At 40.1% G+C, this 57,671-nt stretch carries 62 protein-coding genes (2 of these 62 cut by a window edge); 18 read left to right on the top strand and 44 right to left on the bottom strand.

The window, feature by feature from the left end; all coding sequences use genetic code 11:
• Together ACQKL6_RS14550 and ACQKL6_RS14545 are read right to left on the bottom strand one after the other, a co-directional pair.
• Positions 1 to 1,040, bottom strand: the 5' portion of a protein-coding gene (locus ACQKL6_RS14550) for a cytochrome P450 (RefSeq protein ID WP_407407152.1). The gene continues 193 nt to the left of window position 1, outside the view; only the first 1,040 of its 1,233 coding nucleotides appear in the window; it begins with the start codon at positions 1,038 to 1,040; its stop codon lies off the left edge, out of view.
• 251 nt (positions 1,041 to 1,291) lie between these two features.
• Positions 1,292 to 2,047, bottom strand: coding sequence for an SDR family oxidoreductase (locus ACQKL6_RS14545; RefSeq protein WP_427651392.1), 756 nt, complete (start codon positions 2,045 to 2,047; stop codon positions 1,292 to 1,294).
• Positions 2,048 to 2,260: 213 nt separating this feature from the next.
• Between ACQKL6_RS14545 and ACQKL6_RS14540 the strand changes: the two genes are divergently transcribed.
• Positions 2,261 to 3,160 (top strand): 3-hydroxyacyl-CoA dehydrogenase, encoded by a 900-nt coding sequence (locus ACQKL6_RS14540; protein WP_427651391.1) that lies wholly within the window; start codon positions 2,261 to 2,263, stop codon positions 3,158 to 3,160.
• 101 nt (positions 3,161 to 3,261) lie between these two features.
• Here ACQKL6_RS14540 and ACQKL6_RS14535 read toward each other — a convergent pair whose 3' ends face one another.
• Both ACQKL6_RS14535 and ACQKL6_RS14530 read right to left on the bottom strand, forming a co-directional pair.
• Positions 3,262 to 4,581, bottom strand: a complete 1,320-nt coding sequence (locus tag ACQKL6_RS14535; protein WP_427651357.1) for a sensor histidine kinase — start codon at positions 4,579 to 4,581, stop codon at positions 3,262 to 3,264.
• A 1-nt stretch (position 4,582) separates the two neighbouring features.
• Positions 4,583 to 5,269, bottom strand: a complete 687-nt coding sequence (locus tag ACQKL6_RS14530; RefSeq protein WP_402871671.1) for a response regulator transcription factor — start codon at positions 5,267 to 5,269, stop codon at positions 4,583 to 4,585.
• 230 nt (positions 5,270 to 5,499) lie between these two features.
• On the opposite strand from ACQKL6_RS14530, the gene ACQKL6_RS14525 reads away from it, so the two are divergent.
• Positions 5,500 to 5,706: a movement protein p6 gene (locus tag ACQKL6_RS14525; RefSeq protein ID WP_427651356.1), complete on the top strand. Its 207-nt coding sequence runs from the start codon at positions 5,500 to 5,502 to the stop codon at positions 5,704 to 5,706.
• 33 nt (positions 5,707 to 5,739) lie between these two features.
• Positions 5,740 to 6,744 carry a DJ-1/PfpI family protein gene (locus tag ACQKL6_RS14520; protein ID WP_427651355.1) on the top strand — a complete coding sequence of 335 codons (1,005 nt, stop codon included), beginning with the start codon at positions 5,740 to 5,742 and terminating at the stop codon, positions 6,742 to 6,744.
• 189 nt (positions 6,745 to 6,933) lie between these two features.
• Here ACQKL6_RS14520 and ACQKL6_RS14515 read toward each other — a convergent pair whose 3' ends face one another.
• A complete protein-coding gene (locus ACQKL6_RS14515) occupies positions 6,934 to 7,521 on the bottom strand; it encodes a TetR/AcrR family transcriptional regulator C-terminal domain-containing protein (RefSeq protein WP_427651354.1) in 588 nt (195 codons plus the stop codon).
• Positions 7,522 to 7,650: 129 nt separating this feature from the next.
• Here ACQKL6_RS14515 and ACQKL6_RS14510 point away from each other — a divergent pair, with 129 nt between their 5' ends.
• Positions 7,651 to 8,793 carry an ABC transporter permease gene (locus ACQKL6_RS14510; RefSeq protein WP_427651353.1) on the top strand — a complete coding sequence of 381 codons (1,143 nt, stop codon included), beginning with the start codon at positions 7,651 to 7,653 and terminating at the stop codon, positions 8,791 to 8,793.
• Between the two features lie 110 nt (positions 8,794 to 8,903).
• Here the strand turns inward: ACQKL6_RS14510 and ACQKL6_RS14505 are convergent, their stop codons facing one another.
• The 6 genes from ACQKL6_RS14505 to ACQKL6_RS14480 all read right to left on the bottom strand — a co-directional run bounded on the left by ACQKL6_RS14505 (position 8,904) and on the right by ACQKL6_RS14480 (position 16,139).
• Positions 8,904 to 9,443: a DUF2812 domain-containing protein gene (locus ACQKL6_RS14505; RefSeq protein WP_427651352.1), complete on the bottom strand. Its 540-nt coding sequence runs from the start codon at positions 9,441 to 9,443 to the stop codon at positions 8,904 to 8,906.
• Entirely contained in the window at positions 9,440 to 9,757 is a 318-nt protein-coding gene (locus ACQKL6_RS14500; protein ID WP_427651351.1) for a PadR family transcriptional regulator, read from the bottom strand. The genes ACQKL6_RS14505 and ACQKL6_RS14500 overlap by 4 nt, the downstream gene beginning before the upstream one ends.
• Before the next feature lie 913 nt (positions 9,758 to 10,670).
• Positions 10,671 to 12,008 carry an MFS transporter gene (locus ACQKL6_RS14495; RefSeq protein WP_427651350.1) on the bottom strand — a complete coding sequence of 446 codons (1,338 nt, stop codon included), beginning with the start codon at positions 12,006 to 12,008 and terminating at the stop codon, positions 10,671 to 10,673.
• On the bottom strand, positions 11,992 to 13,626 hold the full coding sequence (locus ACQKL6_RS14490; protein ID WP_427651348.1) for a PEP-utilizing enzyme: 1,635 nt from the start codon (positions 13,624 to 13,626) through the stop codon (positions 11,992 to 11,994). Before ACQKL6_RS14490 ends, ACQKL6_RS14495 begins: the two co-directional genes overlap by 17 nt.
• Before the next feature lie 22 nt (positions 13,627 to 13,648).
• Entirely contained in the window at positions 13,649 to 14,548 is a 900-nt protein-coding gene (locus tag ACQKL6_RS14485) for a PEP/pyruvate-binding domain-containing protein (RefSeq protein ID WP_427651347.1), read from the bottom strand.
• A gap of 382 nt (positions 14,549 to 14,930) precedes the next feature.
• Positions 14,931 to 16,139, bottom strand: coding sequence for a TcaA NTF2-like domain-containing protein (locus ACQKL6_RS14480; protein ID WP_427651346.1), 1,209 nt, complete (start codon positions 16,137 to 16,139; stop codon positions 14,931 to 14,933).
• Positions 16,140 to 16,324: 185 nt separating this feature from the next.
• Between ACQKL6_RS14480 and ACQKL6_RS14475 the strand changes: the two genes are divergently transcribed.
• The 3 genes from ACQKL6_RS14475 to ACQKL6_RS14465 are packed head-to-tail and all read left to right on the top strand — an operon-like array spanning position 16,325 to position 16,974.
• Positions 16,325 to 16,462, top strand: coding sequence for an immunoglobulin-like domain-containing protein (locus tag ACQKL6_RS14475; RefSeq protein WP_427651390.1), 138 nt, complete (start codon positions 16,325 to 16,327; stop codon positions 16,460 to 16,462).
• Positions 16,463 to 16,468: 6 nt separating this feature from the next.
• Positions 16,469 to 16,789 (top strand): immunoglobulin-like domain-containing protein, encoded by a 321-nt coding sequence (locus tag ACQKL6_RS14470; RefSeq protein WP_402989398.1) that lies wholly within the window; start codon positions 16,469 to 16,471, stop codon positions 16,787 to 16,789.
• A complete protein-coding gene (locus tag ACQKL6_RS14465; RefSeq protein WP_402989401.1) occupies positions 16,756 to 16,974 on the top strand; it encodes an Ig-like domain-containing protein in 219 nt (72 codons plus the stop codon). The genes ACQKL6_RS14470 and ACQKL6_RS14465 overlap by 34 nt, the downstream gene beginning before the upstream one ends.
• Positions 16,975 to 17,254: 280 nt before the next feature.
• Here ACQKL6_RS14465 and ACQKL6_RS14460 read toward each other — a convergent pair whose 3' ends face one another.
• The 8 genes from ACQKL6_RS14460 to ACQKL6_RS14425 all read right to left on the bottom strand — a co-directional run bounded on the left by ACQKL6_RS14460 (position 17,255) and on the right by ACQKL6_RS14425 (position 25,103).
• The gene (locus tag ACQKL6_RS14460) at positions 17,255 to 17,701 is read right to left on the bottom strand and encodes a hypothetical protein (protein ID WP_402989036.1); all 447 of its coding nucleotides are present in this window, start codon (positions 17,699 to 17,701) and stop codon (positions 17,255 to 17,257) included.
• A gap of 229 nt (positions 17,702 to 17,930) precedes the next feature.
• The gene (locus ACQKL6_RS14455) at positions 17,931 to 18,842 is read right to left on the bottom strand and encodes a VanW family protein (RefSeq protein WP_402989039.1); all 912 of its coding nucleotides are present in this window, start codon (positions 18,840 to 18,842) and stop codon (positions 17,931 to 17,933) included.
• A gap of 264 nt (positions 18,843 to 19,106) precedes the next feature.
• Positions 19,107 to 19,916 (bottom strand): hypothetical protein, encoded by an 810-nt coding sequence (locus ACQKL6_RS14450; protein ID WP_402989042.1) that lies wholly within the window; start codon positions 19,914 to 19,916, stop codon positions 19,107 to 19,109.
• Positions 19,913 to 21,199: a hypothetical protein gene (locus tag ACQKL6_RS14445; RefSeq protein ID WP_402989045.1), complete on the bottom strand. Its 1,287-nt coding sequence runs from the start codon at positions 21,197 to 21,199 to the stop codon at positions 19,913 to 19,915. The genes ACQKL6_RS14450 and ACQKL6_RS14445 overlap by 4 nt, the downstream gene beginning before the upstream one ends.
• 428 nt (positions 21,200 to 21,627) lie before the next feature.
• A complete protein-coding gene (locus ACQKL6_RS14440; RefSeq protein WP_402989048.1) occupies positions 21,628 to 22,161 on the bottom strand; it encodes a DUF1456 family protein in 534 nt (177 codons plus the stop codon).
• A 203-nt stretch (positions 22,162 to 22,364) separates the two neighbouring features.
• Positions 22,365 to 23,426, bottom strand: a complete 1,062-nt coding sequence (locus tag ACQKL6_RS14435) for an LLM class flavin-dependent oxidoreductase (protein ID WP_427651345.1) — start codon at positions 23,424 to 23,426, stop codon at positions 22,365 to 22,367.
• Between the two features lie 202 nt (positions 23,427 to 23,628).
• Positions 23,629 to 24,213 (bottom strand): helix-turn-helix domain-containing protein, encoded by a 585-nt coding sequence (locus ACQKL6_RS14430; RefSeq protein ID WP_427651344.1) that lies wholly within the window; start codon positions 24,211 to 24,213, stop codon positions 23,629 to 23,631.
• Positions 24,214 to 24,344: 131 nt separating this feature from the next.
• Positions 24,345 to 25,103, bottom strand: coding sequence for an SDR family NAD(P)-dependent oxidoreductase (locus ACQKL6_RS14425; RefSeq protein ID WP_427651343.1), 759 nt, complete (start codon positions 25,101 to 25,103; stop codon positions 24,345 to 24,347).
• Positions 25,104 to 25,439: 336 nt separating this feature from the next.
• On the opposite strand from ACQKL6_RS14425, the gene ACQKL6_RS14420 reads away from it, so the two are divergent.
• Positions 25,440 to 26,009 (top strand): hypothetical protein, encoded by a 570-nt coding sequence (locus tag ACQKL6_RS14420; RefSeq protein ID WP_427651342.1) that lies wholly within the window; start codon positions 25,440 to 25,442, stop codon positions 26,007 to 26,009.
• 133 nt (positions 26,010 to 26,142) lie between these two features.
• Here ACQKL6_RS14420 and ACQKL6_RS14415 read toward each other — a convergent pair whose 3' ends face one another.
• From ACQKL6_RS14415 to ACQKL6_RS14405, 3 genes are read right to left on the bottom strand one after another with little or no spacing between them, the layout of a single operon-like run.
• Positions 26,143 to 26,547, bottom strand: coding sequence for a DUF4279 domain-containing protein (locus tag ACQKL6_RS14415; RefSeq protein ID WP_427651341.1), 405 nt, complete (start codon positions 26,545 to 26,547; stop codon positions 26,143 to 26,145).
• 56 nt (positions 26,548 to 26,603) lie between these two features.
• Positions 26,604 to 27,122, bottom strand: a complete 519-nt coding sequence (locus ACQKL6_RS14410; RefSeq protein ID WP_427651340.1) for a GNAT family N-acetyltransferase — start codon at positions 27,120 to 27,122, stop codon at positions 26,604 to 26,606.
• Positions 27,123 to 27,146: 24 nt separating this feature from the next.
• Positions 27,147 to 27,599 carry a MarR family winged helix-turn-helix transcriptional regulator gene (locus ACQKL6_RS14405; RefSeq protein WP_427651339.1) on the bottom strand — a complete coding sequence of 151 codons (453 nt, stop codon included), beginning with the start codon at positions 27,597 to 27,599 and terminating at the stop codon, positions 27,147 to 27,149.
• Positions 27,600 to 27,720: 121 nt separating this feature from the next.
• Between ACQKL6_RS14405 and ACQKL6_RS14400 the strand changes: the two genes are divergently transcribed.
• On the top strand, positions 27,721 to 28,161 hold the full coding sequence (locus ACQKL6_RS14400) for a GNAT family N-acetyltransferase (protein ID WP_427651338.1): 441 nt from the start codon (positions 27,721 to 27,723) through the stop codon (positions 28,159 to 28,161).
• Between the two features lie 87 nt (positions 28,162 to 28,248).
• On the opposite strand, the gene ACQKL6_RS14395 is transcribed toward ACQKL6_RS14400, so the two are convergent.
• The 12 genes from ACQKL6_RS14395 to pdaA form a co-directional block, all read right to left on the bottom strand.
• Positions 28,249 to 28,452, bottom strand: coding sequence for a hypothetical protein (locus ACQKL6_RS14395; protein ID WP_427651337.1), 204 nt, complete (start codon positions 28,450 to 28,452; stop codon positions 28,249 to 28,251).
• Positions 28,453 to 28,503: 51 nt separating this feature from the next.
• The gene (locus tag ACQKL6_RS14390) at positions 28,504 to 28,977 is read right to left on the bottom strand and encodes a hypothetical protein (RefSeq protein WP_427651336.1); all 474 of its coding nucleotides are present in this window, start codon (positions 28,975 to 28,977) and stop codon (positions 28,504 to 28,506) included.
• 144 nt (positions 28,978 to 29,121) lie between these two features.
• Entirely contained in the window at positions 29,122 to 30,228 is a 1,107-nt protein-coding gene (locus tag ACQKL6_RS14385) for an acyltransferase (RefSeq protein ID WP_427651335.1), read from the bottom strand.
• 789 nt (positions 30,229 to 31,017) lie between these two features.
• On the bottom strand, positions 31,018 to 31,683 hold the full coding sequence (locus ACQKL6_RS14380; protein ID WP_427651333.1) for a hypothetical protein: 666 nt from the start codon (positions 31,681 to 31,683) through the stop codon (positions 31,018 to 31,020).
• Between the two features lie 16 nt (positions 31,684 to 31,699).
• Positions 31,700 to 32,536 (bottom strand): DUF1835 domain-containing protein, encoded by an 837-nt coding sequence (locus ACQKL6_RS14375; RefSeq protein WP_427651332.1) that lies wholly within the window; start codon positions 32,534 to 32,536, stop codon positions 31,700 to 31,702.
• A gap of 192 nt (positions 32,537 to 32,728) precedes the next feature.
• A complete protein-coding gene (locus tag ACQKL6_RS14370; RefSeq protein ID WP_427651331.1) occupies positions 32,729 to 34,822 on the bottom strand; it encodes a GmrSD restriction endonuclease domain-containing protein in 2,094 nt (697 codons plus the stop codon).
• A gap of 162 nt (positions 34,823 to 34,984) precedes the next feature.
• Positions 34,985 to 35,299 carry a hypothetical protein gene (locus ACQKL6_RS14365; protein ID WP_427651330.1) on the bottom strand — a complete coding sequence of 105 codons (315 nt, stop codon included), beginning with the start codon at positions 35,297 to 35,299 and terminating at the stop codon, positions 34,985 to 34,987.
• Between the two features lie 38 nt (positions 35,300 to 35,337).
• On the bottom strand, positions 35,338 to 35,985 hold the full coding sequence (locus tag ACQKL6_RS14360; protein ID WP_427651329.1) for a hypothetical protein: 648 nt from the start codon (positions 35,983 to 35,985) through the stop codon (positions 35,338 to 35,340).
• A gap of 232 nt (positions 35,986 to 36,217) precedes the next feature.
• Complete coding sequence (locus ACQKL6_RS14355) at positions 36,218 to 37,195, bottom strand: tRNA dihydrouridine synthase (protein WP_427651388.1); 978 nt, start codon at positions 37,193 to 37,195, stop codon at positions 36,218 to 36,220.
• A gap of 183 nt (positions 37,196 to 37,378) precedes the next feature.
• Positions 37,379 to 38,761, bottom strand: a complete 1,383-nt coding sequence (gene rlmD / locus ACQKL6_RS14350) for a 23S rRNA (uracil(1939)-C(5))-methyltransferase RlmD (RefSeq protein WP_402989092.1) — start codon at positions 38,759 to 38,761, stop codon at positions 37,379 to 37,381.
• On the bottom strand, positions 38,758 to 39,642 hold the full coding sequence (locus tag ACQKL6_RS14345; protein WP_402989096.1) for a DNA-3-methyladenine glycosylase family protein: 885 nt from the start codon (positions 39,640 to 39,642) through the stop codon (positions 38,758 to 38,760). Before ACQKL6_RS14345 ends, rlmD begins: the two co-directional genes overlap by 4 nt.
• Before the next feature lie 123 nt (positions 39,643 to 39,765).
• Positions 39,766 to 40,542 (bottom strand): delta-lactam-biosynthetic de-N-acetylase, encoded by a 777-nt coding sequence (gene pdaA, locus ACQKL6_RS14340; RefSeq protein WP_402989407.1) that lies wholly within the window; start codon positions 40,540 to 40,542, stop codon positions 39,766 to 39,768.
• A gap of 77 nt (positions 40,543 to 40,619) precedes the next feature.
• Between pdaA and ACQKL6_RS14335 the strand changes: the two genes are divergently transcribed.
• Positions 40,620 to 40,787, top strand: coding sequence for a hypothetical protein (locus ACQKL6_RS14335; RefSeq protein ID WP_402989101.1), 168 nt, complete (start codon positions 40,620 to 40,622; stop codon positions 40,785 to 40,787).
• A 14-nt stretch (positions 40,788 to 40,801) separates the two neighbouring features.
• Positions 40,802 to 41,029, top strand: a complete 228-nt coding sequence (locus ACQKL6_RS14330) for a hypothetical protein (RefSeq protein ID WP_402989104.1) — start codon at positions 40,802 to 40,804, stop codon at positions 41,027 to 41,029.
• Between the two features lie 124 nt (positions 41,030 to 41,153).
• Here ACQKL6_RS14330 and ACQKL6_RS14325 read toward each other — a convergent pair whose 3' ends face one another.
• A complete protein-coding gene (locus ACQKL6_RS14325; RefSeq protein ID WP_402871756.1) occupies positions 41,154 to 41,339 on the bottom strand; it encodes a hypothetical protein in 186 nt (61 codons plus the stop codon).
• 114 nt (positions 41,340 to 41,453) lie between these two features.
• Here ACQKL6_RS14325 and ACQKL6_RS14320 point away from each other — a divergent pair, with 114 nt between their 5' ends.
• Complete coding sequence (locus tag ACQKL6_RS14320; RefSeq protein ID WP_427651327.1) at positions 41,454 to 41,699, top strand: hypothetical protein; 246 nt, start codon at positions 41,454 to 41,456, stop codon at positions 41,697 to 41,699.
• Positions 41,700 to 41,741: 42 nt separating this feature from the next.
• Here ACQKL6_RS14320 and ACQKL6_RS14315 read toward each other — a convergent pair whose 3' ends face one another.
• Together ACQKL6_RS14315 and ACQKL6_RS14310 are read right to left on the bottom strand one after the other, a co-directional pair.
• Complete coding sequence (locus ACQKL6_RS14315; RefSeq protein ID WP_402989112.1) at positions 41,742 to 43,310, bottom strand: fumarate hydratase; 1,569 nt, start codon at positions 43,308 to 43,310, stop codon at positions 41,742 to 41,744.
• 210 nt (positions 43,311 to 43,520) lie between these two features.
• A complete protein-coding gene (locus tag ACQKL6_RS14310) occupies positions 43,521 to 43,709 on the bottom strand; it encodes an SE1561 family protein (protein ID WP_402871764.1) in 189 nt (62 codons plus the stop codon).
• A gap of 155 nt (positions 43,710 to 43,864) precedes the next feature.
• Here ACQKL6_RS14310 and yfkAB point away from each other — a divergent pair, with 155 nt between their 5' ends.
• Entirely contained in the window at positions 43,865 to 44,986 is a 1,122-nt protein-coding gene (gene yfkAB / locus ACQKL6_RS14305) for a radical SAM/CxCxxxxC motif protein YfkAB (protein WP_402872303.1), read from the top strand.
• A gap of 30 nt (positions 44,987 to 45,016) precedes the next feature.
• Here yfkAB and ACQKL6_RS14300 read toward each other — a convergent pair whose 3' ends face one another.
• Positions 45,017 to 45,820 (bottom strand): YfkD famly protein, encoded by an 804-nt coding sequence (locus ACQKL6_RS14300; protein WP_402871767.1) that lies wholly within the window; start codon positions 45,818 to 45,820, stop codon positions 45,017 to 45,019.
• 490 nt (positions 45,821 to 46,310) lie between these two features.
• The gene (gene cax, locus ACQKL6_RS14295) at positions 46,311 to 47,375 is read right to left on the bottom strand and encodes a calcium/proton exchanger (protein ID WP_402871770.1); all 1,065 of its coding nucleotides are present in this window, start codon (positions 47,373 to 47,375) and stop codon (positions 46,311 to 46,313) included.
• 190 nt (positions 47,376 to 47,565) lie between these two features.
• On the opposite strand from cax, the gene ACQKL6_RS14290 reads away from it, so the two are divergent.
• Both ACQKL6_RS14290 and ACQKL6_RS14285 read left to right on the top strand, forming a co-directional pair.
• Entirely contained in the window at positions 47,566 to 48,732 is a 1,167-nt protein-coding gene (locus ACQKL6_RS14290) for an MFS transporter (protein ID WP_402989121.1), read from the top strand.
• Positions 48,733 to 49,061: 329 nt separating this feature from the next.
• Positions 49,062 to 50,981, top strand: a complete 1,920-nt coding sequence (locus ACQKL6_RS14285; protein ID WP_427591593.1) for a heavy metal translocating P-type ATPase — start codon at positions 49,062 to 49,064, stop codon at positions 50,979 to 50,981.
• Positions 50,982 to 51,328: 347 nt separating this feature from the next.
• Here the strand turns inward: ACQKL6_RS14285 and ACQKL6_RS14280 are convergent, their stop codons facing one another.
• Together ACQKL6_RS14280 and ACQKL6_RS14275 are read right to left on the bottom strand one after the other, a co-directional pair.
• Positions 51,329 to 52,165 carry a YihY/virulence factor BrkB family protein gene (locus ACQKL6_RS14280; RefSeq protein WP_402871780.1) on the bottom strand — a complete coding sequence of 279 codons (837 nt, stop codon included), beginning with the start codon at positions 52,163 to 52,165 and terminating at the stop codon, positions 51,329 to 51,331.
• A 15-nt stretch (positions 52,166 to 52,180) separates the two neighbouring features.
• Entirely contained in the window at positions 52,181 to 52,582 is a 402-nt protein-coding gene (locus ACQKL6_RS14275; RefSeq protein ID WP_402958929.1) for a YtxH domain-containing protein, read from the bottom strand.
• A 209-nt stretch (positions 52,583 to 52,791) separates the two neighbouring features.
• Here ACQKL6_RS14275 and ACQKL6_RS14270 point away from each other — a divergent pair, with 209 nt between their 5' ends.
• The 3 genes from ACQKL6_RS14270 (at position 52,792) to mobB (ending at position 54,894) form a co-directional block, all read left to right on the top strand.
• On the top strand, positions 52,792 to 53,016 hold the full coding sequence (locus ACQKL6_RS14270; RefSeq protein ID WP_402871786.1) for a DUF1128 domain-containing protein: 225 nt from the start codon (positions 52,792 to 52,794) through the stop codon (positions 53,014 to 53,016).
• Positions 53,017 to 53,113: 97 nt separating this feature from the next.
• Entirely contained in the window at positions 53,114 to 54,379 is a 1,266-nt protein-coding gene (locus ACQKL6_RS14265) for a molybdopterin molybdotransferase MoeA (RefSeq protein WP_402871788.1), read from the top strand.
• Positions 54,376 to 54,894 (top strand): molybdopterin-guanine dinucleotide biosynthesis protein B, encoded by a 519-nt coding sequence (gene mobB / locus ACQKL6_RS14260; protein ID WP_427651386.1) that lies wholly within the window; start codon positions 54,376 to 54,378, stop codon positions 54,892 to 54,894. The genes ACQKL6_RS14265 and mobB overlap by 4 nt, the downstream gene beginning before the upstream one ends.
• 46 nt (positions 54,895 to 54,940) lie before the next feature.
• On the opposite strand, the gene map is transcribed toward mobB, so the two are convergent.
• The 3 genes from map to ACQKL6_RS14245 all read right to left on the bottom strand — a co-directional run.
• Positions 54,941 to 55,687, bottom strand: a complete 747-nt coding sequence (map, locus tag ACQKL6_RS14255) for a type I methionyl aminopeptidase (RefSeq protein ID WP_402871791.1) — start codon at positions 55,685 to 55,687, stop codon at positions 54,941 to 54,943.
• Between the two features lie 112 nt (positions 55,688 to 55,799).
• Positions 55,800 to 56,315: a type 1 glutamine amidotransferase domain-containing protein gene (locus ACQKL6_RS14250; protein ID WP_427591596.1), complete on the bottom strand. Its 516-nt coding sequence runs from the start codon at positions 56,313 to 56,315 to the stop codon at positions 55,800 to 55,802.
• A gap of 543 nt (positions 56,316 to 56,858) precedes the next feature.
• Positions 56,859 to 57,671: the 3' portion of an MFS transporter gene (locus tag ACQKL6_RS14245; protein WP_427651325.1), read on the bottom strand. 408 nt of this gene lie beyond the right edge of the window; 813 of the gene's 1,221 nt are visible here — the last part of the coding sequence; the start codon falls outside the window, past its right edge; it ends in the stop codon at positions 56,859 to 56,861.

Raw genomic sequence — 57,671 nt, 5'->3', positions numbered from 1 at the left:
AAATGCTTCTTATTATTTGGACGGCGGATGTCTATTTTGAAAGGATCTTCAAACATATCTCCATCCAGATTGCAGCCGCTCATCCAAGCGATGACGGTATCCCCTTTTTTTAACGGAACCCCTAATAAATCATTATCTTCTTTAACCGTACGATCTCGTCTGGAGCTGTGGAACCGATACCGTAGCATTTCCTCGACTGCATTCGGAATCAATTCAGGCTCATTCCGGAGTTCTCCATAGATTGACGGATCATCATAAAGTAATGAATAGAAAGAATTCGCGATCGCATGGCTAGTCGTTTCGACACCCGCGCCTAATAGGAGCATCGTCGCCTGCACGATCTCTTCATCCGTAAACCTTTCCCCATCCACTTCTGCCCGGATTAAGTCACAGATAATATCATCTGACAGATTCGAACGTTTCTGAACGACAATCGGATATAGGTATTGGAAATATTCCTTTGCCGCCTGTTCCTTTTTACGCATGATATCTTCCAACCTTGCTTCGTCATAAGGTTGGAACAGGATATCCACCCATTCTTTGAACTGGTGTTGATCTTGAATCGGCACCCCGAATAAATCCGCGATAACCATAGCAGGTAAAGGGCCAGAGAATGTTTTTATAATATCGACCGTTGAGTCAGCTGGAATGTCATTGACAAGGTCGCTAATAATTTGGTGAATACGAGGTTCCCATTCTTTCAAACTGCGCGGGGTGAAAGCGGCTGCTAACAAGGAGCGGCTCTTCCGATGTGCTGGTGGATCCACCAATGTAAGATTCGTTATGGAAGAAGGTTTTTCTGCCTTCTTACCCGCTCCAACGAAAATAGCACTTCTAGGTCCTTCACTTGAAAAAACCTTATAGTTACTTAACACCTGTTTAACATGTTCATATTTAAACACATTCCACGTATTCGTTCCCTCATGGAAATAGACAGGATGATCGTGAAGCATTTCTTTGTACCATTCAATCGGGAAAAACTCATCAGCACGTGATTGAAAATTCGTAATTTCTTTAATAGGAATCACTTCTTTATTCATTAAGCCTTATTCCTCCTTCAAAATATCTAAAGATTCTCTGCCTTCTACATTTGCACGTATGTTCAGCTTACTCTAAACAGAGTATTTTGAAAAAAGCAATAAGTAATAGGGCATGAAACCCACTTTTGATTGACCTTGGTTTTTTTGTAGGTAGTAGGGCTCTTCTATCTGGCGGTACAGGCATGCCTAAAGACAGCATAAAAAAGCACTCATTTTGAATGGCTCAAAATGAGTGCTTTTTATTCGTTTCATCAAATCTCCATATCCCAACGATCCTGTTCGGTTTGCTTCATTTGTTTTTCCGTTTTTTCCGGATAGGCTGTACGGAATTTATGGTGGTCGGCCGGGATGATTTCAATCATCTTCTCGATCATGTCTTCCGGATCAAGTTGGTTCTTTAATCCGGCATCCTGTTTCTCCATATCTTCCTTTCGTGTAAAGTTGCGTGTCTCATCGAACCACTTCCATTTCTCCTCTGCAGCCCTGTCGTTGAAGCCCGTATTATAGGCACCCGGATTAATGGTCGCCACCTGGACCCCAAATGGCTCAAGCTCATCCTTCAAGGTTAACGCCATACCCTCGATGGCATGTTTGGTTGTCGCATATGGACCTCCGAATGGGGTCGTGATAATTCCGGCCATCGAACTCAAGAACACGATTTTCCCGCTTCCTTTCTTGACCAGCTTCCTTGCTGCATGTTGGACGGATTCAAGTGTCGCAAATACATTCACTTCGAAAATCGCCCGGAACCGATCCATCGGCACTTCCCCTAGTGCACCGCCTTCGTTAATAGCAGCATTGGCCACAAACACGTCAAAATCATACACATCAATCAGAGCCCTGTCCCGTTCATTCGTGATATCCAATTTGAGCACGTCCATATTCAAGCCTTGCTCCTGTGCTTCTCGCATTAGATCCGTTTTCTGAGATGTGATTTCGGTCGTCGCAATCACGTGGTGCCCTCTCTTCGCTAATCCTAATGCCGGGGCAAAAGACAAATAAGTCAGGGTCTAAAAAAGGGATAACAAGGTTTCCAAAAGGACTTTATTCCCCTTTTTTTGTTAAAATTAAATAGAACTTTAGACATGCGTCCGGATTTGTCTTTGCGTTTATTAAGGTCGTTTACGGGAATACTTAAAAACATCAAGTCTATCCCTGCATTTCATTCATGAAAGCTTAAACAAACGAGGATAACTAACGAAAAAGGGGTTTTTACGATGATGAATTACAAAAAAATCACAGTTGCCGGAAGCGGCGTTTTAGGAAGTCAGATAGCCTTCCAAACTGCTTACGTAGGAAAATTCAATGTAACGATATATGACATTAACGACGATGCTTTAGAACGTGCCAAAGAAAGAATCACGAACTTGAAGCCGTATTATAAAGAAGATTTAGGGGCAACAGACGAAGATTTAAACGTCGCTTATGACCGTCTTACTTTCCACTCCGATCTTGCAAAAGCTGTAGCGGATGCGGATATTGTGATTGAAGCGATTCCAGAAGTCGTTCAGATTAAAACTGATTTTTATACGGAATTAGGAAAAGTTGCGCCTGAGAAAACCGTTTTTGCAACGAACTCTTCGACATTATTGCCAAGTCAATTTGCAGAAGCGACAGGCCGTCCCGAGAAATTCCTCGCCTTACACTTCGCGAATGAAATTTGGAAAAACAATACCGCTGAAGTCATGAAGCACCCTGGAACAAATGACCAGTACTTTGATGAAGTGATTGAATTCGCAAAAGCAATCGGAATGGTTGCCCTGCCATTACATAAAGAGCAACCCGGCTATATCTTGAACTCTTTATTGGTTCCGTTCTTGGAAGCAGGCCAAGGACTCCTATTGAATGAAGTCGCCGACCCTGCAACCATCGACAAGACATGGATGATTGCAACAGGCGCTCCACTCGGACCTTTCGCCATCTTGGACGTAGTGGGAATCACCACCGCCTATAACATTGCCAATGCCAAGGCTCAAGCAGGTGATCCACATTTCGTAAAATTGGCTAACCTCTTGAAAACGGAATACATCGACAAAGGGAAAACAGGCAGAGCAGCAGGAGAAGGCTTCTACAAGTACCCGAACCCTGCTTTCGCTAAAGCTGATTTCTTAAAAGGTTAATGAACATGAAGGAAAAAGCAGAAGCGCTTAGGCACCTTCTGCTTTTTCATGGATGATTTGTTTCGATATACCTTCCAGCTGTTTGCGGAAAGCATGCTACACTAAGAATTCCCCAAAGGTAACCAACCATTTAAGATTGCACCACCTTCTGGGTTATTTCCTACTACCAACTCACCACCATGCTGTCTAATGATTCGCTGAGAAATCGTTAAACCTAATCCTGCTCCTCCGGTTGAGCGATTTCTCGATGCTTCCCCACGATATAGTGGTTCAAATACTCGCGGAAGGTCTTCCATAGAGAACCCCTTTCCTGTATCTTGTACCGTAAAGATCACTTGGTTATCCTCTCTATTGCAAGTAATGAATATTTCTCCATTCCTAGGTGTATGCCTTACCGCATTATCTAGCAAGTTATTCAGGGCTCGTTCCAATAAGTGCGAATCACCCTTGATGTAGCAACCCGTTTTTAAATGATCTGTCATGATAGAAATCCCCTTTTGCTGAGCCTGCAGGCGCAGGCTTTCTATGGAGTTCTTGAGAACAAGACACAGATCAATCCTGTTTTCAGGCAGATTCACTTCTTGGTATTCCGTCTTAGCAAACGTGAAAAGATCCTCTACTAATCGATCCAACTGCGCCGACTTCTCCTTACATACCGCCAAATACTTTGCTTTCTTTTCAGGTGTATCAGCAATGCCTTGCTCTAAACCATCTAGGTAACCACGCAAAGCAAACAAAGGCGTTCGTAAATCATGTGCAACAGCAGTAATGACAAATCTCCTTTCAGCTTCCAATTCATCCTGTTTCTGAAAGGATTTTTTTAGACTATCTACCATAATAGTAAACCCGTCATGTACCTCATCAATTTCTGAAATCCTTGATGAAGGTAACTGGATATCCAGGTCTCCCTCTCCAATCTGTCGAGCACATAGACCCGTTTTCTCCAAAGGAATGAGAATATATCTTCGCATTGCATAGGTAATGACCAAAATCGCCACGATTAGGCCAGAAATGACTGCAATTATTTGAGTCATTTTTGAATGATCTTGATAGATGACAACCCTTCCAAGCACCTGCCCATCCTGTATGATTGAAAACTGTTCCACGCTCGCAGAGGACGGCCCTCGGTCAGAGTCCGATTGAAAAATCTCCTGATTAGATCCGGATAGTATCGACACGCCCATGTCTGCTTTCTCTAAAAGCCCGCTTAATTGGTCTTGCCAAGCAGGACTTTTCCATTTATCAGTATTTGTTTCAATCAAGTGAGTTATCGCTTCCATATTCTCCTGTTGTGGTTCATCCATTCCGAGATTGAATGACTTTGTTTCAAGAATATGCCCACCTACATAAAACACCCACGGGAAAGTAAGGATAATGAGTAGGCAGAGGATGGTGAAATGACGAATTCGAATGGTTTTCATTTTATTCTCCTTTAAAACGATAGCCTATACCCCATACATTGACTATAAATTTCGGTTCGTTAGGGTCCGCTTCAATTTTCTCCCGAAGTCGACTTAGATGGACACGAATAGTATGTTTGTCCCCAATCCCTTCCCAAAACTTTTCGAGTAATTGCTCGTATGTAAAAACATATTTCGGATGTTCCGCGAATAATTGCAGTAAATCATACTCTTTCGGTGTAAGCGAGATGGGCTGCCCTTCTATAGATACCTCTCTTGTGGATAAATCCAACGAGAGGCGTCCATAATCCAAGACCTTCCCCTTTAACTCTTGCTGAGAACTGGAGCGACGTAATACCGCCTTCACTCTTGCAACAATCTCACCAGGCGAAGCGGTTTTGACTATATAATCATCTCCTCCAAGTGCAAGACCTCGTATCTTGTCTACATCATCACTAAGCGCACTCAAAAAAAGAATCGGGACGTTGCTTTTCATACGAATCTGCCGACATAACTCAAAACCATTTTGTCCCGGCATCATGATATCAAGGACAAGGCAATCAATTCTACATTGCTTTACCACATCAAGCGCCTGAGTAGTATCATAAGCAAGTTTCACCTGAAATCCCTCATTTATTAAGAAATCCCTCAATAATTCAACAATGCTATGGTCATCGTCCACAACTAAAACGGTATGTACATCCTTCACAAATCTAATTCCCCTCTCTAATTGGCTCCCCTATATACCATCCTTACAATTTGATTCAATTTTATCACTTTTTTGAAAAAGGAAACGTTTTAGGATGGATTGTGATTATTTTGTGATTGTTTCATACCATTTTTTGAGATATTTAACGGTTATTCTTTAACTGTGAAACAAACTTCAACTATTGTAATGTTTCGTTCCACAATTCTAATAACTTCGAGGGGGATTTAATAATGGGTGTTGAAGATCAAAGTTATTTATTTTTTCCATTTGGTGCATTGTTCTGTCTTACATTATTTTGTTTTGTAGCCGTTCGCATATTCGCCATACGATCTCGTTATAAGGATTCCAATCAACTTACCCATCTAAAAAAGCTGGTAAGCAAAGGGGAAATGACAGAGGCCGAATACCAAAGATTTAAAGAACTTCTTACTAAATAGGAACATAGGAAATTCAGTTATGGAGGAAAAATTATGCATATCCAAATTGTATTGTTTGATGGATTTGATTTATTAGACGCTATTGCACCTTATGAAGTGTTTACTGCTGCTGGGATGTACTTTAAAGATGACTTAACCGTAACACTCGTTTCTGCAGAAGGGGAACGAATGGTGACAAGTGGAGTGAATGGTTTACAAATTGAAGCAAGTGGGAAACTTGACGTAACTCGTAAAGGAATCATTCTTATTCCGGGTAGCTCTGGTTCTGTTCATGATACTGGAGCCAAATCGATACCAGTTAGGCTCCAGCAAGCATCTGAAACTAACTTGAGACAATTATTAAAACAAGCCATCGGAAATCCAGATATATTGCTATCCACAGTTTGCGGTGGTTCCCTTATATTGGCCATGAGCGGCTTATTAGAAGGTCGGCATGCCGTTACCCATCACATGGGAATGGGGCTTTTAAGTACTACGAATGCAATTCCTGTTCATGCTCGAATTGTAGATGATGGGGATATTGTTACTGGCGGTGGCGTTACTTCTGGACTAGATGTTGCCCTTTACCTGGTTGAGCGAGAATTAGGCCCACTTATAGCCCACGCGGTGGAACAGCTGTTTGAGTACGAACGTAGAGGTACGGTTTGGAGAAATGAAGGAAATGTACCGAAAGAAATCCGACAGGAAAATGATATTGGAGTGACAAGTGATGAGTCCGTTATCCCAACTGATTCAAGAGATGACTTCCAAGGCAATTGGGATACCACAATCTCCACTCCCATTGGAAAAATCCCGATTTTATTACATGTAACCTATCAAAATGGGAAACTAGTAGGTACAGCAAAGCAAGGAGATGATATTGTCACAATGGACGATCCCGTACTAGAATCGAATCAATTAAAGTGGTCCATGAAAGTGTCTAAGCCCATGCGCCTTAATTTGAATTTCAGCGTTTACGTAGATGGAAACAAAATGATTGGTGAAGCAAAAGCAGGGATGCTCCCTACATCAAAGTTAGTTGGACATCGAGTTGGATAACATGGGGTGATAGGTAGCCTAACCGTTCATATCCCTGAATAACGCGTCCTATTCATATCGTACTTGCTATTACTTCTCTTATTACTGGACCCTCCCATAATTAATCCACAGCGGGATTCAGATAATGACTAAACGACATGAGCTCTATGAAATTTCAGAGCTCATGTCGTTTTTTTATTTCGTATCTGGTTATTTCTTTTGAATATAGGAAATGATATCAATATATAATTCGGTCATTTCCTGAGGAGTTTTATCTAAATCATTTTGTACCCATTGCTCGATCAATCCTAAAAAAGCAGACGTAATGAAGGATAGAAAGTAGTCCATGGGCACGTTTAAATTTGATGCATGGAAGCTTTCATTTTTCTCTAAATTAACACGCACTTTTTCGGAAAAGGCATCTCGAAATCGAAGGTGGAAACCTGTTCTCCCATGATTGCTTAAAAATATCTTCAATAAGGGCGCATGCATTTTAATGGAGCTAAATAAGGCAGCCGCTAATTGCTCCTGTCCTTTTTCAAACGTATGAGTCGATGAATAGCGCGATTGCAATTCATCAATATGATTGCCTAAGTCCTCAAACAACTGCTGTTCTATTCGATCTAGCAAGTCGAATTTATCTTGATAATGCAAATAAAATGTTCCGCGGTTAATTTGTGCCGTTTTCGTAATGTCCCCTACCGTAATCGAATCAAATGACTTATTTTCTAAGATATGTACAAACGATGTTTGAATGAGCTGTTTGGTTTTTCGATTTTTCTCTGCATACATGCTCATCATCATCACCTCCGTCCTAAAATTGAACAATCTGTTCACTTTTGTTCATTGCTTATATGGTCCTAAAAACTATAAGATATATACATACCACTGAACAACATGTTGAAAATTGAGAAAGGATGATATACATTGAGACTATTTAAAAATAAACTAGCATGGGCTGCTCCCATCGCGGTTATATTAATTATCGCTCTATTTTCGGTAAACTTATTCGCCCAAGGTAACCCGAAAGTAAGAAATTTACCGGTTGCCCTTATTGTCAATGATGAAGGAGCACATGTAGACGCTGTCCAATCAGCCGTTGAACAAATGAGTAAAGGCACGGATGGCGAAGAACCGATGTTAGCTTTTACAAAGGAAAAAGAAGAAAATATTGAAGATCTATTCGATGATAAACAGTACTATGCCGCATTGGTCATTCCTGAAGGGTATAACGATAGCTTACAAAATGCCGTGAAGAATAACAAATCCGCACAATTGAAAATTTATATTAACCAAGGATATAACATGACGGGTGCTAACTTTGCGAAAACTGCATTAAACGGCTTAGTTACCCAATTAAATAATCAATATTCTACAAATTTCATCAAGCAAATGGATGGTCAACAAATTGATGCAGCCCAAGCAGCTGTATTAGTGAACCCAATCGTTTCCGAAGAAAAAGTGTTTAATGAAATCACAGCCTCAACGGCAAACGGTAGTGCACCAACATTAATGGCCGTACCTGCTTGGGTAGGTGCCTTAATCGGCGGTTTCATCCTATTCTTAGCCATATCAAACATCACTAAGAAAGAAAACTTAACACGTAAACAAACATTACGCTTAATGGGTGGTCAAGTATTATTCGGCGTGATCATCGCCCTATTCTCTGGCTTTACAGTATCGACATTAGCGTCCATCGCCGGTATTAACATGCCAAGTTACTTACTAGTTGCATTCTTCGTATCGTTTGCAGCATTCTGTTTCTTCCTATTAGTATCAGCCATTACGGCATGGATCGGTAAACCAGCCATCACGTTATTCATGGTTGTCATGCTTCTAGGTATGGGTGTATTAATGACACCACTAGAAATGCTACCCGATTTCTTCGTGAACTTCATACGCCCTTGGGTTCCAATCCGCTTTGCGTCTGAAGGATTACGTGAAATCTTCTACTTCGGTAGTGGCTTCTACACTGGTGGATCGTTCATCACGATTGCAGGAATCGGTATTGTCGGTTTAGTGATTTACCTGCTGTCTATTTTCAAACCAACACCTAAACAAAATGACTAAAACAGGAATATGTAAAGTAACTCCTTGATTAAATAGATAGGTCTGCGTTCGATTATTCATCGGACTCAGACCTTTTTTACTTTCTCCTTGAATTCAATGGATGTGTTAGCTCATTCAAAAAACTGCTGGCTTTTCTTCAATGCCCTTTTCCGTTGAATGATTTTTATAATGGGAATGGCGATAAGCAATGCTACGGCAATGTTAAGAATACCAACAGCTGAGTTAAAGAATTCCGGCAGTGATTGTTCCCCTAAAATACCTACGTTCACAATACCCGACCAGACATTTATAAAAAAGAGTAAAAGAAAAATATTCAACATGCGCTTATAATAATCGATCCTTGATTGTGTATCTGTATATAGTTCAAACGGACCTTCAGATGCTACTTTTTTCATGTACACCCAGCCACCAAATTCATGAATAATAGTGATTCCACTGTCTTCAAGCAAGTCAAAATAATCCTTCATCTCACTTTTAGACTTTCCCATGATAAATTCATTGCGGTAAAGGAAAGCACCAGGCTCCCCCTTTGTAAAGGTGAACCGACCCAAAGAAAACTTCTCAAGGTGCCAACCGTGCGTAGCCATCTCATTGATCCACTTTTCTTCTTTTTCGTAATCCAAGTAAAAGCGATACCTTACTTTCTTCACAGCTGGTTCTCCCCTTTCGTAATGAGTAAACCGTTATGATACAACTCATGGAGTCGTTTCATTTCACTTTCCACCATCAGCTTCCCAGCATCCGTAATAACATATTCCTTTTTTCGTCCATCCTCATCTAATGCAACAATCCATTTTCGCTTCACCAATGTCTTAATCGCACCATAAATCGTTCCAGGACCAAGCTCAACACGAGCATCGCTAAGTTCGGAAACAAATTGCATAATCCCATACCCATGCCTTGGTTCATATAAAGATAAAAGGATGTAATAAACACCCTCTGTCAAAGGAGCCTTATCTTCCATCATTCCCCCACCTATCGTCTAACGTTATATCGACTGTTGATACACTTATTGTATCAGCGGCCGATATAACTGTCAATGATATACATATTTAGTTTTTGTTTCTGGATAAGGAGCGTGCGTTTAAGATTCAGGTCAGGGATAAGGATTATATCTATGAGGTAACAAATAGTTGAGTGGAACGGAAGGCACGAGACTCTTGCGGGAAACGCGCGTCTACGGGAGACACCGCAGGCGTAAGCCAAGGAGGCTCGCGGACCGCCCGCGGAAAGCGAGTGCCTGGAGTGTAAATCAACGTCCTCATATTCATTCACGACTTAGGAAAACAGGGTTCGATTTATGAGGTAAAACATAGTTGATTGGAGCAGAAGGCACGAGACTCCTGCGGGCAAAGCGTGTCTACGGGAGACCCCGCAGGCGTAAGCCGAGGAGGCTCGCGGACCGCCCGCGGAAAGCGAGTGCCTGGAGTGGAAATCAACGTCCTCATATTCAACATTCATGACTTTAGGAAAAAGGTTCGATCTACGAGATAAAACATAGTTGATTGGAATGGAAGGCACGAGACTCCTGCGGACAAAGCGCGTCTACGAGAGACACCGCAGGCGTAAGCCGAGGAGGCTCACGGACCGCCCGCGGAAAGCGGAAATCCACTTCCTTATATTCAACATCCATGACTTTAGTAAAAAGAATTCAGATCTATGAGATAAAACATAGTTGATTGGAACGGAAGGCACGAGACTCCTGCGGGAAACGCGTGTCTACGTGAGACACCGCAGGCGTAAGCCGAGGAGGCTCACGGACCGCCCGCGGAAAGCGAGTGCCTGGAGTGGAGATCAACATCCCATATGGTACAAGCCATAAAAAAAGTAGACAAACCGATTTTCAGGTTTGTCTACTTTCTGTACACAGCCAAAAGCTATAAAATGTGTGTGTTTGCTTTCTTTTCTTCTTTTTTCACATGGATGAACATACCTTTCGATACAAACAATCCACCTATCGAACAGACAAGTAAAATATACACCGTGACGGAATAATTAATTTGTAAACTGATGATGACAGATGCGGCAATTGAGCCCATATAACGAAACATGGAATAAATACCGGAAGCAACCCCTGTTAATTCCTTGGCAACGGATTCAAGAGATGCTGCTTGCATAGAAGGAACGCCTAAGCCCGAACCAATCCCACCTAGAAATAAAATCAAACCGGCAAAGACTATTCCATTGATACTTGGAAGAACAACATATAATACCAATGCCAGACCTATTAGGGCAAAAGATAACCTAACCGTCATACCCTTTCCCATCTTACCCTCTACATATCCACCTACCCATGATGCAATGGAAATAGCTAAAGAGAATACGAACAAAAGAAGTCCAATCGATCCGATTGAGTATCCGGCATCTCTTTCTAGCATCATTGGCATTATTAAAATGGTGCAATACATGATGGCATTATTCAGTAGGATGGATAGATTTGCACTTGTAAAACTAGAGTCCTTAAAGAGTGAAAAATCAATGATAGGATAGCTACATCGCTTCTCTCGATATACGAAAAGAAAGAAAGATAGTATAAAAATCAACCATAACCAACCATTCCTGTACCATCCATTTGTCACGATCAGGACAAGAACCGTTAAGAATGTACCTAATAGAAGTGAACCATGTATATCTAATGCAGTACGACTTTTCGGTTCGATATCCGGTAAGAATATATAAGCGATAAAGAATGATAAAACAGCTAAAGGAATGTTTATCCAAAAGGTGGCATGCCAACCCCATCCACTAATTAGCATGGCCCCAATGAGTGGGCCGAGTGCCGCCCCAATCGACATCGCAAAACCAAACACACCGAATGCCTTGGTTAACTTTGACTTAGGTGTGATAAAGCGAATGATCGCCGTTCCATTAGGCGTAATCAAAGCCCCACCCAAAGCTTGAATGCCTCTACCAATGATCAATACCAGTAAATTAGGTGCATAGACACATACTAACGAAGCCACTAGAAATAAAAGCAAGCCGAGTAAGAACAATTTGCGTGTTCCATACATATCCCCGAGTTTTCCTGCTATTGGTTGGGCTACGATCATGATAATGAGATACACCGTCACAATCCAGGAGACATTTGCTACATTCGTCTGAAAGGCGTCCATGATCGTAGATAAACCTATCGTTATCATTGTAGAATTCAACGGGACTAGAAACGCCCCCGTTAAAATCGCAAGCAAAGGAATATGGTTACTTTTCTTTAACAATGTACACGACTCCATTTGTTCCATCCACACGTACGATATCACCATCTTGTAACATCTGCGTTGCCACTTTTGTACCTAAAACGGCTGGAAGCTTGTATTCACGGGCAACCGTTCCGGCGTGGGACAGGATTCCACCTGCATCCGTGACAACAGCTCCGGATATAGAAAATAGCACGGTCCATGGTGGGAGTGTTGTTTTACAAACGAGTACATCCCCCTTTTGAACTTTAGAAAAATCATTCTGATCCCGAACAATTTTCACCGTACCCGTATGGACTCCTTTTGAGGCCGCATATCCTTTAAAGCTTTGTTCTTGTTCATCCACTTCCGCCGCTCTTGTTCCAAAGATTCTTTCGATGACAGGCGCCACTTCCTCTTGTGGGGGCACACTGTATGTCTGAGGAATCTCTTTCTTCGAATCTTGTTCATGTACAGCCTTGCGCTCAACGATTTTAGTGGTTATATCTCTTGGATTATTCACTAACTCCACTAACTCATCCAAGTATAAAAAGAAGATATCGCTATTTTCTTCGATTGCTTTAGCTTCAACTAAGAGTGCACCCACTTCCAATAAAACCATTCGAGCTTTAGCCGGAAGCATGGCATCAATGTAGAAGTGATGATCTTCATCAACACCCCAATAGGCTAACGCCCAGTCATGGATCTGCTTGAACCTTGCTTTTGCTTCACTCTCCGGGTACTTCTCTAACAGAGCAGAAACTTTATGTTCGCGTTCCGCTACAACACGTGCAAATTCTTCATCAAAATCGAAGTCTTTCTTCATATATTCCGAAATGACAGCTAAGGCATATTCAGGATTCTCCACCCATGTTTCATCAGAAAACTCATGGGAATTCGCGATGCGCCACCCGTAAATTTCTAACGTATCTTGGACTTGGTCCAGGAAAGTTTGGCCTTCAGGAGATGCTTTAAGCTCCGTCACTAAATCTTCATTAGGAACGGAAGCAAAACAGCTCGATATTTCAGGTGACGCCATAGCCACCTTCGCAAGGTTCCATAAAACTCGATCCGTTTCTAATGATTTGTTCATCACACCTTCAAGGAGGTCATACACATAGGTCGTATTCGTGTCACCCGTTAAATTCTTATAGGCATCTTCTAAAAGTAAACCAACAGAGCCTCTAGGCATAACGACCTCGAAGTGAATCTCCCATGCGCGTTTGAAAAATTCAAATAATTCTATAAGGATTCCCTTTGCTTCTGCCAAAGTAAAGCCATTTTTACGGTATTGGTCCAGTGTGTTAAAGTACGGGATTAACTCTTGATTCATATAATTCCAGAATATATCACTTAAGTTTGGCAACAATGCTTCTATAGCCGTTGCATTTTCTTCCAACCGTTTTGCAATATCCCCTTGATATGAAACGGTATTCTGATAATAGTGGGAATCAGAAATTTTAATTTGGAATTGATGGATTGGAAGTTTCAATGTTTCATAAGCCTTTTTTGTCCCTTCTGTAACGGCTGGTGCCATGTAAGACGCAAACAGGGGGGTTAAAGAACCGGGTAGATGCAATTCATCTAGAAACCAAAATCCATTTTGTTTATCTTCTTCGTTCAGTATTAATTCACTTCGGAAATTTTCAATATTCAACATATTTTCCGCACTCTCCTTAATTCTAAGATGTAATGGGTCTAGATTGAAGAACGAAAATCATGTCATCTTTAATGGCAAACTCTATGTCAACAGGGAATTCATAAAATGCCTCTAATTTACTTGTGACAGACTCTAAAGATAAAATGCTTTCTTCATTAAGACAGTAGGCGTCACTTTCTTCCGGTGTCGTTTCCACTTCGATGATTTGATTATTTATAGGCAATATCTTCACTTCTTTAAGACCTAAATCTTTCATGATAGACTTTGTTTCTTTATTCACGATGAAAGTGTCGGGGGTCACAATTCCTGAAACAATGGCTTCACCCAAGCCGTAACTCGCATTAATGATCATTTCATTAGGATCTTGAGTAATGGGGTTCAGACTAAAGATCACTCCGGCTACATCCGGGAACACCATTTGCTGAATTAAAATCCCCATCGGAAAAGCATCTAAAGAAATATCTTTTTGTGTCGCATATTCACGAACACGATCGGAGAACAGGGATGCCCAGCATTGTTTGACTGCATAAAGCAATTGCTCCTCCTCACAAACGTTCAAAATCGTCTCATATTGACCGGCGAAGGAAGCATCTTTTAAATCTTCAGCAGAAGAAGATGACCTAACAGCCACTGCCAAATCAACGGAGCCTGTTAGTTCCTTCAACTTTTCATAGGAAGATAACACTTCCTTTTCTATATCTTTCGGAAGAGGAGCCTTCATGAATACATCAATGAATTCCTCTTTATGTACTTGATTATGTAAAGCATTCTCTTTCATAAATCTTTTTAAAGCACCTGCTTTGAGAACAAATCCATTGGGGATATGAACCCCCTCATTTATGATGTTCGCCAAGTGTAATGCTTTAGACCCAACTTCCAGTAGCGATTCTTGGTTAGCTTCTCTCAGGAACACAGTAAACACAAAAAAACAAACCCCTTTTCTTTATTAACACTGTAATGATAGTACAAAATACGCATTATGATTTAACCACTTTTCTATTAAACTCTAATTTAGTATACTTTGCAATCTACAAAAGAATAAATGCTCATAAAATACTATCTTTTACAGATAAGATATTAATAGAGTGAAAAGGTGGATTTTTCAATAACAATATAAAAATTGAAGGGGCTGTCCCAAAAGGGGTAATTATACCGAAATTGTATAAATGGTAAAAGGCAGAAACGTTGCTTTAACAACATTTCTGCCTCTTTATTTTTGTGAAATTCCCTGGAATAAGGGCTTATTAGACAGCCCCTTCCATTTTCCGTCGTTTTACTTAAAAAGGTCGTATTGCATAACTATATTAGTCTCTTTTGACTTCGGTTGAACTAAGAAGCTCATTTACAGCTAACTCTCCATCCTCCAAAAACTTTACCTTATGAACACTATTAAAATTCTTATACTGTATTGAGTTATCACTGCCTATTATTTTATACGCTGCATATGTCGCTACTTCATAAGTGGATTCATCTACCTTTGATATCTTTTCCACCTCAAGATTCATAAGTTCTTCTGTAATATTTTTTTTGTTTAAATGGGTTGTATACTCTTTTTGTTCTTTATATGTCTTTCCACTCGGATCAATGTACGGTTCTACAAGCGAAAACTCTTTCCGATTAATTGCCGTAACACTGGCCTCTATATATTTTTTAATAAAAGAGCCAACCTCACTTGCATTATCAGCTTCTGTACCTGAAGATGTTTCGTTATTCGATTCAGAATCAGCACTTGCAGGAGAAGAAAATACTTCATCGTTAACAATTAATGCTAAGCTAGCTTTATCTGATCCTGTTAATACCGGAATAGAGTAACCACATGAACCGGAGTAACCCATTAAATCTGATGAAGAAAGCTTATTTGGGTATTGAGTTACACAATTATTTCCTACTTCTATATTCCAATCTGTATGTAATTCACCAGCAAGCTCTTCAACTATGCTAACTACTTCTTTTGCCCATGTGTTTGTAGGATCTATGTCGCCATCATCATAAAGAGAAAAAATACTTTTCAAGTCTTCTGATGGGATATTTTTTGCTTCAAAGTATAATGTATTGTTATTATGATTAATATCCCAGTCACCGACCGTGATGTCCTGTCCTTCACTAACGATTCTTAGTCTTTCTAATTTTTTTGTATAACGTTCTAACATTGCTTCTTCATCATTATTCGCTATTTTTTCTCCATTTTCCTCTTCATCGTCTAAATGGTGATTTGGACCTTCCTCATTAGACTTCTCACTTGAACTTTCAACAGCCATTTCCGGCTCCTTTAAAGCATTCACAACAAAATATGCAACAACGCAAAGCAATACCATACCGATAATAGAAAAAGTGATAACTTTTGTTTTCTTATCAAGTAGTATGTTGTTCTTCCTTACTATTGACCTTTCTTCCTTTAGCTTTATTGAAGAATTAGGCATTGAATTTGCTTGATTTTCAGGCCTTGTTCCGCAATTTGTACAAAAAGCTTGACCAAATTCTAGTTTGTGACCGCATTGGGTACAATATTCCATTATAAGATTTCTTCCTTTCTCTTACCCCACTACCAATTATTTCATTAATATATACTATTTCATTTTTTTTGGGAAGGAAAATAGTAATATAATAATTTTCTATTTGGAAGAAACTTTATACAAAAGAAGCAGATTAATAAAACTAAATATGGATTGAGTCAATATTTTGGACACAAAAAAGTTAAATCTTAAGCTGTATCTCTGTTTCTGGTATTGTGAATACCAAAAAGGCTGGTACCTATAAGCTCACTTATTCTGTTACCGATAAAGTAAAGAATAAAGTAACAGTTACTCGTACAATTACCGTTATTGATATAATCTAGCCTAATATCTCTGGTGTTCAGAACACACAAATCAATTTTAATGACGAATTTAATCCCTTAACAGGTATTAGTGCTTCTGACAATAATGACGGTGACATTACTGAAACTATTAAAACAAGTGGTTCAGTAGATACAAACATTGAAGGAAAATACTTAGTAACATATGAAGTAGTAGACGCAAGTGGAAACACAATAGAAGTACGACGAGCAGTCCCTGTAGAAAAAATTGCTGTCTCAAAAATTGAAATTATTGCCCCTGTTTCTATTAAAAACGCAAAGAATCAACAGCTAATATACATCCAGAGAACGCCACTAATCAAAACGTAGTCTGGAATAGTTCTGATGAATCAGTCGCTACAATTGATAAAAATGGTGTATTAAATAGTTTATCAGAAGGTACAATTACAATAACATCAACAATTGAAGGAATTAGTACCTCAAGAAAAGTAACAATATCGGACGTCCGAATTTATATTTATATAAATCTAGCTCTTCTACTATTAATAATGTAATTAAGAGTTTATCAATAACCCTTCTTAATTTAGAAGCCAAGGAAAATGTGTCTATTGAGCAAGTTCAAATATATAAAAAAGAATCTCTATATAAAAAATTTTCTAAAGAAGCTCTCAAAAACTTAGGTAACACTACAGTTAAACCGTCATCGAACTGGGGGCTAAATATGAGTACCAAATTAAGTATTTGGTCAAATCAATGTAAAGTTATAGTAACTATCAGAACTGAAAATAATAAATCTTATCAATACTCTATTGATATCTAAAACTCTACTCTTTCTTATTCATTATCCCCATATCGGTTTTGCTTGCCCAACCAATCGTTTGCTTCTCTCCACTTAAGCTTTTTTGCTGCAATCCAACTCACGCTAGTTTCAATTCCCTTTTCAGGATGAAAATTAGAGTCATCCGCCCAATAAAAATTGCGGTTACATTTCAAAATAGTGGCATCTCTGATAATTGAATCATAATTTTCTGGCGTCGGGATAATATGAATACCCGTTACACCTTCAAAAAGCAATTCAATTGCAGATGGATTGCTATATTGACGTTGAAATAACATTTTTACATTTGTATCTAATTCTCCAGAAACAGTCATGGAAAGATCTACATCTACATAAGTTCCTGTCCACATATGCATTTCCCTCAAGCATCCATCATGAAAATAACCGAATCGCTCTAGCAAATCCTTGCTATCCGATTCCTCCTTCAATTCAATCCAATTCACCTCTATTGTCCTCCAATAACATTTGTCTTCTTATAATAATTCGTCACTAAATGATACCACTCCTTTTCAGACAATATTAAAACCCACTTGAAACACTTTATTTCAAATGTTTAAGGCTTTTCTTTAATACACCAGACTTACTGATAAAACCATTATAGAACTCTCGGATTCGATTAGTTAAAAAGCGACTGCTCATCATCAAGCAATCGCTCCCTCATTGATTTCTTTATTATGGATCGATTTTGATTTCTTTCGGTAACTTAACTGGAGCCTTGGGAACTTCTTTTTGCTCGTTATTAATCACGTCAGAGGAGTAAAGTGTAACAATCATACTTCCTCCATATCGTTTAGCCCTAATCAAAACTGGTTGGTTATACTTGTTTTGAAAGCGAAAGTCAGGTCCATACCAGCTTACCGTAGCATCCCGGCCGGATGGAACATATGGTACATGCCTGCTATGGGAATACCGCTCGACAATTCGTAGCCCTGCACGGTCGACAGCATTATACAAGGTTGATGACACCTGACAAATCCCTCCACCAACCCCTTCAGACAATTCACCTCTAACGATAATGGGAGCACTCATGTACCCCTTGCCTTTAGACCTCTTCCCTACAACTTGGTTAAAGGAGAACGTCTCATTAGGAAAAACAACGTGATTGTCAATTGCTTTTGCGGCAAGTGAGATATTTTGCGAACGACTTTTATTGTTAGAATTAAAATAAGTCACGTACTGACCAATCTTTTGTATCCGTATGTTAGCAAGTAACTCACTATCCACTTTTGGATAAACATCCATTTTTGGTACCTCTATCTTGGAAGAACCTTTACCAAAGAAATAGGCATAAAACTGCTCCTTTAATGCCTGTCGATATAGTTTATACCCTACCTGTCCTGGGACGATTTTCCCCTGACTGTTGATTCTAGCATCTATAGGGGCCCTGTAGATTCGTTGATCAAGCTTATCGATGAATGTACCAAATTTTTCATCATCAATCATTGGCGTACCAGGAAGGGGCAGTGTGAAATTTTCACGGTTAACACTAGCTATGGGTTGCCCTTGTTGGGTCACTGTTAAGCTGTCAGAAAGCTCAACAGGTTGAGCAAATAATAAAAGACCAGTCATCCATATATGTATCATAAGTTGGTATACCTCCCAACATTAGTATGAACGGGAGGTTGTCCTTTGATGTAATTCTTCCATTTATATTGTAGACGTATAAGTAGTGACAGCGTGTATAAAGCAAAAGGTACGACTGTCCTTACGCGAAAAGGCTTTACTTCTTAAAAAATGGAACAAAATAAAAAAATTTATACACAAAAAGGCTCAAGCTATAAGAATTTATCCTTATCACTCAAGCCTTCATTCACACGTTATGCAAAGATTGAAACCATCAACTTTGATTTATTCAGTTATAAATTTAATATATGCTCTATCATCAAAGCTTAATTGACCTTCTTCTACACCTTTCGTTGATTTATATCGCTTGTAACATAAAGGATCTTCCACTAAGATTTTCTTTAAATATCCTTCACTTTCTTTTAACGTACTAAATAGCCTCGGGTAACCATCACTTCCTAAAATAACTTCCGCGCCACTTTCAACGGTATATACATTTAAGTAGGCGCTATTGATAGGTTGTCCGTTTAGTACACCGTATGAAAACTCACTATTTTTATTTTCTAAATATAATTGTCTCTGTAAAAATACGTTGATTGCTTCTCTACTTAACGTATTTATATAATTAGTATCTCCCTTTAAATTGTTTTCTATAAACGAATCAATAAAGAGGGCTCGTATATTAGCAACATATTCATCTACTATCTTCGTATGAGGGTAATATTGTGCATTGATTATACACTGGCAATCACCATACGACCAAACCTCTTTATAATGCTTACTATAAATAATCAAGGATGCTCGTAAATACTCGTTAATTGAATTAGAAATATTTCTTTTAGCGAACTCATGTTTAAATAAATTATTAATACTGTTAAGTAAAGCTATATTCGAAATATCACTTGGTATTTCTTTTAGCAAATTTATAATTAAATCTTTTGCATATATACCGCTTTTATGACCATTCCAGAGTAATTCTCCTTTAGACGTAACACCATCAATTACAGCGATAAAATCATTACTTATAAAAATACCATCTTCACACAAAGACTGATCTACTTGTTTTCCTACTAAGCTTCTCTCCACAATATTCATTTCTTTTCACGTCCCTCAAGGTAATTCATTAAAATTACAATGGCCGCTGAAGCACTTGGCATTGTTAAATATGATCTACCCCCAAAAATAATCATTTCTGGCGTTATATAGACTTCTTTTAATCGATTACGATCAATGAAAACTAACTCATTACCATCCATTGCTAATTTAGTTTGCAAATACGCCTTCTCTGTTTTCTTTATAGCATTTATAAAAGTTTCATCCACTTCCTTTGAAGATTTAGAAGTTTTCACATAAAACAATAGCTGCGGCTTTCCACCTTCTACTAAATCTCTGTATATTGCAATAATGTTTTTTGATGAAAAATTAAAATCTTCTCGTTCCAGCTTTAGTTCATCATGTATTTCTTTAATCATACTTTCAACTAAACCATTCTCTGTAAACTCTTTGTCTTCATTAAGCGCGTACATTGTTTTTAATGATGCTCCAACACTATTCCCCAAAGTTCCCTTTCCAATTGAAACATTGTTACTGCGATTTACGAATACAATTTTACCGTCTGATGTTTCTACAAAGCCATTGAAACCTAAATGGTTTGAAAGCTTAGATTCTTTTAGCGGGTTTACGTAGGGACCGAAATCGTAAATTTCACGATTACTACTTTTCAATCCCCATTTATAATCCATTGCCCGGTTCGTAACTAAAGAATCAAAATAAGTTGTTCTTGTAGTAATCAACTTTAAACTATTTGTTGCTTTGTCATATTCATAATCACTTAAACGGATATTTAATTGGTTATATACGTCTGAGAACTCATGTGCATGCATAATCGTTTCATAATTTTCTTTTATACGTTCTGGTAATTCGTATTGCTCTTGAGGTTTGTCTTCAATTTCAAATTTAGCATCATATAAAATGCGCTCTATAATGACAGGAAATTTCACCTTGCCATCTTTATATTTTTTTAACGTTTTTCTATATAAAAAACGGTTAATTATAGCAGTATTCTTATACTTTATTAAATTCTTCTCGCAAGGATACTGTTTAATTAAGTAATTATAGTCATCTGAGAGCTTATTAAAATCCTCAATTTTCTTACGAATGAATCTAGAAATCGATGTTTTGACCATATTTACTATAAATGCAACGATAACCGCTAAAAATACCGTTACATCGACTTTACTAAAAAAGTTTTGACCATTTAAACCTAATGAGAAATAGATAGCTACTAAAATTGCTCCCATGAACAACACTTCAATAACTGTTTCAGTAAAAATTTTATTAATGGTTCTATAGAAAGATTTCCTTAACCTTACGAACATGCTAGTCATAACTCCTTACAGTAATTAAATTTATATACGCATAATTCAGTACATATTTATAGCCTATTTGGTTGCATATTAATTTACTCTATATATTATACTTCTTAAATTGACTGCAAAATACAGTTTTGTATATATCAATAACTATTATGATACGGTTCTCCCTATTTAACGCTTTCTGATATTTTGAACTCCTCTTCAACCCCGTTGAACAGGAAAATTAAGATGTTCTTAACTTGAGAGTTCCCAAGAGCATTGTGTATATATCCTTTTTTAAATAAAATTTCAGGAACTTATGCCCATTAAAACTGATAAATCAACCCAATAAAGTTATACACAAAAAGGCTCAAGCAATAAGAATCTCTCCTCATCACTCAAGCCTTCATCCACATCTTATGCACAACTTGAAACAATCAGATGCGTTTTACTTATCCCCGATATTTCAACGTTAACCCTTTTAAGAAATTACGAGCATATCTGTCGCCGCACTGTTTATAATTCCGATGGCCTTCTTTTCTAAGAATGGCGCCTAATTCCCCTTTGGTTATGTTGACTCCTGCATCTCCCAGGATTTCAATCATATCCTCGCTTGTTAGCGTGAGCGCGATTTTCAATTTCTTAAGAAGGACGTTGTTCACACTTTCCTTGCCTGTTGGTGCCGGGCTCTCTGATTGTCCCGGTTTTGGCTCTTGTTTGCCTCTTTTGAAAATGATCAGGCCATTCAAAAAGGACTCCATCATCTTGTTATTGCATTTGATTGTATCTTCTTCGTCTTCATATTCGTAAAAGTCGACTTCATCATCTTCGTATTCGTCATAGTCGTCTTCTTTTGGCTTGGTCAGCATCTCCATCACTTCTTCTTGTGTCACGTTCACGCCGCCAAGTTTGAAAATCTCTACCATATCTTTATTTTTTATATCGAGAGCATATCGTACTCTGATTAAAATATCATGATTATGCATCCATAAACCTCCTATATTCGCACCCTTTTCAGTAGCTTCCTCTTTATCATTGCCCGAGTAAATTCTTCCAATACTAAAAACGAAGGCAACTGAAAATCCGAGAATCGTTTACAGATTCCCGGATGCTGTAAGTGTACTGTATGTTTTATTATACCTAAAAAAGATGGATCCGACATTAAGTTTGGGTGAATCGCCTCAAAGGCTTACGATTCCTCGCCGCCCTCTGCTTCCCATCTCGCAATTTCCTCCCGTACTATTGGGGCCACCTCTTTACCCAATAGTTCGATGGCTTTCATCACATCATCATGTGGCATCGATCCGACGGGAACATGCAGCATGAAGCGCGTGATTCCCACGGTTTTACGAAGGTGAATGATTTTTTTCGCCACGGTCTCCGCGTCACCTACATATAGGGCACCTTCTAAACTACGTGCCGAATCGAAGGTTTCACGGGTGTATTCTCCCCACCCACGCTCTCTTCCTAACACGTTCATCGCTTTCTGAGTGGAAGGGAAAAATTTCTCTGTTGCAAGATCGGTACTCTCGGCAATGAATCCATGTGAGTGGGAGGCAACTGGTAACTTGCTTGGGTCATGCCCTGCCTCTTTGACCGCCCTTTTATACAGTTGGACGAGCCCTGCAAACTGTCTCGGGCTTCCGCCGATAATCGCAAGAACAAGTGGTAGTCCAAGCATGCCTGCGCGAACAACAGATTGTGGAGTACCACCGCTCGCAATCCAAACAGGTAAAGGATCCTGAACAGGAATCGGGTAAATCCCACGGTTTTGAATGGCTGGACGATGCTTGCCACTCCAGGTCACCTTTTCGGACTGCTGGATTTTCAACAGCAGGTCCAGCTTCTCATCGAACAGCTCATTGTAATCATCCAAATCATACCCGAATAGCGGAAACGACTCGATGAAAGAACCCCGGCCCGCCATGATTTCCGCACGTCCATTCGAAATCGCATCAAGTGTCGAAAATTGCTGGAATACTCGTACCGGATCGTCTGAAGACAACACCGTCACAGCACTTGTAAGACGAATCCGTTTTGTCCGTGAAGCAGCGGCGGCCAATACGACAGCTGGTGAGGAAGCCGCATAATCCCTCCGATGGTGCTCTCCTACCCCGTAGACATCCAGTCCCACCTCATCCGCTAATACAATCTCCTCCACTACCTCACGTATACGTTCGGCATGGCTAAGTACCTTACCCGTTTCTACATCCGGTGTCGTTTCCACAAAAGTAGTCAATCCAATTTCCATGTACTTTCCCCCCTCTATGTATGGTTGATATACCATGTTCCGTTCTTATCATTAAAAAAGATCCTATCATTCATCATACAATATCATGTGAATACTTCTCAAATTTCCAATTCACTTATCCACAGTAAAAAGGCAGGGCCCCTATCAAGGGCTGACTGCCTGTTGGTAGAACTATTTTATAGATTGATGGCTTTTTTTCTCCTTAAATCAACTGATAAAACAAACCGTGCTGCGTGCAGTACCAAAGCAACATGCCGTGTTTACGCTTCGGAATGCGGGTTTGCAGCCCCCATTCCGGATATTGTTTGATAAGTTGGACCTGGTCTCCTGTAGCAAAGGCAATAAAAGAAATATAATGCTCTTTGGTCATAGGATGATCGCTTGAAATGAACCAATCCTCTTCAACCTGTGTAACTTCCAGCTTTTCCTCGTCCGTCGCTTTCTTCGGTACAAGTGCCTCCAACTTTCTTCCACAACAAGAAACAGCAGCGTTACCGGTGCTTAAGGTAATATTCCCACAAGATGGACACACAAAATAGTTTGACCTTTTCATATTTCCTCCTACAAAATCATTGGAAGCGAGTTCGCCCTCCAGAATATGTTCAATGTTCACACCTAGGAGGGAGGACAATTCCGGTAACAGGGAGATATCCGGACAGCCTTGGCCACGCTCCCATTTTGAAATCGTCCGGTCAGAAAGGTTCATCCTGTCAGCCAATTCCTTTTGCGTGAACCCTTTTTCCCTCCGCAATCGTAAAATCAAATGGCCCACTTTGCTAGTATCCATTGATTCACCCCCTACTCATTACATCATAAGAGGTATGGCCCGATCCGGCAACAAACGCTCCGTAGAGTTCTATAAATGAAGACATGCAAAAAGCCTGTTCCAATCGAAACAGGCTTTTTGCTGATCTATGATTATTTGGTATTAGTAAATCCACCATCAATGCGAATAACTTCTCCATTGATATATTCTGCTTTAGACGTCAATAGGAAGGTTACAAGTTCCGCAACCTCTTCCGGAGTTCCCAACCTTTTTTGCGGGATTCCCTTCGTTGCGTTCTCTTTCATGGCCGGATTCGCCTCGTAGAAAGCCTTGACCATCGGTGTCTCAGTAGGTCCTGGTGCAATTGCATTCACACGCAGACCTTCTTTTGCGTATTCAGCCACCATGGACTTCGTTAACCCTGCAATAGCATGTTTCGTAGCGGAATATGTCACTACTGAATCTTGTCCGATCACACCCGCGCTTGAAGCTGTATTAACAATCGATCCACTGCCATTTTTCAGCATGACCTCGGCTACATAACGAACGCCATATAAAGCACCCATTAAATTGATTTGAACGATCTTTTCAATTTCTTCCACGTCCGTATCCAAGAAATACTTACCGCTACCAGAAATCCCTGCATTGTTAAAGAAATAATCGATTTGGCCATATTTCTCTACTGTTTGATCCACATAGTTCTTCACTTCTTCTGCTTTGGAAACATCCGTTTTGATGAAAAAAGAATCGACTCCTAATTTTTTCACCATTTCAACCGTTTCGTTCCCACCCTTTTCATTAACGTCCACTACAACGATATTGACTCCTTCTTCAGCCATTCGAACCGCTGTAGCTTGTCCTAATCCGCTTCCTGCTCCTGTGATAATCGCTACTTTATTCTTAGTTGTCATGAAAAAACCTCCGTTGTAATGAATAAGAACCGGGTAACCAGCACTATCCACGTATATTTTCTCTTAGGATAAAATACCCTAACTCTCTTATACTTTACCCCGTGGGTAGGATTTAAAACGATTAATTTCTGGAAGAGGAAATCGCTTAAATATTAAAAGAATAGCTATAAAGGAAAAAATTGATTTATCATAAAATGTATAGTGACACTTACCCTTTAACTAATCGAATGATTTTTACCTAAAATGGGTTTGCGAAGGTTTACACTTAAACACAGCAGTTTAGTTCAATTAGATGATAAAATCTTATAAGAACAAAATTAATATTGGAGGAAAAATATGAAGGTGGAATTGGCAACAAATGAAGAAATTGATATGCTTCATTCAAAGTTTAAAAAATTCAATACTCATCTTCTCGAAGAACCAAGTAAGGTATACAACCATATCGGTATAATGGATGTATATGATCGAGTTCTTAATGAAGAAGAGGCAAGTGAGTTATTGAAGAGAAGTCATAATTTTAAGTACAGTGAAAAATTCGTTAGCACTTTTACGAATCTTTTTTATATAGAAGAGAATGAAGTGTATGTAAACATTTATAAAAAAGGAATGAAAAAGGAACGGTTCAAATACATATTAAGTTGTTTAAACCAAGTAGAGGCGAATCTCTTTCGAAAATTGTTTTCCAATAGTAAGGGAATTTACAAAATAGGTGATATGGAAGCCCTTAACTTTTTAACAAAACTTTCAGTGGATGAACTGTATTTTGCAAACTTTTACTTTCCTTCTATGGATACCGTGATAATTGGGAATTATGAGTTGTCCTTTCCTGTTTATTCTAAGACGAAAATAGGTTTTAAGAAGTGTAAGGATATCATTGAAGAAAATGGCTTATATATACGACAATGAAATATTATAGTTCCTCTTTTGGAAGCCGAGACGGAGAAATGACAAAATGGATTCTTTATTTCTATCTTTTTAAAAAAACCTGACAAAAATACTTGTCAGGTCGAGTCGAGTGCAGGTGACTATTTGGATATCCTTAACTAATTATGTATAAATCGAATTGGATTTCCGCTTGAATACGGCTAGAAAAATCTATCATGTTTTTCTCTAAATACATTGCCGGTTTTTCATCATTAACTATTTCTATGACAATCATAAAAAGATACTCTAAATCATATTTCTTTTTGAGCTGATTTAATTCTTCCGTTTTCCCTACAAGGGATTTTAGAATCAAATTCAACTGATCATTAATATCGTACGACTCTTGGTATCCAGTGCTTAAAATCCAATCGGTGTGTTTTCTTCTTTTACTAGTAGTTGATACTAGATTAGGGTGATTGATTACATCTCCCTTATTATAGATTTTTGTAGGTTCCATATCAAGAACATTCGTTATTATATCCACAGGGAAATCCTCACCGAACGCACTAAAATAAGCCATTACTCTTGTTTTGTCCAGAATGCTTCATCCTCTTCTTTATAAAAATATCCTATAATTCACATAAGTATTTTAGTCATCACAAGATCGGTCTGTTTTTCATCTCCCATTTGAAAGGAATGCTTTCCAGTCTGAGTAAAGCCCATTTTTCCATAAAATTTGATGGCCCCCTCATTTTTTTCCCACACGCCTAACCAGACTTTCTTCTTACTCTGGTCTTTCGCCAATTCTATTCCTTTACTTATAAGATGATGACCCAATCCCTGCCCTTGAAATTCCTTTCTTATATAAATCCTCTCAATTTCAAGTGACTCATCACCCTCCTTTTCTGTCTGGGCTTCATCGATATTCACCTTTAAATACCCGGCGACTTCTGTATGACAATAGATAAAAAAGAATTCCGAAGAGGGATTGGATAATTCCGTTCCTAATTGCTTTAAATTAAACGCCTCTTCCAAATAAACCTTCATATTTTCGGGGGAATTCTGATCCTTAAAGGTCTCATTAAATGTTTCGCAGCCAATCTCTTGGAGTAGTGGCAAATCTTCAAGGGTACACTTTCGTATATGCATCGTCATTGTAATATTCTGCTCCTCTACTTATTAATAATTTCTCTTGTTTCCCTTTTTCACAAAATCCCAGTCTATTTCTATATTTTTTCTCACTTTTTGAAGAAGAGAAAAAAGGGTTTCCACTTCTTCTTCGGATAATCCAGCTAATGCGACTCTATTGGAATGATCATGTTCTCTTCTGATGAAAGGATACACACTTTCGCCTTTTACAGTTGGGAAAAGCTTTTTGATCTTTTGGTTATGCGTATCCTCTCTCTTTTCAATAAAACCTTGTATCTCCAATTTCTTTATTGCACGAGCTGCCGTGGTTCGGTCTACTTTTATCATTTCTGCTACCCGTTCTTGAATGATTCCTGGATTCTCGCATATGCGCACAAGGTACAAATACTGCCCTTTTGTAAGGTCATATTCTTTAAACTCTATATTGCTAATAGAATCCAAGGCCCTTGCTACCATTCCAATCTCACGAAGCACTTCCTTCATATGTTCAACACCACCAATCACCCGTATTTGCTAATACAAATAGTAATGGATTTTTGTTGCATTTGCAACAAAAAATATTGTACGATATAACTTGAAACAGTTGAGAAAGGGACGAAGAAAAGTGAAAGTAAAAAAGATAATCGAAGAGAATGAGCTAAAACAGGCATTCCATATCAGAAGCAAGGTATTTGTAGAAGAACAGGGCGTTCCATTAGAAGTTGAATTTGACGAATTCGATACACTTGATGGTCAATGCGAACACATTTTAGCTTATCACAATGAACTACCAGTAGGGACAGGTAGAATAAGAACAGTTGATGGCTTTGGTAAATTAGAAAGAATTTGCATCTTAAAAGCTTACCGTAAATTGGGGTATGGAAAAATAATCATTAAAGCACTCGAAGAAATAGCAGAAAAAAATGAAGTGTCCAAAGTGAAATTGCACGGACAAAAACAGGCAGAAGGCTTTTATGAGAACCTCGGGTATCTGACTTCATCCGATCTATTTATGGAAGACGGAATCCCACATGTATTGATGGTGAAGGAGTTATCCAGTAAATAGAGACGACCAATATACTAAAGAAAACCCGACAAGAAAAAGACTTGTCAGGTTGATAGATGTCATATAAGTTTCCTTTTATTAAGGTAATTATTGTTCACTTTCACAAGAAAAAGAATAATTAAGAGTAAGGGCAGTCATACTAACATTCGGTTGCCCCCCTTTTTCATAACATTGATCACTGGCTACATTAATTTCTTTATTATTAAAATAAGACTTAGTCGCAACTAAAAAGATTCTCATCAAAACAACTAAAGCTGCTGCACTTAGATAAAACTTTGTTTTAAATTTCATTTCTTTCCACTCCCCTCATTTATAACATGCTACATGAATGTCTCCCCTTAATTATTTCCTCTTTCTCTTGCCTTTCACAATCAAGATGACGGCCCCGATAATGAAGACAACCACAATTCCGGCCGTAGTGGCGATCGTTTTAACCTTCGGAACAATCACTTCAAACTCGACAGGCGTTTCGGTAGCTGTCGAAATATCCCAAGATAGGGTTTTACCCTTCTCCTCATCCGCATTGTTTGATCCAAAGAGGTTATACGGAAGCGCTACTTCCAGTTTAAGATCCGATTGGTCTAGCTTTTGAAGAATGATGGATTGTATGAAGGTGTTGCTCGTTACCTCCCCTATGTACCGGCTAAGCTGGCTTTGTAAATCAACGGATGCCTTCACATCATAGGCTGTATAAAAGAAAGAGTCCTTCTCATCCACGGAAATCTTACTCTCACCTGATCCGTCCTGGGTAGAGTTCAGTGCTTCAAGAGAAGGGTAATGTTTATACACCTTGATGGCATTCTCGCCTTGTTCCAACTTGTAATCCGTCCCCTTCAGTGCCTTTTCAATATATGAAACATATTACCATTCACCTGATATTCTCTCAAAAATGACCAAAAACCCGAAAATGTTGATGAATCAACGTATTCGGGTTTTATTTTATTTTGACTAATATCCTTCTTAATTGGCTTTAAGGTAAGGCACTTCCTCTTCCTTTTTAACCTTTTTGTTTTTCCGTTGAGGAATTGGAACAACATAGGAAGAAAACGGTAGGAGACTGATTAAATGAACCAAGGCCATACAGACACCTAACACGGCTATAAGTGCAAAAACAAACATCGAACTTTCCAATACAGACATACTTCCATAATGATCTATGATCTTAGTTTTAAAAAATGATAGGACAAGCGGATGAATAAGGTAAATCCCCATTGAATAATTCCCTATCTTCTTAAAGATTTCGCGTACAATTGTTTCTTTTTTGATGAGATTATATATAATGAGTAAAACTGAAATGAACAGTGGTACCAAATACAGATTTTCCACCCTTGTTGAGCTAAAGATTCCATTATTTGTGGATATGATAATCCAAGTCTCCATGAAGGCCAACCCGAAGAGAATTAAGAATAGAAATTGATTTTTAGCAATGAAACTTTTAATCTCATGGAAAAATTTAGCGAAAACTAATCCAATTCCGAAGAAGCCAATCCAGTTTAAAAGAAAGGATCGTCTACCATAAAAGAAGTTTGTTAAAAATTCACTGTTGAATTGAATGGGGGTATGATTAATCCAAATAACATTCACGATGATTGTCAAACAGGTGAAAATAATGAGTTTCGGATTACTCAGTCGTTGGACAAAAGGAAAAATTATATAAAACTGAAAAACCGCCAAGAAAAAGTAGAGATGTGTATATGCCGTTCCATATATAAGCTGCCCAAAGAATTCACCAAAATTATTATCTTTCTCTAAGAAATAAATATTGAAAACTAAATATACAAAGGACCATATAATATATGGAAAAAGAATTTTTGTAATTCTTGTCTTAAGGAAATAATTTAAATTAAATCCCCTATTAACAACCGAAATCATGAGCAAAAAGGAACTAATAATAGCAAAAATTGGCGTTCCCATTCTAGCAATTTGATTGAAAAACAACAAAGGTTCGGCTGTGAATTCTTTACTGCTATAAAATAACGTGGCTGTTACATGTACAGTAAGGACTAATATACATGCAATAGCCCTAATGAAAGTGACTTCATCATAAAATACCTTTTTTTTCTTCAAAATATTAACAAACTCCTTTATTAGTAATCTGGATGAAAAAATGAACGTCGTATACGTAATACTCTTTTATAATAATCTATAACAATCCATTCTTACTATAGCAAAAAATGTATTATCTGAATAGCGTTGTTCCTACTAGTCTTACTCTCCTACACAACCTGATCAAGACATAGTCCTTTGAAGATCCAACCTTTATGAACTTGTAATTTCAGTAGGAATATTTGTTCTTTGTTCTCTGTTACCTCACTTCTATCCTGCTTATTATTTAACATAGAGGCCATTGCATTATCGAAAAGGAGCATACTCTTCTTCAATGATATAAACCAATCTCCTTCTGGTCACAGATATCCTTCCTTTTTTCCTTTAAACTTTTTGGAATAGACCTATAAAATGCAAAACTCTTTCTATATCAAAAGTATTATAAGTACGGTAGACCATTAGCACGTTCGAATTCTGAACTACATTCTTTTGAATGATTAAATCGTTAAGATAAACTTTCTGCCTACAGATTCTATATATTAGATACCTATCTTACTATAAGGAACGAATCTTTCTTCAATATCGGAAAATTTTTTTTCAATATCTATTTCCTTAGTCCAAGTAAATTCACCTTCTAAGTGTTGGGCAAGATATAAACTCTCCCCTTAAATGCCTCGTTCCGCCATTCCCATCCTCTTTTCCGAAAGCTTTCAAGTAGATGGATTCCCTGACTTTTATGACTCTAAATATATCACAAGCAATTAGATAGAAAAAAAGACCTCCATGCCGTACATGAAAGTCTCCACTCAATTATTTCCTCTTTCTCTTGCCTTTCACAATCAAGATGACAGCCCCGATAATGAAAACAACCACAATTCCCGCTGTAGTGGCGATTGTTTTAACCTTCGGAACAAACACTTCAAACTCGACAGGCGTTTCGGTAGCTGTCGAGATATCCCAGGATAGGGTATTACCATTCTCCTCATCGGCATTATTTGAGCCAAAGAGCTTATATGGAAGGGCTACTTCCAGTTTAAGATCCGATTGGTCTAGCTTTTGAAGAATGATGGATTGTATGAAGGTGTTGCTGGTTACCTCCCCTATGTACCGGTTAAGCTGGCTTTGTAAATCAACGGATGCCTTCACATCATAGGCTGTATAAAAGAAAGAGTCCTTCTCATCCACGAAAATCTTACTCTCACCTGATCCGTCCTGGATGGAGTTCAGCGCTTCAAGAGAAGGGTAATGTTTATACACCTTGATGGCATTTTCGCCTTGTTCCAGCTTGTAATCCGTCCCCTTCAGTGCCTTTTCTATATAGGGACCGGCCAGCGCATACATATCACCGTCCATGGCAGCTTCAAGCGAGAGATCCGCACTTTTATCTTTATTTATTTCAACCCGCGCTGTGGAATCCACGCATCCTGCAAGGATTAATCCCAATAAAGGAATCGCGAGCCATTTAATTCGCTTCATTCTTTCCCCCCTGATTTCAGTTGTCCTGTTTTAATCTAATCTTATAAAACCGTATCCCTTCAAGATTACCTTCCGTTTCAAATAATCCTAGTTCAACCAGCTTTTTCAGTCGAGATTCAAGAAACGCATCCCCTACATACTGATCTAAATGCCCCAACACCTCGCCAATAAGCCTTGCGGATATCATAAAATCCTTAGTCTTTTGTTGGCCATGTAGCTTTTTGGCTTTCTTCATAATGAATGCATCATAATAATCTTCAGGAACGCTCTGAATCCTTCCATTTCTCCATATTCGTAATGTTTCTTGATTATCTGAAAGGCATTGCCACTCTTTTTCTAAATCTTCTCGATCATGGTCAGTACATAACTTTCTTTTACCCTTTTCATATATGGATTGAAGCTTTTCAGAGGGAATTTCACCTGTATGAAGTGGTGTATATTTCACCTTTTTCACTTGAAACAGTTCTTCGTACGCTTTTGTCGTGTTAATAAGGCTAATATCCAGATTTTTTTCCTTTAAAAGATAAACAATCAACCTCAATCCTGTTTGTTCATGTGCATTAGATGAAGTCCAAATGGTTAGATGACTTCCTTCAGGAATAGACTGTATTTGTTTGATCGTCTTTTCAAACTTCTGTTCATAATCGGGAAAATCGCCAAATTCGTCATGTATGTACGTCTTCATCCACTCAAATCTAGCTTGAATCCCCTTTTCCTCATGCAGCTGCCGTACTGGCCCGATTGAAAATATGTCCCAAAAAGAGATAACCTTCTCCACTTTTTCAAGACCCATTTCCCTTAAAAAGAACCTTACGCTCCCTGAAGCCGATGCACCGAAAACAATATGTATCATATGAAAGCCCCCATCTGTTTCTTTACTAATTATATACAACTAAAATTAAACTCAAAGCAATAACAATGATAATAGCACCAATAGAGTATTGGTAAGTCCTATTACATTTTCAAGTACTAGTTAAAGGCAAATTAACTGAAAAAATAACCTGCCTAAAGTAGACAGGTTATTTTAAATGGATATTTGAGATCCTTACTCTTCGTCCCTATGTTTATCAAAAGATTGTTGTACGAGGAACATGGCATATTCAAGCTCACTTTCATTTGTAACTCCGAACTCGACATCACCATTTCCCCATCTACCCAAATTCGTAACATCTTTACATATTTCATTTGGATCATGTATTTCACTAAATGGCATGTTAAGACTTAAACGAAGTCTACTTTTTTGGGGAACAATATCTACGAAGTTTGTTGTTGTTTTGTAAGCAATATATAGTTTTTTAAATTCTTCCCTTACAGAACTATCCAAGTTACAAATTCTTTTTCTTAGTTGTTCAAATAATTCTAACATGGCTCCCGTTAATTCAGGAAAATCATCGATTGTATATTTTACTTTCTCATTGTCATTAGGCTTTTTCTTATATTGTGAAATGACTTCTTCGGACAGCTCTGGATAGCTCCAGACTACTATCGCCTGTTCCGCAAGCCTCTTTCCTCTATTCACAATTTCTTGCTCATTCCATAGTTCAAGTTGACCTATACCTCGATTCAAACGTAAAGGACTATCAGCAAAGCCACCATCCATGTCCCTTTTTTCTTTGAATGGTCTATCGCTCAATTCAGAGTTATATCTCGTTAAAGTTAAATTCCCTAAAGAATGAAGATAGGTCTTATGAACTTCTTCCCAATTTACTCCTAAATCATTTCTCCATGCAATAGACATATTTTCATTTTGAGGCATGATATGTTCAATCGTATAGCTCTCAATTTCGACAATTTCTTTTCTATTGTAATTTTCCAACTTTCTTAATAAATAGTTGCGATTCCGAAAGTTGTATACATCTTTTACGGTAAGTTCCCTTATAAATTCTTCATTATTCGGGAACCTCTTATAAGAGTCTTTAAGTGCTAAAATAACCTGTAGGCTTTCTACATATTTTTCTTTGTTTATTTCCTTGCTTATCGTGGCAAAGGTTTTATTAAGTGAATTTGTTGGCACTCCACAAATTGCTCGACGAAAAACATACGACTCAACCAACTTTAGAATCGAAATAAATTCAGCCTGAGTTACCTTTTGGTTGAAATAATCATCATACACTTCAAGTAAGAATGGATATGAAACATCAACCTTTAAGGAATTAATATCTTTTAAAATAGCATTAATCTCTTTATCCTTTTCGGTCTGAAAGGCTAAGAGCACAAAGTACTTAGAGTATTGATAAATGTCTTTTAGAATTGTCTCAATATCCACCTCTTTTAGTTGAGCAACATACTCTTTAAAATCCGCATACACGTTTCTAATATTTGGTATACGCCCCATCTTGACCGTTAAATAGTCACGCATGAACCTATCAAATAAGGATGATTCACTTAAGTCACCAAATCTTTTCTCCATAGGATGCCAATAATTCTTATAAAGGACCTCTTGTTCGGCTGGGTCAAGTTTCATCAAGACATAATTGCGGATTAAATCGGCTTGTGACAAGTCAAGTCCTGTTGAATTCAAACTTTCAAAAATCAGTTGTGGATTATCGTGATCACGGTCAAGAGATATATCAACAACAATGAGTTTGGCTATGCCCCGATAAAGTAAATTAAGGTCGATCCCACTTTTTCTAATTTGGTCTAAAAAGAACTGGAAGTTTTCAAACACTCTTTGCGAGTATTCTTCAGGAAGCTCTTTCCCATTTATTAAGCTGAGTAGTGTTTCTTTATCTGTTTGCGTCAGGAGAAGTTTATGATAAAGCTCATCTTCCTCTTCATTATTTACTAAATAGTAATTCATGATTTTCTTTCTAGTTATATCAAACGTTTGTCCGCTGTCTTTTATTGCCTCACCTAAAGCAAGCAACAGCAAAGTAAGCGTGGTCATACGCTGTTGTCCGTCAATGACAAGTAATTGCGGTACAGCTGAGATTTGATATAGACCCTTTTCAATGTAAACGATAGACCCAACAAAATGCCCCTTAATATCATCATCTTTAGATGCTCGTAAAATATCGTTCCAAAGCTGTTTACATTGCTCTGCAGTCCAACTATATTTCCGCTGATAAATCGGGATTATAAATTGTTTTGTACCTTGAAGAAACTTCAAAAAATTCGTTTCAGATGCTTTCACTTCCATATCACCCTTCAATATTCCAGTCTAACTACTAAGACAAGTATAACAAGAAACATTAGAAGAAGTGCTTCACTTGATTAACCAATTTATTCCAATAAAAATCATGTGGTACATGTTTTTGCTTATAATTCCAGTATCCTAATTAGAGCTTATAGCGTTCGCTCCTTATCCTCTTGCTTCTGTACCTGACATAGAAATCATTGCAGTTGAAATAATCTCATTTAACTCTTCCAATGAAAAATTCTTAATCTTTATCCATCCTCGTGGATCCACTTCATAACCCTTTTTTATAATTGTTTCAGGGTCCATATATTTTCCAACTACATACCCATTTCCACTCGGATGTAATTGGGTAGCAAGAGTCTTCCCTTTTTGCAAACTATCAGGATAAATAAAATTTATTCTATTATTACTGATTGGTTCTTCCTGCAATTCTTTAAATGAATGAAAAATTGACTTCTTATGTTCAAAACTCAACAATATAAGTCCCTCCATTGTACTTCCTGTTTTTAAAACGATTATTGCATTATATTAGTGGCCTCTTTATTTTTTCGAAAGTTAGCATACTCTTCTTCAAATGACATAAACCAGTAGCCAGAATCGTCCTTGTCACAGATAGCCTTCCTCACTTCCTTTAAGCCATTGGGAGTAAAGCTATATGCATAAACTCTTTGTACATCAAATAGAGCGTCATAATAACGATAGATCATTAGAACATTCGAGTTCTGCACTACGTTCTTTTGAACAATTAATTCATTAAGAGATTCCATTCTGTCTACCGATTCTATGTATTGGATACCTATCACATTATGTGGAATAAACCCTTCTTCTGTATCTGAAAAGAGTTTTTCGATTGTCTCCATATCCTTAGTCCAAATAGACTCCCTTTCTAAATGCAGGGCAAGGTATAAAAAATTTTCTTCATCAACTCTCCCATCGTATTTCCACCATGACAAATCCATCGGTCTTGAACGCCCCATTGTTTTATCAAACTTGGAATCTTCGATAAATGAATCAAATCCCAACATCTCACCAAGATTGGCGAAGTAATCTATTTCACGTTTCGTAAACATTGAACGGTTATGTAACTTGGACAGATTCATTCTGCGGTAATTTCGAACATACACGTCAAATAATTGCATGAGATTAAAGTATTGCTTGTCCATTAGGAGTCTTCCTTCCTGATAAAAAATTCTGTAACATTCTGTTACTATTTTATCATTACATGTAATTTACTGTAACAAAAATAAACCTTTATAATCAATCACAAAGGTTGGATCCATCCATGCTATTTTTTAATATGGGAGTTCTTGAGAAGGAGTGAGGACAAACTACTATATAAAAAAAGACCCGGATTCGGGAATGTTACTTTACCGAATTCCAGGTCTGATTAAGTTCCTACTGTTCCTCCACCACTTCAGGATGTTCAAAAACATCAAGCAATGCGCGCACTTCATCCGTTGATTTTGTGTTCATCAATTGATTTCTCAGTTCACTTGCCCCTCTGAATCCACGGACATAGATCTTGAAAAAGCGAGGTAGGGGCTTGAACGAACGTGGTACGATTTCTGAATATTTATCATGAAGGTCCATATGCAATCTTAAGAGACCAAGCAATTCCCTACTATTATGCTCTTTCGGCTCTTTTTCAAAGGCAAATGGATTATGGAAAATGCCGCGTCCGATCATGATTCCATCCACTCCATACTTACGAGCAAGTTCCAAGCCAGTTTCGCGATCAGGGATATCTCCATTGATCGTCAAAAGTGTATTGGGTGCCACTTCATCACGAAGTTTCTTGATCTCCGGGATTAGTTCCCAATGAGCGTCCACTTTGCTCATTTCTTTTCTTGTACGCAGATGGATGGAAAGGTTCGCAATGTCTTGTTTCAAGATATGTGTTAGCCAGTCGCGCCATTCGTCGACTTCCGTGTAGCCAAGCCTTGTCTTTACACTAACAGGCAATCCGCCTGCTTTTGCTGCTTGGATTAATTCAGCAGCAACGTCGGGACGACAGATCAGGCCACTACCTTTCCCATTCCCTGCTACATTAGGAACAGGACAGCCCATATTGATATCGATCCCCTTAAACCCTTGTTCTGCCATACCAATGCTCATTTCCCTGAAGTTTTCAGGTCTATCTCCCCATATATGGGCAACCATTGGTTGTTCATCTTCCGTAAAGGTCAATCGCCCACGCACACTTTGTCTCCCCTCAGGGTGACAATAACTTTCCGAGTTTGTAAACTCTGTAAAAAATACATCGGGTCTGCCTGCTTCAGCCACTACATGGCGAAACACAACATCCGTCACTTCTTCCATCGGTGCCAGTACAAAAAAAGGTCGTGGTAAATCACGCCAAAAATTATCTTTCATCTTCAGATTCAAGTCCTCTCATTAGGGGTTATCAGATTCCCTCGATTTTTACTGGATATTCTATAAACATCTTCGAAAAGGAAAAGACAGTCACGCCAAGGGCTGCCATGAAAAAGGCCCGGAATTCGGTCATGTTAGTGAACCGAAAACCGAGACTGAATGGGACATCTTTATTTATCTGGATTACTTTTTCAACGTCAATTTCGTCACAACTTCAACATGACTTGTCTGAGGGAACATATCCACAGGCTGCATGGTTTCTACGTTATATAGAGCACTCAATTCATGCAGGTCTTTTGCCAATGTGGATGGGTTACATGATACGTACACAATGGTTTTTGGTTTGACCTTCAGGATGGTTTGCAATAACGATTGGTCCAGGCCGGTTCTTGGTGGATCGACGACTAGTACGTCTGGTTTCCAGCCTTCTCTGATCCAGCGTGGCAGGATGTTTTCAGCTTTTCCTGTTTCGTAGTGCATGTTGGTGCGTTTATGTTTAATGGCGTTTTTCTTGGCATCTTCGATTGATTCTTTGATGACGTCCATGCCGCGTACTTCTTTTGCATCTTCCGATAACCAAAGTCCGATCGTCCCTACGCCGCAATAAGCATCGACGACTTTTTCCGTACCTGTTAGGGCTGCCGCTTTTTTCACTTCTTCATACATGCGAACCGTTTGGACAGGGTTCAATTGGAAGAACGTGCGCGCCGATAGTTCATATGATAGGTCACCCAATGTTTCGTTGATGACTTTTTCGCCAGCAAGGTGGATCGTTTTTTCGCCGAAAATCAGCGATGTGTTTTGGTTGTTGACGTTTTGAACGACCGATTTCACTTCTGGCAATTGGTCGCGGATTTGTTTAAGCAATTGATCTTTTTGTGGAATCTCTTCCGCTCCCGTTACTAAGACCACTTGCACTTCGCCCGTTTCAAATCCAACGCGTGTGATGATCGTACGGATGACACCTTTTCTTTTTCTCTCATTATAGATTGAGATGTTCAGGTTTTTCAGGATCTTTTTCACCGTACGCGTGATTTTATTCGTTGCCTTATGCTGTACAAGGCAGTTCGGGATATCAATCAATGTATGGGAATTCAAACCGTAAAGCCCGGCAATCAGCTTGCCATCTTTCTGGCCGACTTGATATTGGCTTTTGTTGCGGTAGTTCCAAGGGTCTTTCATGCCGATCGTTTCTTGGATATCCAATGAATCAATCGGGAAATCCGTGTGGCGTTCCATCGCTTGGATGACCATATCGCGTTTTTCGACCAATTGTTGGTCATAGCTTAAATGTTGCAGCTGGCAGCCACCACATTGCTCGTAGACCGGACATGGTGCGGCAATGCGGTGCGGTGATTCTTTCCGGATCGTTTTGATTTTTGCTTCGGAAAAATTCGGCTGCACCTTCGTGATCATCGCAACGATTTCTTCACCAGGAAGGGCACCTGGGACGAAGACGACTTTCTTTTTGAAATAGCCGACTCCCTCTCCGTTGATGCCAAGGCGTTTAATCGTTAAGGGTAAGGTTTGGTTTACTTCTAGGGTTGTATCTTGAAAGTTTGTCATTTCTTTTCACTCCGTTTTTCGATGCTTCTCCACAAGTAGAGGGAAGCGTAGCTTAGATATGGGGCCCACTTCACACTGTAGGTCTCCATTTCTTCATGGGTCGGCTTTTGCGGTAAGCCATACAATTGTTTCAGGGCATTTTGGATGCCAATATCGGCTTTTGGGAAAAGGTTCGGTCGCCCTAAGCCAAATAGCAGGAAGTTTTCCGCCGTCCATCTGCCGATTCCGCGTATTTTTATAAGTGTATCCATAATCTCTTGATCGGATAGCTTGTCCAGCTGATTCACATCAAGGTGACCCTGGACGATTTGCTGAGATAAACCGATGACGTACTCCGCTTTTCGGCCGCTGAATTGAATCGCCCTCAGCTGTTCGACCTGAAGCTGCGCAGTCGTTTCCGGTGTCGGGTAAAACCAGGCACCATCGATTTGGTAGCCAAAAGTTTTAACGAACCGTTCCGTTAATGTATGAGCAAAAGCCAGGTTCAATTGCTGGTGAATGATGCATTTGACGAGGCAGCTATAGTAATCGAAGTCTAGGACAATGGCCGTGCCACGGTGCTCTTCGAAAATGTCCCGTAAATCTGACTCCAGGAAGTGCTGGGAAACGGCAGCCAATGGCTCATGCCAGTGGAAAACTTTTTTTAAGCGTTGCAGCGCCTTTGGTTTGTTTTCCTCTGATTGGCCTTTGATGACGAAGACCGGGTCTTCGGTGTCACCGATTGCCTGTACGTGTAAAACGGTTGGCACTTTTTCTATATATAATGGAACTTTTACCGTCCTGTTCATAAAATCAACTACTTGAAGTGGGTCTAACGATAATCGTTCGAGTACAAGATCAAAATTATAGGGTCCTTGGACCTCTACTTTTTCCGTCCACACAAGCGATCCATCCTTTTAGCAGTTTTCCAGGTATTATAGCATGTTTTCGAAAATATTACTTGTTATTGAGGATAATGGCAAAAAGCGGAACCTGATTTCCCTAGTCAGGTTCCGCCTTTCCTATTAATACAACATCCTGTTCGGCAGTTGTTTTTCTATCATTAAATCATCCAGGCTTTTGAATGTGTACCCTTGTTTCTCAAGATCCGTCAGAATCGAATCGAGTGCTTCAGCATTATCTTTTGAAACCGTATGCAACAGTAAAATCGCTCCCGGATGGATCTGTTTCATGACTTCATCATGGGCGAAAGCCGCTCCACGTTGTTGATCGACGACCCAGTCCTTGTAAGCAAGCGACCAAAAAATATGGTAGTAGCCTTCTTGCTGGGCAATTTTCATCGTCCGTTCGTTAAAAACCCCACGCGGCGGTCGCAAATAATTCATCCCTTTTTGCCCCGTCAATTTTTCCGTCGCATCCTTGACCCGAAGTAACTCGGTGCGGATGACTCCGTCTGTCACGCTCGTCATGTCTGGGTGGTTCCATGAATGGTTTCCGACAATATGGCCTTCATTCGCCATCCGGACGACAAGTTCAGGCGCCGTCTTTAAATAATGGCCGGTGACGAAAAAAGCCCCCGGTGCCTTATGTTTTTTTAGCACATCTAAAATCTGCGCCGTATAGCCATTTTCATACCCATTATCGAATGTTAGGTAAATATCCTTTTTCGAGGTATCCCCTTTATAAATCGCCTCATATTTAGGCAGCATCTCATTGAAATTTTTACCCGCATCCGCCGGAGTTCCGTTTTTCCCTTTATTGAAGCCCCAATTATAGGACTCTGCAAAAGCCGGGCTCGCCAAAGACCAGAGTAAACAGAGAATAGCCGACATCATCGCCATCTTTTTCATTGAATCGTCCCCCATTTTCCTTTTTCTTAGTGTTTGAAACGGAAGGATTTATATGCACGATTTTGTGTGTGGCTGAATTATTCTCATTTGTGGTTGAATTAATCTTGCTCGTGGTCGAATTATGGCTCACCGTGGTTGAATTATCTACTCGAGTGGTCGAATTCCTGCACCGGTGGCCAGCTTCAAATGGGGTGAACGTCGATTTATCCCGGTTGACGGTCGAATTATTGCCCTGAAAGTCGAGTTCCGCTTGTCCACCGTCGAATTAGTCGTCGCGACAGTCGAATTCCTTGCACCGGCTGCCAGCTTCAAACGTCGATTTATCCCGGTTATCGGTCGCATTATCGCCCTGAAAGTCGATTTCCGCTTGCCCACCGTCGAATTAATCGTCGTAACAGTCGAATTCCCACACCGGTGGCCAGCTTCAAATGAGGTAATCGTCGATTTATCTCGGTTGACGGTCGAATTATCTCCCTGAAAGTCGATTTCCGCTTGCCCACCGTCGAATTAATCGCCGTAACAGTCGAATTCCCACTTCTTATGTATAAAATCCTCACAAAAAAAGGCCTGTCCCAAAATTGGGATAGGCCCCTGAAGTCTGTTTATCCTTTGAATAATGCCTGTGCTGCCTGCCAAATGATGGCGATGGCAAAAACAAGGACGATGACGATTCCGATAACGACTAGGAATGTTCCTAGACCGGAGAAAATCGTGCCTGCCACAGGAAGAAGAATGAACGCAAAACCTGTCAACAAGGCGATGAAGTATAGGAAGTAATTGTTCTGCATAAAATCCCCTCCTTTCCCTTCTAATATATGTTCCGTAAATTCCGTTAGTTTGTACTCCTTTCAGGTAATAATCGCCCTTTTTTTCATATACATAAGAAAAGGGGGGCGTATGTCATGCTGGAATGGTTGATTACGATGGGGTTTATCGGTTGTCTCGCGCTTGGTGCAGGAGTGTTTGTCTATTTTGTGAGAAGTGGGTTTGATTCGAGTGACATTTCACGAATCGATCCCTTTCTTGAACCTGAAGCGGAATCTGAGTCTTTTCAAGAATCTGCTTCTATAACGGAACCGGAGCTTGAGTCTGCAACTGAAATAGAACCAGAGTTAACGTCTGATGCCAATCCCAGAAAGGAAGAGTAATTAAAAAGACGCTCAGCCAAATCGGCGAGCGTCTTTTTTCTATTACTTGAATACGGGTTCTTTGAATTGAGACAGTTTGTCCAATGATGATTGTTGAACATCTTTGTGTAGGCTGTTTCCGTGTGAATCCATCGTCACGACGGCAGTGAAGCCTTCGACGTTAAGATGCCACATGGCTTCAGGAATGCCGAATTCAGTGAAGTTCACGCCTTCCACCGATTTAATGCAGTCTGCGTAGTATTGAGCCGCTCCGCCGATTGCGTTAAGGTAAACGCCGCCATGTTCACTCAGGGCTTCCAACGTTTTTGGTCCCATGCCGCCTTTCCCGATGACCGCGCGGATACCGAAACGTTTCATGATATCGCCTTGGTACGGTTCTTCACGGATACTTGTTGTCGGTCCGGCTGCTTTCACATGCCATTTGCCTTCTTCATCCTTCAGCATAACCGGTCCGCAATGGTAGATGATCTGGCCATCAAGATCAATTGGTGAAGGGTTTTCAGACAAGTGCTTATGGATGGCGTCACGGCCTGTGTACATTCTGCCGTTAATGTGGACGACGTCCCCGACTTGAAGCGCACGGATTTGCTCTTCCGTGATTGGTGCTTGAAGCGTGATTTCACGTGGTGCTTCCACGTCTGTTTCGATAGAGACGGCCACTTCTTCACGTGCTGCTTTTTCAGCTTCACGAGCAAAGTCGATTTTCTCGCCTTCTTGATACAACCATTCGTTGATTGCACCGGTTTCCGGGTTTACTTTCACACCTAAGCGGCGGAAAGCCCAACAGTTGTATGCAACTGATACGAAGAAGCTTGCAGGAATGCGATGCATGACGCCGATTTTACAGCCAAGTAATGTCGTTTCGCCGCCGAAGCCCATTGTTCCGATTCCAAGTTCATTCGCTTTTTCCATAATATACTCTTCTAGCTTGCGAAGATCTTCATTCGGGTTCACATCTTCATTGCTACGGAAAAGTTGCGCTTTAGCCAAGTCATATCCGGATGAACGGTCTCCCCCGATACCGACACCGATGAACCCGGCACTGCAGCCTTGACCTTGTGCTTGATAGACAGAATGAAGGATGCATTTACGGATCCCGTCCAAATCACGGCCCGCTTTCCCTAATCCTTCAAGCTCCATTGGTAGGCTATATTGGATATTTTTATTTTCGCAGCCGCCACCTTTCAAGATCAGGCGCACATCAATATAATCTTCTTCCCATTGATCGAATTTCATGACAGGTAGACCTTCCCCAAGGTTGTCCCCGCTGTTTTTGCCTGTCAAAGAGTCGACAGCATTTGGACGAAGCTTGCCGGCCTTTGTCGCTAAAATAAGGGCATTGCGGATTGCTTCTTTTATTTCAAGTTGGTTCACACCAACAGGAGTTTTTATTTTAAAAGTCGGTAGACCTGTATCCTGGCAAATCGGAGATACATTGTCGTCAGCCATTGTAATATTGTTCGTGATGGTCGCTAGGCTCAATGCTGAACGCGTACCTGCATTTTCACGTTGTTTCGCGCTCTTGACCGCACGACGAACATCCTTTGGAAGATTCGTTGAAGTTTCAACGATAAGACTGTACATGCTTTCTTGGAATTTCTGAATATCCAAATTTCTCTTCCCCCTCTTAATCCCCTAGATATATCACGACAAAAGTAGTCATGACTTGACACCCGTTTTATTATACATCTTCCATAATCTTTCGAAAACAAGTAATTCATTTTCCTTCATAAAAAATGGCATATAAAAAGGGACGACGATTTATCCCGTCATCCCTTTTGAGCATATTCATATTTAAAAAATCATAGTATCGTACAGGTATTATTCTTCTGAACGAGTTTTGAATTGTTGCACTTTATCTTCAAGATCATCTAGCATGCCGATTAGACGGTCGATGTCTTCCAGGTCTGTACTCTCGGGTTCGATATGGTCCAGAACCTCCACGAACATCGTTAGGCGTTCCTTAAGATAGGATAATTGGTCGTTTTTATCTGTAATGGATTTTCCCATGAGGCACTCTCCTTCTGTTCTTCCTTCCATCGTAACGAAAAATGCTCCAAAGTGCAATGGTAAGCTATTGTCCGGGGTTCGCCATTTGACAATTTTTGTTCCCATTGTTCATAATGGGTTAGTGCATTATTACGTAAGGAGTTTTAAACATGTCTATACTGAAGCAAGATCTCTTAACACCAATTACACCCAAGTATGATCCTTGGGAAGCATATATGGACGTCGATCAATATGGAAAGCTCACTCTTACCAATGTGGAATTCACAACCACAACCCTTTGCAACATGCGTTGTGAACATTGTGCAGTCGGTTACACACTGCAACCGAAAGATCCCGATGCTCTTCCTTTGGAATTATTGATTCAGCGCCTTGACGAAATCCCATCGCTCCGCTCGCTTAGCATAACAGGCGGCGAACCGATGCTTTCAAGAAAACAAGTGAAGAATTATGTCTTGCCTCTATTGAAATATGCGCGTAGCCGTGGCGTTCGCACCCAAATGAATTCCAACTTGACGCTTGACTTGGAAAGATATGAAGAAATCATCCCGTATTTGGATGTCCTTCACATTTCACATAACTGGGGAACGATTGATGAATTCATTGATGTCGGCTTTGCCATGATGGATCGTAAACCTACCCGTGAACAGCGGAAGAAATTATTCGATAAAATGATTGAAAATTCCCGTGCCCTTACAAAGGCCGGTGTGTTGGTTTCGGCTGAAACGATGCTGAATAAAAGCACACTGCCCCATCTTGCGCATATCCATAAACAGATTGTCGAGGAAATGGGCTGTCAGCGCCACGAAATCCATCCGATGTACCCTAGTGATTTTGCTTCGGCCCTTGAAACATTATCATTGGAAAAAATGCGCGAAGCCATTCATCATCTGCTTGATATCCGGGACGAAAATGTCTGGATGCTGTTCGGAACGCTACCATTCTATCCTTGTAATGCCCATCCAGAAGACCTTGAACTTTTAAAGCGCCTTTATAGCTCAAAAAAAGTGACAGTTCGCAATGACCCGGATGGACGATCCCGCCTGAACGTCAACATCTTTACCGGGGAGGTCATCGTGACCGACTTCGGCGATGCTCCAACATTGGGGAACATCCAAGATCAGCCACTGACTGAATCGTATGAAACATGGATGAATTCAAAACTGGCCAATGAATTGAATTGCCACTGTCCGGCGGTCAAATGCCTTGGACCTAACGTCCTTGTCAAAAATGCCTACTATCCAAAAGAGGACTTCAAAACGAGAAAGTCCCTTATATAAAAAGAAACTCGCCAAACCGGCGAGTTTTTTTTATCTTGGCTGTTGTGTAACCGTAAAGCTGAAGGATACGTGGTCCTGAACGGGTATCCATGCACCGATGCCTTGCGAGGTGATGTTTTTAATCACAATCGTGCGCTTATTCCCCCTCAAGTTCAGATACACTTCCCCATAGGTGACCTTCCCTTTTTCATTGACGGCAGATGCATAGCTGGATAAATAACCAATCCGGTTGGAAGCAATATTGTATACTTCATCCTTTTTTGTCCCGGCTCCGATGATGGTTTTAAAAGCGAGTGGCAAATTCGTCTTTTCCGTTGCTTTTAGCAGCATCATTTTCTGGACATCTTCAGCCTTTGGAATTTTCGCGGTCAAGCCCCCGGTCACTTCCTTTTGACTTTCTTGGACATAGCGGATCCGGTATGGAACCTCGCCGCCGCGATTATCATAGTAGTTCATGTTGATCTTTTGATACTCCCAATTAGGGGATGTCTCCAACGATTCATAATTCAATGCCCAATGGCCAAGGTAAATCGTCGCTCTATATCCAAAGGCAAGTGGCGCTTTCGCTATCGCTGATTCATTCAGCATATGAATGAGTTCTGGATTTTCAATTTTTATATCCGATGAATCAATCAATTGTTGGGCAAATTTGCTTGCCTGAAGCATTGGCAGATCTTGAGTCGGGTTCGGATACGTATTTTCCTTGGCGACATTTAAAACGGAAGGCGGGATATTCACCTTGTTCCGAGTTTGTTTGTCTTCCGCTCCCACACCTGCATTCGTCTGAATGAAAGCCACTACTGTAATCAATGTGATAAGAATAAGTCGTCTCATGCTGTCGTCTCCTTTAAAGGGTTCCATCTTTTGTTTATAGATTTTGTTTCTATTCAACATTCTATACATGGTGGGTGGAAGTCTATTTTGTAACATATTTGTAAAGTTCTGAATATTTACTTTTCTTTAAAGATGGAGTATACTTAACCTACCTTATAAAAAGGAGGCGAAAACGTTCATACCTAATACCATTCAGGAGGTATGCTTATCGATTCAATCTACGATGCCCTTTAAAAGGATGACAGAAAACGTATTCGCCACTACTTAAATTCACTATGCGAAAGGACGGTGTAACACTCTAGAATATTTCACAACTTTAACAGAAGTATCTTTTTACTTTAACAGAAGCATGATGAAAGATTTTGGATGAATCTATGGATTGTACTATACCTTTATAAAAATGACTCTGCTACGTCTCAATCACAGCAGAGTCATTTTTGTATGCCTTTTTATGAATAAAAGGCCTCCCGATACGGAAGACCTTCCACGTTTATAATAGATAAAACCCAATTCCCATTATGAAATAAGCGGCCAATAGGGTAAGCCCTTCAAACCAGTTCGTCTCTCCATCATTCGAAATCATGATCATCAAGAGAACAGCGGTCACCATTGAAATCAACTCTGGCAAGGTGAAGACAAGTGGCATATTCGTTGAGAACATTAACGAGATCAACACAAGAACCGGTGCGACGAACATCGCTACCTGCAAGGTCGAACCGACGGCGATCTCGACGGCAACATCCATTTTGTTTTTGTAGGCCATGATGACGGCGGATGCATGCTCAGCCGCATTTCCTACGATGGCCACGATAATGACCCCGATGAATAATTCAGTCCATCCGAAGGTTTCCCCGACTTCACTGAAGGTATGAACCAGTTTTTCCGATACGAAAGCAACTGCAACGGTGGCCAAGGCAAGAACCATGATTGCCTTTTTCTTGCTCCATTCCGGAACTTCTTCCTCATGGGGTTCTTCCCCTTCTCTTTTTTCCGCTGGTTGGTATACACCGCGGTGTGTCACCAATTTAAAGAATAGGGCAGCTAAGTATAATAAAATTAAAATAACGGAAATCCCGACACTTAACGACATCGTGCTTGTTTCGTTCATATTCTGAGAGAACACTTCAGGAATAACAAAAGCGACAACGACGGCAAAAATCAATAATCCTGCGTTATGCCTCGCATCAAATACATTGAATTTCTGACGCTTGTATTTCGTCCCACCGATAAAGAAAGATAGTCCAGCGACCAGCAATAAATTTCCTAAAACCGATCCTGTCAAAGATGCTAATACGACGCCAATCAACCCAGCCTTTAATGAGAAGATCGAAATGATCAACTCGACGGCGTTACCAAAGGTTGCGTTCAGTAAACCGCCAATCCTCGGTCCCATCACAATCGCCAGGCTTTCTGTCGCCCGGCCCATGAATCCTGCAAGCGCGATGATCGTTAAGCAATAGACGATGAACATCACGACGCTAGGCCAATGGAGAAAAGACCCAATGAACGATAGAGGCACCCCTAATACGACGAGCCCCAAAAATATTTTATCCAAGAAACTTCCCCTCACTTCTCATGTCCATTTTATTATGTAACAAAAGTAATCATACATTTCTTTATTTAAATGAAAAAGATAAATTTTTTCTAAATCCTCTTCATGTCCATATTTACCCGATTTTCTATTGCTTAATCCTCTTCTTTCCATGTAACATCAACTAGTATACATAAAATAGGAGACGAAAAATATGAATCAAAAACTGCTTATTCCTGTATTAATCTTCATGGTCGGCATATCCGGTTTCTCACAAGGTATGCTTCTTCCGATCATCGCCGTCATTTTCGAACATGATGGACTCAGCTCCTCTTTAAATGGACTGCATGCCGCTTCCCTGTATATTGGAATCCTTTTAATTTCACCTTTTATGGAAGCGCCTCTCCGTAGATTCGGTTATAAACCATTGATTTTGTTTGGTGGATTGACGGTCATTCTCTCGCTTGCCTTATTTCCGCTTTGGAAATCGTTCTGGTTTTGGTTTATATTGCGATTTTTCATTGGAATCGGCGATCATACGTTACACTTTGCGACCCAAACATGGATAACGGCCATTTCGCCCCTGGCGAAAAGGGGCAGGAATATCGCGATATACGGTTTATTTTTCAGCCTTGGCTTCATGATTGGACCGCTTATGACGAAGTTGCTTGATGTGAATCAAGCCTTGCCCTTCATCATCACTTCCATTCTTAGCCTGCTTACGTGGATGTCCGTTTTCCTGATTAAGAACGAAATTCCCGAACACGATGATACCGAAAGTACCTCTTTCCTCGATACGCTCAAGCGATTTTGGAAAGTGAGCCGGATCGCCTGGGTTGCCTTCTTACTGCCATTCACCTTTGGCGTGCTTGAAGCATCTCTTAATAGCAACTTTCCAGTCTTTGCATTGCGTTCCGGCATTAGTCTGACCGCCGTAGCGATTATCATTCCTGCTTTCTCGGCCGGTACATTGCTCACACAGATTCCCTTGGGTATGTTGAGTGATCGCTTCGGTCGGAGGAACATCTTGCTGGTCATTATTTTTTCCGGGTCCCTTATCTTTACTGCGGCTGGGCTTCTTACTCCTTTGGTCAGCGGCCTCTTCTTCTGTTTTTTGTTGGGAGGAATGATGGTAGGATCGACGTTCTCTCTTGGCATCAGCTATATGGCTGATATCCTGCCTCGCCATCTTATGCCGGCCGGAAATTTATTATGCAGCATTTTCTATAGCGTGGGCAGCATCGCCGGTCCCTACTTCGGTGGATTGGCCATCGAACACTTACCAGGCGGAAGCTTTTTCTATCTAATCAGCATCATGCTAGTGCTCATCTTCTTTGCGCTGATGTTTTTCAAAGAAAAACAGTCTGCCACCGGGATCTAATTGTTTTGTAGTATCTTGATTCCCTCTTATATTATTCAGGTTCATTCTCTTTACATATCCTAAAATTAGCTTTACTGTTTATTTATATTTTTTCCTAGATTAGAATCATTCTTCTTTATTTTTTCCTAATATATGTGTTAAGATAATACTACCATACGAAATAGATGATAAAAAACGCTTAAAAAACGTTGATTTCATCACCAATTCATTGATTGACCCTAAATATCGACCCGAAAGATGACGCTGATTATCTTTCTCAATTAGATATCCTATAAATGATAATTAATATCAGTTACGAACAATAGAGAGAAGATTACAGGAGGAACATAATGACAACAGACACTAAACAATTGACCCAGCCAACTGAATGCAACACCTCTTGGCTCGAGAAAACAAAGCCACATCTTGAACTGATTGCCGCCCTACTAAGCGGTGTATTGATCCTGGTAGGTTGGCTGTTATCTAAAAACGGAATGGAAACACCATCCATCATCATCTATTTGGCCTCCTTTGTGATCGGTGGATATGCAAAAGCAAAGGAAGGCATTGAAGATACCATCGCGGATAAAGAACTGAACGTGGAAATGTTGATGATCTTTGCAGCCATCGGATCCGCCATCATTGGCTACTGGACAGAAGGCGCGATTCTCATCTTCATCTTCGCCTTAAGCGGGGCGCTTGAAACCTACACCATGAATAAAAGCCATAAGGAAATCTCGGCCCTCATGGACCTGCAGCCGGAAGAAGCACTCCGCATCACGAATGGATATGAAGAAATCGTGGCCATTTCTGACTTGACGGTCGGCGATACCATTTTGGTTAAACCAGGTGAAAGAGTGCCATCAGACGGAAAAATCACGGATGGGCGTACGAATCTCGATGAAGCAGCCATCACAGGTGAATCCATCCCCGTCAGTAAATCCATCGACGATGAGGTATTCGCCGGAACCGTGAACCTGCGTGGAACGATCAATGTGGAGATTACGAAGCCAACAAGCGAAACGCTCTTTCAAAAAATCATTACGCTTGTTCAATCGGCCCAAAGTGAAAAGTCCCCTTCCCAACTATTCATCGAACAATTTGAAGGGAAATATGTAAAAATCGTCTTAACCATCGTAGCCTTGATGATGTTCGTTCCTCATTTCGCACTCGGTTGGAGCTGGACCGAAACCTTTTACCGGGCCATGATCTTACTTGTTGTCGCATCACCTTGTGCCCTGGTCGCCTCCATCATGCCGGCCACACTTTCCGCCATTTCGAATGGCGCACGTCATGGCATCTTGTTTAAAGGTGGCGTTCACCTGGAGAACTTAGGTAACCTGAAGGCCATCGCCTTGGATAAAACGGGTACCTTGACGAAAGGAAAACCTGAAGTGACGGATGTCATCATCCGTGAAGATTTGAACGAAGAAGAATTCCTATTCCATATTGCATCGGTTGAAAATTATTCGAACCATCCATTGGCGACTTCCATTGTCCGCTATGCTAAAACGAAGATTGAAAGAGAAATCATCAAACCCGAGGACATGGAAGATATCTCTGGTAACGGCGTGCAAGCCTATTTCAACGGGGTCCTTTGGCAAGTCGGAAAAGCCGATTTCGTCGGCCGTAATGAAGCTGAACGATTCCAGAATGGTATTGCACTAACACTGGCTGAACAAGGAAAGACCGTTGTGTATGCAAGAGATGATAAAGGGATTGCCGGCATCCTTACATTGAAAGACGTGGTCCGTGAAGAAACGATTAAAGCCATCGAAGCCTTGAAAGAAGAAGGCATCCATACCATCATGCTGACTGGCGATAGTCACAATACGGCAAAAGCGATTGCCTCCGAAAGCCATATCGATGATTATATTGCGGAATGCCTGCCTGAAACGAAAGTAAATGAAGTGAAAAAACTTAAAGAACAATACGGCACAGTAGCGATGGTCGGAGATGGAATCAATGATGCACCTGCACTAGCTACCGCTTCTGTCGGGATCGCCATGGGTGAAGGAACCGACGTTGCCTTGGAAACGGCAGATGTCGTACTAATGAAGAATGACCTTCCGCGTATTGCGGAAGCCGTTAAGTTATCGAAGAAAATGAATCGAATCATCAAACAGAACGTGATTTTCTCGATTTCGGTCATCATGATTCTGATTTTATCCAACTTCCTGCAATTCCTTGACCTACCATTTGGCGTCATCGGTCATGAAGGAAGTACGATTCTCGTCATCCTAAACAGCTTACGGTTACTAAGGAACTAAAGAAAAGGAAGCCCGACGAAGGCTTCCTTTTCTTGTATTGTATCCTGTAACTAGTTAGTGATAGCCATTCTTTCCATTAGCGGAACCTGACGTTTTGTGGTTCCCTTTTTTGCCTTTATGCTTCCCTTTCTTACTCATGAATGAACCCTCCCCACTTACAAGATGTGTTCATTATTAGTGTGTGTCGAAGGTTCTTGAGCTAGTCCGGTAACTATTGCCGTATGTGGTTGAATGTCGGATTATTCTTCTGAATGTCGAATTATTCATGCTCACCGTCGGATTATCCCGTCCAAAGTCAAAATATCCAGATGAACGTCGGATTCGCCGCCTAAATGGTTCAAGGACGTTCAATCACAACCTGGATCCTTTTTACTGAGGAAAGCATTGATTTCTCCGCCGACGATGATGATGAGCCCGGATAAGTAAAACCAGATCATCAGGACGATGATGCCTCCAAGGCTGCCATATGTAGCTGTATAGTTGCCGAAGTTCTCTACATAGTAAGAAAACAGCAACGAAACGAGTGCCCAGCCAGCCGTGGTGAAAATGGAACCTGGAAGGACCGTCAAACATTTCAACCGCTTGTTTGGCGCCAGCCAATACAACATGGTGAACACAATGAATAATACGATCGTACTGATCACCCAACGGAGGCTATTCCAAATCGACAAAAATTCCTCAGAAAGGCCCATTCCATCGAATAAGAAGATTCCAATCTGTTTTCCGAACACAGGAAGCAATAATGCGACAATAAAAACGAAAATCATCGCAAACGTGAGAAGAATCGACATTCCCCGGGAAATATAAAAGGGGCGGTTTTCTTTTACCCTATAAGCATGGTTAAAGGCTTTAATAATGGCATTCATCCCGTTAGAAGCCGACCAAATCGTCCCGATGACACCAAACGACAATAACGTGCCATTTGTTTGCATCACATCGCCCAAAGTATCCTCGATGATCGTCATGGAATCGTCAGGCGTGTAAGAACGTACCAGATTCAGAATATCCTCCTGAGTAAACGGCAGGTAGGCCAATAAAGTAAAAAGGAAAATAAGTAAGGGAAACAGGGAAAGTAAAAAGTAAAAGGATAGCTGGGCAGCAAGCCCCGTTACCTCATCTATCTGAAGTTGCTTGATAAACTTTCTATAGAAAGACCATTTCAGCCATTCCTTTTTATTGGCCATCCCTTCACCTCAATTCTAATTTAAAGGACTCCGTCTTTCTGAATCTTGTTTACCAGCCGTCGTGTGCATATCTTCCGAAGTAAAAGCTTCCTTCGTTTCCATGACGACATTGGCAACCTGTGAGGGAATATTCTTCATCTCCTCGACCCTTTTCGAAATGAAGGAGACGTCATTGGAAATCTTCTCGACAGTGGAACGGAATTCCGAAGATGTTTCCTGTACTTGCGTTAACAAGTTAGAAGGATTCTGAATCATTTCCTTCATGCATGTCAAACCATTTTTACTATTGGAGATCACCGTTTTTCTTGTGTTTTTATCAAAAAGACTTACCGCGGCACCGGCCAAAGCCCCAATCAAAACAGCTTGCATAAACTTACTTTTCTTTTCGTTCCTATATTCTTCTCGAACAGAACTCATATATTCTCCTCCTTGGCATATTTTAATTAATGTATATTTCCATTATACTATTTTACTACCTAGTTTTTTTATCTTTTCCCAAACCAGAGCGCTTTAAAACGTTTCCAAGCAGGAAGTCACAAGATATATCTGCATGAATTCCCATTGACTTATAAGGGCAATCATGCAAAGATAAAAATAATTTAGAAATGTGTGGAAGGATGATAGAATTGGATTTATCACAGAATACGGCAGAGAGCGTCGAGTACATGGTCGAAGCAATAAAGGACAAATTAAGAGTAATGAACTTTGGTGCGATAAAATCCACCCATTTCGATATCGAAATGTATGAAGAACTTCATGATATTTATACTTTGGTCATGAAGAAAACGAATTTTAGTGTCCGTGAAATGGAAGCCATTGCAGAAGAACTTGGAAAATTACGCAATAAATAAATCTTTGAAATCCTCCCTTCCTTGTGAGGATTTTTTTATTTTTTTGCTATACTTGAATAACAATACATAGTAACGATTTCAGATAGGAGCGATAAGTATGGTAGAAAGAAGAACACCCATCAAGCTGAGTGAAGCGCTAGATAAGATCATGAAACATGCATTGGAAGGACAAATGGAGATGGTCCCTCTTGAGGACTGCCACTACCGCTATTTGGCGCAGGATATTGTCGCCACAAATGATGTTCCCCACTTCAACCGCTCACCTTATGATGGATTTGCACTACGATCCGCGGATACAGCCGAAGGATCCCTAGATAATCCGCTGGAGTTCGAGGTCATTGAAGAGTTGGCCGCCGGAATGGTCTCGACCATTCCTGTACAGAAAAATCAAGTGGCCCGCATCATGACCGGCGCCCAGATGCCGACGGAATGTGACGCCGTCATCATGCTCGAGCTAACGAAAGAATTTGAAAAAGACGGAAAGAAATATATTTCTTTCAAACGTTCTCTGAAGCATGGCGAAAACGTGTCCATTAAAGGGGAAGACGCGAAGAAAGGCGATATCCTAGTCAAAAAAGGCACGATGATCAATCCTGGCATCATCGGGTTGCTTGCTACTTTCGGGTATGCCGAAGTTCCTGTTGCGAAGAAGCCCGTCGTGGGCCTATTCGCGACTGGATCTGAACTGCTTGATGTCAATGAACCCTTGCAACCTGGAAAAATCCGGAATAGTAACTCTCATGCCATCTCCGCCCAAATCCAAAGAGCAGGTGGGGAAGTCCGTTTCTACGGGAAGCTCAAGGACGAGTTTGACATAAGCTACGAGGCCATTTCCACTGCCTTGGAAGAAGTCGACCTCCTCATCACAACAGGCGGCGTGTCTGTCGGAGATTTTGACCTTCTTCCTGACATCTATAAGAAGCTCGGTGCTGACGTTTTATTCAATAAAGTAGCCATGCGTCCTGGTAGCGTGACGACGGTAGCCGTTCACGAGAACAAGTTTTTATTCGGCTTATCCGGTAATCCATCTGCAAGCTATGTCGGTTTTGAATTGTTTGCCCGGCCAATCATCCGTACCATGCTGTTTTCCGGACAACCGCATTTACGGAAGGAACAAGCTGTGCTGGCTGAAGATTTCCTGAAGGCCAACCCATTCTCCCGCCTCCTTCGTACACGCATGTATTATGAAAACGGACAGCTTCGTGTCGTCCCTAGCGGCGTCGATAAATCGAATATCACCACAAGCCTAGCTGGGGCGAATTCGCTTACAGTACTCCCTGGCGGAACACGCGGATTTAAAACGGGGGATAGCGTGGATGTCCTGCTTCTTGATGATCAAGAAGGATCAATCTGGCCTTGGTGAGACCGTTCCTATTTCAAGTAGTCGGTTACCAAAATAGAGGGAAAACGACGTTCATTACCAAACTGATTCAAGAGCTTCGGATAGAAAATCTGGAGACGGCCGTCTTGAAGCATCATGGCCATGGTGGCAAGCCGGACAATACAGGTGAGAAAGACTCCACTAAGCACTTTCAGGCTGGAGCGGCTGCTTCACTCGTGGAAGGAGACGGTTCCATTGAGTTGCTGGGGAATTTCAAATCTGGGGCCACGCTCCCGGAGTTGCTTCACTTATTGGAGATTTTCCACCCCGACGTGATTTTGATTGAGGGATATAAGCGGGAGGACTTTCCTAAGGTCATCCTCGTTAAAGAGGAAGAGGACTTTTCATTACTGAAACAGCTCACCAATATTCAGGCCGTGGTGGCTTGGCCCGCCTGCCTTGAACAAGCAACAAGCTTGGCAGAGGTTCCCGTGTTCCCACTGGATTCCGAACGTTTTGCTGAATGGTTCATCAAGCAGGTAAAAAAACACGAATAAAGGCAAGAGGCATCCTATAATGAAGGGTGCCTCTTGCCTTTATTGCTTATTGTTCCGTCAGAATTAGCGGGCCATTCTTTGTGATGGCAATCGTGTGCTCGAATTGTGCCGAGTACTTCCCGTCGGCAGTCGAAGCCGTCCATCCATTCGGATCTCGAGTAGCCTTATATGTACCTACGTTCACCATCGGTTCAATCGTGAAGACCATGCCTTCCTTAAGGCGCGGGCCTTTGTGCGGCAATCCATAATGAGGGACTTGCGGTTCTTCGTGTATGACATTCCCAATTCCGTGGCCGATAAAATCACGGACGACAGAGAAACCTTCCGCCTCCACATAAGATTGGATGGCATGCCCAATGTCCCCAATACGATTACCAGCGACAGACACTTCAATGGCCTTATATAGGGATTCCTTCGTTACCTCCACTAAATGTTCCGTTTCTTTGGAAACCTTGCCGACTGTATACGTCCAGGCTGAATCCGAAAGTGCCCCATTATAATTCACGACCATATCAATCGTGACGATATCCCCATTCTTCAATGGCTTTTTGCGGGGAAAACCATGACAGATTTCTTCGTTAATGCTTGCACATGTCGCGTATTCATATCCCTTGTAGCCCTTTTGTTCAGGTTTGGCGCCATGTTTCTTCAAGAATCCTTCCACGAATTCCTCGATTTCCCATGTTGTCACACCTGGTGCGATTAATTTTGCAATTTCCCTATGACAAGCAGCTAAAATCTTCCCTGATTCATGCATCGCTTGAATTTCACGTTCAGACTTTATTACGATCAATCGTTACACTTCCTTTTTTCATTTCTTCTTTTATTTTACTGCAAAGATAGAAGTATATGAATCCAAAAACCTTATAAATAAAAAAATCCTGGCGGCTGCCAGGATTTTTTTATTATTTTAATAACTTGAGTGATTCCCGATTGAATGCCGGAAGATCCTCAGGTGTCCTGCTTGTAACAAGTTGGTCGCCGCACACGACGACTTCTTTGTCCAAGTATGTTGCACCTGCATATTCCATATCAACCTTGATGGATGTATAGCCTGTTGCATGGCGTCCTTCAAGGGCTTTAGCCGTAATTAACAGCTGTGGTCCATGACAGATGGCAAACACGGGTTTCTTGGCATCCATGAATGCCTTGGTGAACGTTACAAAGCGTTCGTCCGCCCGTAGAATATCCGGTGAAAATCCACCTGGGATAAGCAACGCATCAAAGTCTTCCGCTTTCACAGAATCTATGCTTTCATCGATTGTAATTTCAACGTCACCTTGTTTCCCTTTAACCGTTTTGCCTTTTTCCATCTCAATCGCCGTTACCGTGTGACCCGCTTCTTTAAAAGCTTTGACCGGTTCACTATACTCTGAATCCTCAACCATATCAGTTACTACACATGCTATTTTCTTACTCATAAAAAAATTCATCTCCTCAATTTTGATCGAATGAACTTACTTTATTTATATTCCCTGATTGGACAGGATTAAACACATAAATTGCCCTCTTCATAGAAGTCTCCCATGGTAGTCCCTATCGAATGCTTGCTTCTTAAAACTTGTTTTTACAAAAGCACCCCTTCAGTAGCATGTACTACTATAATCCTTTTAAATAAAGGCTGTTTTCGTAAACTTTATTGTTTTGGGTAAAGAATGGTATTCAACAATCGGGCCAGATTGTGGAGCAACAACTTTAAATAAAACTGAATATAAATGACATTCTAAAAAAATACTCAAACTACCTTATAGAATAATTGAAGAATAGGATTATACAATAAGGCAGTGGAGAAATTTATGAGGTGCTTTGGTTATAATCTTATTTTTGGCATGGGCCAAAACGAATAAAGATAAGCAATAATAGTGATTAATTTGCTCATGATGTAGAAGATAATGCTACTAATGTACCCTGAAAATTAGATTTTCACTCTAACTTTTGGGGTACATTAATAGTTAGGACATGCGTTAGGACATGTATTTGCTTTTGGTTTTCGATAAGTTTATTGTATTATTTTTTATTAAATGAACTAATAAGGCGAATAAAGGCAAGGCTGTTCCAATGAGTAAAGCTACTTCACTATTAAATTTATAGTAAGTATAACTTCCAATCCATGAACCAAAGGCTCCTCCCAAAAAGAAAATAGTCATATATAATCCATTAAGTCTGTTTCTTATTTCGGGATTCAAACCAAAGATAACTTTTTGACCTAATAATAAATTTCCTGATACCCCAATATCGATGCTAATTCCGGAGATAAGAATTAAAATTATACTCAATAGTGAATGATCTTGAACAAAAAATAATAGTAAGATAGATAATAGTACGAGCGCCATTGATACATTCGTCATTGTAAAAATATAACCTTTATCTGCTATTTTACCAATAGTAGGAGCTAACAAAGCTCCAGCTATTGCAACAAAGCCAATTAATGCAATTTCATTATTCGAAAAATTTAGTGGCTCAGACCTTAATAATATTGGCATTATCGTCCAATAGAGACTAAATGTTGCAAATAAACATGCGTGATAAAAAGCTCTTTGTTGTAAAGGAGATGTATTTATTAATAACTTCACCATAGAAGCGATTAAATATGGATATGACATGTTACTAGACGTTACTACCTCATAGTTGGGCAAAAATTTTATAATTAACAGTAATACGGCAACTAGCGTGATTAATGAAAAAAGAAATACCATTCTCCATCCGAACCAGTCAGCTATTCCGATAGATAAAGGGCGAGCAATCATAATCCCAATCAATAAACCACTCATCACTTT

This window comes from Peribacillus sp. NPDC097197, assembly GCF_050278025.1.
Taxonomy (GTDB): Bacteria; Bacillota; Bacilli; order Bacillales; family DSM-1321; genus Peribacillus.
This window is presented reverse-complemented; position numbering and strand designations above follow the sequence as displayed.

Bases quoted from the DNA above. Each gene is read 5' to 3' on its own strand.
- ACQKL6_RS14445 (WP_402989045.1), bottom strand. From the start codon at position 21,199: ATGTTCGTAAGGTTAAGGAAATCTTTCTATAGAACCATTAATAAAATT.
- ACQKL6_RS14425 (WP_427651343.1), bottom strand. From the start codon at position 25,103: ATGACAACTAAGAATAAAGTAGCGATTATCACAGGAGCAGGAAGCGGA.
- ACQKL6_RS14525 (WP_427651356.1), top strand. From the start codon at position 5,500: ATGGGTGTTGAAGATCAAAGTTATTTATTTTTTCCATTTGGTGCATTG.
- ACQKL6_RS14430 (WP_427651344.1), bottom strand. From the start codon at position 24,213: ATGGATACTAGCAAAGTGGGCCATTTGATTTTACGATTGCGGAGGGAA.
- ACQKL6_RS14435 (WP_427651345.1), bottom strand. From the start codon at position 23,426: ATGGAAATTGGATTGACTACTTTTGTGGAAACGACACCGGATGTAGAA.
- ACQKL6_RS14250 (WP_427591596.1), bottom strand. From the start codon at position 56,315: ATGAGTAAGAAAATAGCATGTGTAGTAACTGATATGGTTGAGGATTCA.
- rlmD (WP_402989092.1), bottom strand. From the start codon at position 38,761: ATGACAAACTTTCAAGATACAACCCTAGAAGTAAACCAAACCTTACCC.
- ACQKL6_RS14355 (WP_427651388.1), bottom strand. From the start codon at position 37,195: ATGAAAGATAATTTTTGGCGTGATTTACCACGACCTTTTTTTGTACTG.
- ACQKL6_RS14420 (WP_427651342.1), top strand. From the start codon at position 25,440: ATGAAGGTGGAATTGGCAACAAATGAAGAAATTGATATGCTTCATTCA.
- ACQKL6_RS14535 (WP_427651357.1), bottom strand. From the start codon at position 4,581: ATGAAAACCATTCGAATTCGTCATTTCACCATCCTCTGCCTACTCATT.
- ACQKL6_RS14275 (WP_402958929.1), bottom strand. From the start codon at position 52,582: ATGAGTTCTGTTCGAGAAGAATATAGGAACGAAAAGAAAAGTAAGTTT.
- ACQKL6_RS14455 (WP_402989039.1), bottom strand. From the start codon at position 18,842: ATGATACATATATGGATGACTGGTCTTTTATTATTTGCTCAACCTGTT.
- ACQKL6_RS14360 (WP_427651329.1), bottom strand. From the start codon at position 35,985: ATGGACAAGCAATACTTTAATCTCATGCAATTATTTGACGTGTATGTT.
- ACQKL6_RS14500 (WP_427651351.1), bottom strand. From the start codon at position 9,757: ATGGAAGATAAGGCTCCTTTGACAGAGGGTGTTTATTACATCCTTTTA.
- ACQKL6_RS14375 (WP_427651332.1), bottom strand. From the start codon at position 32,536: ATGATACATATTGTTTTCGGTGCATCGGCTTCAGGGAGCGTAAGGTTC.
- pdaA (WP_402989407.1), bottom strand. From the start codon at position 40,542: ATGGCGATGATGTCGGCTATTCTCTGTTTACTCTGGTCTTTGGCGAGC.
- ACQKL6_RS14265 (WP_402871788.1), top strand. From the start codon at position 53,114: ATGGTAGAAAGAAGAACACCCATCAAGCTGAGTGAAGCGCTAGATAAG.
- ACQKL6_RS14540 (WP_427651391.1), top strand. From the start codon at position 2,261: ATGAATTACAAAAAAATCACAGTTGCCGGAAGCGGCGTTTTAGGAAGT.
- ACQKL6_RS14290 (WP_402989121.1), top strand. From the start codon at position 47,566: ATGAATCAAAAACTGCTTATTCCTGTATTAATCTTCATGGTCGGCATA.
- ACQKL6_RS14320 (WP_427651327.1), top strand. From the start codon at position 41,454: ATGCTGGAATGGTTGATTACGATGGGGTTTATCGGTTGTCTCGCGCTT.
- ACQKL6_RS14310 (WP_402871764.1), bottom strand. From the start codon at position 43,709: ATGGGAAAATCCATTACAGATAAAAACGACCAATTATCCTATCTTAAG.
- ACQKL6_RS14405 (WP_427651339.1), bottom strand. From the start codon at position 27,599: ATGAAGGAAGTGCTTCGTGAGATTGGAATGGTAGCAAGGGCCTTGGAT.
- ACQKL6_RS14395 (WP_427651337.1), bottom strand. From the start codon at position 28,452: ATGAAATTTAAAACAAAGTTTTATCTAAGTGCAGCAGCTTTAGTTGTT.
- ACQKL6_RS14370 (WP_427651331.1), bottom strand. From the start codon at position 34,822: ATGGAAGTGAAAGCATCTGAAACGAATTTTTTGAAGTTTCTTCAAGGT.
- ACQKL6_RS14480 (WP_427651346.1), bottom strand. From the start codon at position 16,139: ATGGAATATTGTACCCAATGCGGTCACAAACTAGAATTTGGTCAAGCT.
- ACQKL6_RS14380 (WP_427651333.1), bottom strand. From the start codon at position 31,683: ATGAAGCGAATTAAATGGCTCGCGATTCCTTTATTGGGATTAATCCTT.
- ACQKL6_RS14410 (WP_427651340.1), bottom strand. From the start codon at position 27,122: ATGACGATGCATATACGAAAGTGTACCCTTGAAGATTTGCCACTACTC.
- ACQKL6_RS14490 (WP_427651348.1), bottom strand. From the start codon at position 13,626: ATGTTGAATATTGAAAATTTCCGAAGTGAATTAATACTGAACGAAGAA.
- ACQKL6_RS14520 (WP_427651355.1), top strand. From the start codon at position 5,740: ATGCATATCCAAATTGTATTGTTTGATGGATTTGATTTATTAGACGCT.
- ACQKL6_RS14325 (WP_402871756.1), bottom strand. From the start codon at position 41,339: ATGCAGAACAATTACTTCCTATACTTCATCGCCTTGTTGACAGGTTTT.
- ACQKL6_RS14280 (WP_402871780.1), bottom strand. From the start codon at position 52,165: ATGGCCAATAAAAAGGAATGGCTGAAATGGTCTTTCTATAGAAAGTTT.
- ACQKL6_RS14450 (WP_402989042.1), bottom strand. From the start codon at position 19,916: ATGAATATTGTGGAGAGAAGCTTAGTAGGAAAACAAGTAGATCAGTCT.
- ACQKL6_RS14285 (WP_427591593.1), top strand. From the start codon at position 49,062: ATGACAACAGACACTAAACAATTGACCCAGCCAACTGAATGCAACACC.
- ACQKL6_RS14415 (WP_427651341.1), bottom strand. From the start codon at position 26,547: ATGGCTTATTTTAGTGCGTTCGGTGAGGATTTCCCTGTGGATATAATA.
- ACQKL6_RS14300 (WP_402871767.1), bottom strand. From the start codon at position 45,820: ATGAGACGACTTATTCTTATCACATTGATTACAGTAGTGGCTTTCATT.
- ACQKL6_RS14515 (WP_427651354.1), bottom strand. From the start codon at position 7,521: ATGAGCATGTATGCAGAGAAAAATCGAAAAACCAAACAGCTCATTCAA.
- ACQKL6_RS14440 (WP_402989048.1), bottom strand. From the start codon at position 22,161: ATGCATAATCATGATATTTTAATCAGAGTACGATATGCTCTCGATATA.